The following is a 57671-nucleotide window of genomic DNA, read 5'->3' as shown; positions in this document are numbered from 1 at the left end:
AAGGAACAAGTAATTACTACTGATTCTTCAGGACAAACAAGTCAATTAGAATTAGATGCACCACCTATAGATAATTCAATGAAGCCATCAGATAAATTACCATATAGTCTTTGTGATGTAGAGGTAAAGGCAAAGGGGTATAGAGATATAGTTATAAATGGATGTCAAATTTACCCTGACACCTTAGCGGTTCAAACATGTAGGCTTAAGCCAATAAGCCCTACAAGGCAGGTAAATGAAAAAGAAATAATAAATATTGCACCTAACAAATTAGTTGGTAAATATCTACCAAAGATACCTGAAGATCCAAACAAACCACTTCCAGAGCCAACAGGAGGAGTGGTTTTACCAGAACCAGTAGTGCCAGAACTTATTGTTGTGCATGCTGGTGTTCCAGATGATCCTTCTGCACCTAATTATACTTTAAGATACAAAGATTATGTTAAGAATGTGGCATCTTGTGAAATTTTTTCTACTTGGCCAGAAAGTACAATAAGAGCCAATGTATATTGTATTATTTCATTTACGTTAAATAGAATATATACTGAATGGTACAGAGGAAAAGGAAAGAATTTTGATATAACTAGTTCTACTGCTTTTGATCATGCATTTTCGTATGGAAGAAATATATACTCTAATATTAGCAGAGTTGTTGATAATATATTTTCAACATATATGAAAAGGCCTGGAAAAAAACAGCCTTTACTCTCTCAATATTGTGATGGAGAAAAAGTTAAATGTCCTGGGTGGCTTACTCAGTGGGGAAGTAAATTCTTAGGTGATGCAGGTAAGGTTCCATATGAGATATTAACAAATTTCTATGGAACTGATTTAGAATTGACAACGGCTAAGAAGGTTTCAGGAATTCCTATGTCTTATCCAGGATATACTTTAAAATTAGGAAGCAGTGGAGAACCAGTAAGAACAGTACAAAAATATTTGAATAGGATATCAGATAATTATCCTGCAATACCTAAAGTTATAGTAGATGGAATTTATGGAGATGCAACTAAAAAATCAGTAACTACTTTTCAGAAGATATTCTATTTACCTCCAACTGGGGCTGTAAATTATACTACTTGGTATAAAATTTCAGATATATATGTTGCAGTAACAGGAATAGCTGAACTAAGAAGTACAGATATAAAGAACGGAATATTACAAAGAGGAGATAAAAGAATAATAAAATGCAAAAAAGAAGGTATTTTCATACCACCACCACCATATACCAGTGTGTATATACCTAAAATAAAATATCCACTAGACTAAAAGTGCGAAGCAATATTCAGTAACCAGTGACCAGTGGCCATAAGGAAAATTAAAGAAATTAAATAAAAATAAACATAAAAGAGAATAAGAATATAGAAAATATCTATGTTCTTACTCTTTTTTTATTTAAGTTTAGGTTTTGCTTTAGCAAAACTTCCTTTACTGGTATCTGGCTACTGGTTACTAGACTAAAATTGCGTCCCGAAATTATTCTATAGGTCCATATTTATCCTTATCATAATGCATAAGTACTAAGGTCAATTCTTCTACATGTTCTTTCTCATCAGCAATAACATCAATAAAAGTTTGTTTTATGTCTTTATGTGGTATTTCAATGAGATGTTGTTCATACAAAATTATAGCTTCTAATTCACCTTTTATATCAAGCCTTATAAAATTTAGTAAAGAATCCTCAGAATGTTTTTCTCGTATGTTGATATGTTTAGCATTCTTATTTAATTCTACATGTTCTTTTGCTTCAATATATCTAGAATATTGTACAGGGTCATATTTTCTAAGTAACTTCAAAAACATCCCATAGTGTCTTTTTTCATCTTCCATAATGTGATATAGCACTTCATTTATATCTTTGATGTCTGAGCGGGATATGTGATAAGCATAGTCGTTTATAGCAATTAATTCCGCTATCATTGCTTCACGTAACTTGTTTGTAAAACAATAGGGAAGTCCTTGGGGCTGCCTGTCTGTTGTATAACTCATTAATATACCTCCATTTAGAACACTTATAATAACAATTTATTCATTATATGAAATATTAATGATTAATTGTTTAATTTTCTATAAATTAATAAGAATTATTAGAAAATTAGTGCATTAATTAGAAATTGAAGTTATTCATGTCAACATTACTATAGGTATAAAAAACGTAAGAAAAAGAAGTTAAATAAACCAAACACAGTGTATTAATTTTATATAGTTTATTTGAAAATTGATATAAATTTTTTGGTGGGGTATAATAACGCAGTACAATATGTTGTGGTTGGAGGTAAAGTGAATGCTATATGTAGTGAAAAGAGACGGTAGAGAAGTACAATTTGATTCTATCAATATTACTAATGCTATTAAAGGGTCGGCTGAGGAAATAGCTTTTAACTTAAAAGAAAGTGAAGCTATTGAACTTACTCAAAGAGTTATAGAGCATATTGAAAACAAAGGATATGAAAAAGTAACAGTAGAAGAAATTCAAAATATTGTTGAAGATATTTTGTTACAAAATGGACATAAACCTATAGGTATAGCTTATTCAAATTATAGAAAAGAAAGAACAAAAATTAGAGAAATAAAATCAGATTTAATGAAGAGTATTAAGAGTATAGGAATTGAAACAGATAGAGATAATGCCAATGTTGGAAATAACTTCAGTTCTAAATTACTTAGAATAGCAAGTGAGTCAAATAAATGGCATAATTTAACTATGATGCCTAAACATTTAGCTAAAGCACATGAAAATGGAGACATATATTATCATGATTTAGATAGCTACAATTTAACTACAAACTGTTTAAATATTGAAACGGGAAAAATATTAAGCAAAGGATTTAATACAGGTTATGGAACAATCCTTCCAGCTAAAAGAATAGAATCTGCAGCAGAGTTATCCTGTATATTATTACAAAGCACGCAAAATGACATGTTCGGTGGACAATCACATGTGGATTTTGATAATGATATGGCACCTTTTGTTGATATGACAAGACAAGAGATATTAAGTGAATACAAAGAAGAATTTGGTAATACAGGTACTGATATTGAAAAGATAGCGGAAAAGAAACTAAATAGAATCGTTCATCAATCTATGCAGGGTATTGTATATAACTTAAATACTATGCATTCTAGAGCAGGAAGTCAGGTGCCTTTTAGTTCTATTAATTTAGGAATTCCAAGAAGTGAAGATGCGGCTATGGTTTGCAAAGTTTTCTTGGAAGAATATGAAAAAGGCTTGGGAAAAGGAGAACAGCCTATATTCCCTAATATAATATTTAGAGTTAAAGAAGGGGTAAATAGAGAGCCTAACGACCCATATTATTATTTGTATGAACTTGCATGCAAAGTTGCAAGTAAAAGAATGAATCCAATGTTTATGAATTTAGATGCGGATTTTAATAAAGAATATTATGATCAAGGTATCGTAGCTGCTACTATGGGATGTAGAACATATATAATGTCAAACATAAATGGAGAAGCAGGTCCAGGAGCACGTGGAAATATAGCTCCTACTACAATTAATTTACCTCGTGTTGGAATATTAGCTAAAGAAAATGTAGATAAATTCTTTTCACTTTTAGATAATAGACTTGAATTAGCAAGAGAATCTTTATTACATAGATATGATATATTAAAAAAATTAAAGGTTAAAGATTTACCTTTTGTAGCAGGGGAACATTTAATGCGTGGTTCTGAAAATTTAAATCCTGATGATTCTATAGAGCCTATTTTAAAACAAGGTACTTGGGGAATAGGATTTATAGGACTTGCAGAAACTCTAAATGCTTTAATAGGTAAGCATCATGGAGAAAGTAAGGAAGCTTATGAATTAGGAATTAAAATAGTTTCACATATAAGAGAGTTCTGCGACAAATACAAAGAAATAGATAGATTAAATTGGTCTTGTTATGCAACTCCGGCAGAAGGTCTTTCAGGTAAGTTTATACTTCAAGATCAAAATGTTTTTGGTCAAATAAAAGGTGTTACAGACAAAGATTATTATACTAATAGTTATCATGTTCCAGTAGGATATAAACTATCTATAAAAGATAAAATAGATATAGAAGCACCTTTTCATAAAATATGTAATGGTGGACATATAACTTATATTGAAATGGACGGTTATCCAGATCCTGAATCTGTTAAAGCAATAATTGATTATTCATATAAGAGTACTAATATAAGTTATATAGGTATTAATTTCCATATGAAATACTGCAGAAAATGTGGTGAAAGAATTGAAGCTTCAGAACATAGTTGTCCTAAATGTGGAAGTAAAGATATACAAGGAATTTCAAGAGTTACAGGATATCTTTCATTAGATGAAAGATTTGGATCAGGAAAAGTAGCTGAACGTAAGGATAGAACTTCACACAATGATGAAAAACATATTAATACTTATAAGTTGTAGGTGATATTATGAAACTGCAGGTTGCAGGTTTTCTAGATAATTCAACGGTAAACGGAAAAGGATTAAGGAGTGCTTTGTTTCTTTCAGGCTGCAAACACAATTGTGAGGGATGTCACAATAAAGCTATGCAGGCCTTTGATTACGGAGAGAGAGTAGAAGTAGATGATATATTAGAGAGAATTAAGCACAACGTTCCTCTAATAAATGGAGTAACTTTTTCAGGTGGAGAGCCTTTTGAGCAAGCAAAACAACTTGCTACATTAGCAAAAAAAGTAAGGGATGAAGGGTTAAATCTTTGGTGCTATACAGGATATACATTTGAGCAAATTTTACAAAGTGGCGATGAGCATAAGTTAGAACTTTTAAAATATATAGATGTTCTTGTGGATGGAAAATTTCAAAAAGATTTAACAGAAGGTTCTTGTAAGTATGCAGGTTCTAAGAATCAAAGAGTTATAGATGTAAAAGAAAGTGTGAATTCTAATAATATAATTGAGATTAATAAAGAATAATGTTGCGATGCAACATTATTCTTTTGCATTTTTTGGTTCTAAAATTTTAACATTATTTCTACCTTTGATTTCGCCTTCTAATTTGAGGGTACAATTATTTATTCTTTCGCCATTTTGCATACATGTAATAAAGGTTTCAACTCCATCAAGAGGAAACGATAAGCTGGGTGTTTTATAGTGCATTGGTATAATTATACGGCTATTTATTGTTTTAGCTATATTAGCTGCTTCCTTTCCGTCTATAGTATAATTTCCACCTACTGGAATAAGTAAAACATCCACATCACCTATTTTTTCTATATGTTCTTGTAAAAGCTCATGCCCTAAATCTCCTAGATGGCAAATTTTATAACCATCTATTTTAAAAGTAAAAATAATATTTTCTCCGCGTTTAGCTCCCTTTGAGTCATCATGATAAGAAGGAATTCCTTCAATTGGAATATCACATAAGTAGAATAATCCCACTTTATCTATAATTTCTGGTTTTCCGTTAAGTTCTTCTATATAATCATGATCAAAGTGATGATGACTTATAGATACCAAATCTACTTCTTCACTAAAAGTTTCATATCCTACTGATTTATCAAAGGGATCTGTTAAGAGTTTTCTTCCTTTGGAATCTTTAATTAAAAAAGATGCATGACCTAGCCAAGTGATCTCCATATAATACACTTCCTTTCTTAAAGAATATTATATAGTATAACCTATAATCTATACATAAATTAGAATTATTAACATTTTATTAACTTTTTTGTTATCACTATTAGTTTATAACATGTTATAATGCATGTGATATACTGATAAAGGATATATGAGTAGTTTATGGAAATAAAAATAAAATATATAAATAAGTTAAAATTTTTATAAATAATCGAACAATTAGTATATCTTTTCGTAGTTATAGATAAGCATGATATATGGTTTTAAAATAATATTTAATAATACTCAAAAAGTATACTAATATTGTTGCATTATGTATCTATGTAAAATAAAATATAAGTGATATGTTGAATTTGGAGGGGGAGAAAATTGAGGATTATAAGAAGAATTGGAATATTTATGATTTTGATGTTATTCATTGGGGTAAGTATGCCTCCAAATGTATTTGCTGGTACATATTTTGAAATGGACAAGAAAATTAATATAGATGTTGACAGAGTATGGACTATTAAGTTTAATCACGAATTAGATCGGAATTCTATTAATGGAAAAGATAATATAGTAATTTTAGATGATAAAAATTCTAAGGTAAATATAAAAATTGACTATAAAGATAGTAGGTCGGTATTAGTTTCCGCTGTAAATGGATATGAGTATGGGAAAACTTATACTTTAATAGTTAAAGAGGGAATTAAATCAAAAAAAGGCAGTAAAATGTCTAAAGCTAGTAGGATGATTTTTACAACAAAAGTTAAATCGGACAAGCCTATAGGACAAAATGGATATATAGTAGCATTAGATGCTGGACGTGCAGGAAATGATGTAGGAGCAGAAGTTGGCCCTTCAGGGGTTAAAGGAAAAGATATAAATTTAGATGTTGTATTAAAAGCGGGTAAGATTTTAGAAAATAATGGTGTTAAGGTTATTTATACAAGAAAAAGTGATATGGTTTCATGGAGTAGTAAAGACAGCATAAGTGCTAGAAGTAAGATAGTTAATGATGGTAAGGCTGATGTGCTTGTAAGTGTACACTGCAATTCGGCAGGGTCAACTGCAACAGGCTTAGAAACTTACTATTTAAAGGCTAATTCTGAATCTAAAAAGTTAGCTTCATATGTTCAGAATGAATTGGCAAATAAAACATCACTTCCTAATAGAGGAATAAAAGAAAGTACATATAAGACTTTAAGTACTGTAAATGCTACTGGAGTTTATGTAGATTTAGGATTTATAACTAATCCTACAGAAGAAAAAATAATGAATAGTGAAGAATTTAAAAAGAATAGTGCAAATGCTATTTCAAGTGCTGTATTAAAGTATTTAGATGTAAAGAGAAAAACATATATAAAAGATATTAAAGACATAACAGTTCTTTTATATAAAGGAGAAAATTATACCTTGCCAGTAAATCTTAGGGCTGTTATGAGTGATAATACTGAAAAGAATGTTAGTGTGAAATGGAACAAGTCATATGTTGATACATCTAAAATCGGAACATATTACTATAAAGGAACTGTTAGTGGATATGATGAAACTGTTAATTTGAAAGTAATAGTAAATTCATCAACAAATCCTGATATATCTAAAATTAATAAGGTTTGTATTGATGCTGCTAGTGCATCAAATCTTAAAGGATTAATAGGACCTACTGGAGTTAAAGACAAAGATATAAATTTAGCTATTGCTTTAAAACTTGGAAAGATACTTGAGAAGAATGGAATAAAGGTAACTTATACAAGAAAAACTGATTCAGTTTCTTGGAATGAAGATGATAATATTGACGAAAGGGTTAAAATAGCAAATGATTCAAAATCAGAATTACTTGTAAGTATACGTTCTAATTATTATTCTAACCCAGCCTCTGAGGGAATAGAAACTTACTATTTATCAAGTGATACTATGAGTAAGAGTTTAGCTGAAAATATTCAAAAAAATATAATTTTTAATACTAGTGCAAGAAGCAGGGGTACAAAAGAGGCACAAGGAAAGAACCTGAATCTTTTAGAACAATTTGATGGGGTAGGTATAGTAGCATATACTGGATTTATATCAAATGCTAAAGAGGAAAAATTACTTAATAGTTCACAATATCAAGATAAAATTGCAAAAGGTATAGCTGATAGCATTTTAAATGATTCTGATAACGATGATTATACAATTGTTTCAGTAAAAGATATTATGGTTAATTTAACTCAAGGGGAGAATTATTTGTTACCTACTAGAATAAATGCTGTTAATAGTCAAAATAAGATAGTACCAGTTAATGTTATTTGGACAGTTAATAGTATAGATACAAGCGAACCGGGAATTTATACGATTCAAGGAAGAGTTAAAAATTATAATAAACCAGTAAATATAAATATAGTGGTTTCTTCTAGAGGGGCAATGGATTATACAATTTGTATAGATCCAGGACACGGAGGATATGATTCAGGAGCTGTAGGACCTAATGGGACTCTAGAAAAAGATGTGGCATTAGAAGTATCTTTAAAGCTTGGAGACATTCTTGTTAGAAATGGAATAAATGTTGTGTATACAAGAACTAGTGACAATACTCCATGGCCAGCTAATAAAATGGCTGAACTTAAAAAACGCTGCCAAATATCAGATGAAGCAAATGCTGATTATTTTGTATCTATACATGCTAATAGTATAGATGGAAGTCCTGCAACTTCAGGAATAGAAACTTTATATGGAAATAATAGAACAGATGGAATACAATTAGCTAGAAATATACAAGAGGAGATAGTAGCCGCAACAGGAGGCAATGATAGAGGATTAAAAGAAAGAGGAGTATATGTAGTTAAACATCCAAAAGCACCACCTGTGCTTGTTGAATTGGAATTCTTAAGTAATCCTGAAAAAGAAAAATTATTAACTTCCCCAGAATATCAACAAAAGTGTGCAGAAGGTATAGCTAGAGGTATTATGAAAACACTTCGTTAAAAACAAAATAAACGTAAAAATGCATTAAAAAATAAGATAATAGGAAGAGATATAATATTACAAAATTATGTTGTAATATTATATCTCTTCCTTTATTATGTTAATATTATAGTATATATTTTTTGCAGTAATCAGAATAATAAAGAGAGGAGGGATTTGGTGAGTAAGAAAAGAGTGTTTTATTCAAATTTATTTGCAATGATACTATTATTCTTATATGCACTTGGTGGAAGCGTACTTGTAGTTATATTTAAGAAAATGAAACTATCACTTTCATTGTATCTTGTCCTACCACAAATACTTTTACTGCTAGTACCTACAATAATATATTTTGTCATAACAAAGCAATCAGTAACAGAGACTCTTAGGTTTAAAAAAATAGGAGCAAAAACAGTATTTATAGTTATTTCTATAGGGCTTATAGCAATGCCAATAGCAACTTTTTTATCCTTAATAACTCAATTTATTTTTCCAAATAGAATTAGTCAAGTGGTCAGTGCTCTTAGTAATATACCTTTCATAATTAGGGTTGCAATAGTAGCTTTAACTCCAGCTATCTGTGAAGAAATAACAATGCGTGGAATTGTACTTGCAGGTTATGATAATATAGATATAAAAAAGGCTGCGGTTATGACAGGATTATTTTTTGGAATAATACATATGGATGGAAATCAGTTTTTATATGCATTTGTTTTAGGAATAGTATTTGCGTATTTAGTTAGAATTACTGGTTCAATATTCTCATCTATGATATGTCATTTTACTATAAATGGTACACAATTATTGTTGGCAGAATTAAGTACATACTTTCTTAAATTTTCTAATGAAGAACTTAAAACTGCCCAAGATGCAGGGTTATCAGCCTTTACAACTAGTCAACAAATAAATTTAGTTTTATTTTACTTAACTTTAGCAATAATCTGTATTGGAATTATTGTAATGTTAATGCAAAAGTTAATTACGATTCATGGAAGGGATGGAATAAGGGTTACAGAAGGGCAAAAAGACAATACTAAGGTTATAAACTGGCCAGTATATGTCACAGTTGGGCTATATATCTACATTATAGCTAATCAATTAATTACAATATACAAATGAGTAAGTTAGGAGGAACAAAATTTGTCTAGAGCAGTAGAGTTTTATAAAGAAGGATACAATTGTGCAGAATCTATAATAAAAGCAGTTAATGAAGAAAAAAATCTTAATATACCAGTATCAGTAGCAAGTCCTTTTGGAGTAGGAATGACTGTAGGAAGTACGTGTGGAGCTATTACAGGTGCACTTATGGCTTTAGGAGCTATAAAAGGTAGAGAATCAGCTGCAGAATCTAATGGAGCTAGAAAGCTTTCAAGAGAAATTATGAATAGGATAAAAGAAGATTATGGTACATTCAATTGTAAGGAATTAAAGAAAAAAGGTGTATCTTGCCAGGAAATAATAGAGTATTCGTATGAAGTTTTAAAGAAATATATATAGCATCATATTGGGGCAAGCTATACAATTTAAATTATTAATTATAGCGTTGTGGGTGGTATTTACTATAATATAATAAAGGGGGATTATTATATGAAAAACGACATTAGGCGTATGAATGATAAAGAGATGCAGAGTTTTATAGAAAATAATAAAAAAAATATTGAAGATATGTTAATGGCGTATGTAGATTTGATTAATAAAAAAATAGAAGAAAATAATAATATAGATAATATAAAAAAGAGAGCATATAATATTAAAAACATCTACAATTATACTGTTTGGGTAAATGAGCAAATGAAAATGAATGATAACTTAATAAAAAGCAAGAAGATTGCTCCAAGAAGAGGAGAAATTTGGACATGCGAACTTGGTCAAAATATAGGATCAGAAGAAAATAAAATAAGGCCTGTTATAATAATCCAAAATGATACAGGAAATAAAAATGCTCCTACTACCATAGTTGCACCTATATCTAATAGACCTAAAAAGATTGCGGTACATATAGAACTTAGAGAAAGTGATTATAGGTTGGAAGAAGGAGAGAAAAACCAAGTTACAGGAACGATATTAGCTGAACAGATAAAAGTAGTTTCTAAGGTAAGATTAGGTAGACATATTGCAACAGTAGATAAAGAATTTATGAGAATTTTGGATTCTAAGCTTAAGATTTCATTGGAATTGTAATTTATTCATAGAAATTGAATATAATATTATTGTAATAATTAAAAAATCAGTAAAAACGTATTGATTAAATGACATATAAGTGTTAAAATTTAATCGTTAAAGATTAATACATACCTAATTAAGATTAGGAGACTATATTTCATAGTATTTTTTATTGAATTGTATACCATACCTAGCAGAGGCTAGGAGATTATATAACATATTAGACAATTATAAGCAAAAAAAAGATTGGTATAAGCCAGTCTTTTTTGCTATATGACATACAATTACAAGGTTTTATATTTTGTGCGTAATTTTGCACGTTTAAGCTTAAAATAAATATCATAAACATAAATTGACAATAAAATAATGTTGTAATATAATAAGTACAATTGAAGAAATTGATAAATGTCAGTGATAGATATTTTTATAGATAGAACTTAATAATAATTAAGTAGTAAAAGCTACGAACAGGAAAAGTACTTTGACTGTATGCTTAAAGAGAGTGGGGAATGGTGAAAACCCATAGCTAAGGTTTAAGGAAAATCACCTGGGAGCTGAGAACTGAAAAGACTTTTGTCTAAGTAAGTTTATCCGTTATTTCGCGTTAAGAAATAGAGTATGATAGTACTTGAAAGTTTCACATAGGTGGTTTATGCAGCTGCGTCCTTATGGGCGGAGCTTTTTTTATTTAAATATACAATTTATCAATTTTATGGTTTAAATAGATGAAATAAGTAAAAACTATAAATATAAAGAGATAATTAATGACTTTTTCAATTGTCAATAAAATATACGGAAGGAGATAAGAATATGTATAATAAAGTAGAAGCGTCTACAAATTTTGTGGATATGGAAAAAAGTATCGCTAAGCTTTGGAATGATAAGGATGTTATCGAAAAAAGCTTTAATTTAAATGATGATGGTGAATATTTTACTTTTTATGATGGTCCTCCAACAGCTAATGGTAAACCTCATGTAGGACATGTACTTACAAGAGTTATGAAGGACTTAATCCCAAGATATAAGGTTATGAAAGGGTACAAAGTTTTAAGAAAAGCAGGTTGGGATACTCATGGACTTCCTGTAGAGCTTGAAATAGAAAAGAAACTTGGAATTTCAGGTAAACCTCAAATTGAAGAATATGGGGTAGAAAAATTTGTAAAAGAATGTAAAGAAAGTGTATTTAAATATACTAGTCTTTGGAGAAAAATGTCAGAACAATTAGGCTTCTGGGTTGATATGGATAATCCATATATAACTTATGAGAATAATTACATAGAATCAGTTTGGTGGGCATTAAAGCAAATGTGGGAAAAAGAACTGTTATATAAAGGACATAGAATAACACCTTATTGCCCAAGATGTGGAACAGCACTATCTTCTCACGAAGTTGCACAAGGATATAAAGATGTAAAAGAAGCTACTGCATTTGTTAAGTTCAGAGTAAAAGGTGAAGATAACAAGTATATACTTGCTTGGACAACAACTCCTTGGACATTACCAAGTAACGTAGCCTTAACAATTAATAAAGCTTATGACTATGTAGAAGTATTAAATAATGAAGAACACTTAATACTTGCAAAGGATCTTGCTGATAAGGTATTAGAAGGAGAATATGAAATAGTAAGAGAGTTTAAAGGAGAAGAACTTCTTGGAACTGAATACGAACAACTATTTAAATTTGAAACTCCAGAACAAAAAGCTTTCTATGTAGTACATGGAGATTATGTAACCCTTACAGATGGTACAGGAATTGTACATACAGCACCTGCTTATGGTGAAGATGATGCTCAAACAGGAAAGAAATATAACTTGCCTCTTATTAACTTAGTTGACTTAGAAGGTAAATTTATAGATTCAGTTGAACCGTGGAAGGGAATGTTTGTAAAAAAAGCAGATCCTAAGATACTTGAATATATGAAAGAAAACGGAATACTTTATAAATCAGAGAAGTTTACTCACTCATATCCACACTGCTGGAGATGTAATACACCACTTCTTTACTATCCAAAGGACAGCTGGTTTGTAAGAATGACATCACTTAGAGATGATCTTGTTGCAAACAATAATAGCATAAATTGGTATCCAGATAATATAAGAACAGGAAGATTTGGTAATTTCGTTGAAAATGTTATTGACTGGGGTATCTCAAGAGACAGATATTGGGGAACACCATTACCAATATGGGAATGTGAATGTGGACACAGAGAATGTATAGGAAGTGTTCAAGAGCTTAAAGAAAAAGGAATAAATGTTCCAGATGGAATAGAACTTCATAAACCATATATAGATGCAGTTAAGTTAACTTGTCCACACTGCCAAAAAGAAATGACTAGAACTGGAGAAGTTATAGACTGTTGGTTTGATTCAGGTTCAATGCCGTTTGCTCAACATCACTATCCATTTGAAAATAAAGAAGTTTTTGATAAGACTTTCCCAGCACAATTTATATCAGAAGCAGTAGATCAAACAAGAGGATGGTTCTATACATTACTTGCAATATCTACATCGTTATTTGGTAAAAGTTCTTATGAAAACTGTATAGTTTTAGGTCACGTTCTTGATAAACATGGACTTAAAATGTCAAAATCAAAAGGAAATGTAGTAGATCCATTTGATGTACTTGAGAATGAAGGAGCAGATGCTACAAGATGGCATTTCTATACTGCTAGTGCACCATGGCTTCCAACAAGATTTTCTGAGGATGATGTAAAAGAAACTCAAAGAAAATTCTTAAGCACATTATGGAATGTATATTCATTCTACGTTTTATATGCAGAAATAGATCAATTTAATCCACTTGAATACAAGGATTTTGTATCAGAAAATGTAATGGATAAATGGGTAATGTCTAAGCTTAATACACTAATAAAAGATGTAGAAGAGCATTTAGATAATTACAGAATAACTCAAGCTGCTCTTGAATTACAAGAGTTTGTTGATGGACTTTCAAACTGGTATGTAAGACGTAATAGATCAAGATTCTGGACTACAGAACTTACAGATGACAAGATTGGAGCATATACAACACTTTATAGAGTTCTTACAACTGTTGTTAAAATTGCAGCTCCATTTGTACCATTTATGACAGAAGAGATATATCAAAACTTAGTTGTTAATTTAGATAAAGATGCTAAAGAAAGTCTTCACCTATGTGAATGGCCTGTATATGATGCTAGTGCTATAGATAGTGACCTAGAAGAAAAAATGGATTTAGCATCCAAAATAGTTAAACTTGGACGTAGTGCTAGAAATGGAGCAAATATAAAGAACAGACAGCCACTTTCAGAAATGCTTATTAGTACAAAATCACTTCCAGAATATTATGGACACATAATAAAAGAGGAACTTAACATTAAAAAGGTTGAATTTGGTGCAGACCTTTCAAAATATGTTAATTTTGAAATTAAACCAAACTTACCTGTACTAGGAAGAGCTTATGGAAGATTTATACCAGCAATAAGAAAAGCTATAAGTGAAAAGAATCAAATGGAACTTGCACAAACAATAAATAATGGTGGTTCTGTATTTATAGATGTTCAAGGTTGTGAAGATCAAATAGAACTTACTTCTGAAAACTTACTTGTAACAATGCAAGGTCTTGAAGGTTTCGCATTTGCAGGTGAAGGTGAAGTTGGAGTAATTTTAGATACTAATATCACACAAGATCTTAAAGAAGAAGGATATGTACGTGAAATCTTAAGTAAGGTTCAAAACTTAAGAAAAGATAGTGGTTTCGAAGTTGCTGATAAAATAAAACTTTACGTTTCAGGAAATGATATGCTTGAAGAAGTAATTAGAAAATTTGAAAATCACATAAAGAAAGAAACTTTATCTCTTGAAGTAGCTTACGATTTAGATAAAGAATACAATGACTTTAAAATCAATGGTGAACAACTTAAGATAGCTGTTGAAAAAGAAAACTAAAAACCAGTAAACAAAAAACACCCTTTTAAGATTATATATATCTTAAAAAGGTGTTTTTTATATATTATCGAGTTAATAAATTCCAATTTTCTTGAATTTGATATAATTCCATAAGAGAATTAGCTTTATCTTTTGCAAAAACGGCTCCTTTAAGTCTTGCGATGTTGTTGTTTATGTCAAATATATCAATAAGTTCTACACTAAATTGTATTCTACGAGAAATTTTTTCCCAAGCAGATTCTAATTTAGTAACATTATCTTCAGCATTAGTCCAATTATTTGTATTCACATCATCTAACAATACTGTAACATAACCTATCACATCTTCAGATGGATTATGAGGTTTTTTAAGAAAGTTTCCACTTAACATAACAAGTATAAATACTATTATAGCTGTTATGGGAAGAATGTATTGTAAAATTTTTTTCATAGGATCACTCCTTTAGTTAATAACTTGATAGTAATTTTATTGCATATAATCCTTATATAAATCTACATATAATTTATCAGGAGCATTAAAGGTAGCTACAAAAACTTCAGAATAGTTATTGATTCCTTGCTTTTTTAATTGAGAAATTAGCCAATTGTGGTTTTTATTAATATTTTTTAGATTTTGTTCTATTACCATTCCATCATAAATCAATTCTGTACCTATAATGTTGGTATCTGGTTTCAAACTTAAATCTTTTAGAGTTGTAGGTTGAAATTCAGGTTTTTTTAATACTGATAATTGACCATCTTTTTCTAAAATTGCGAAGGCCACTTGATTTAAATCAAAAATATCTTTATTTCTTAACTGTTCTAAAAGTTCACTTAAACCATATCTAGATTTTTTCATAGAGTCTTCTAATATTTTTCCGTTCATTACTACAACAGTTGGCGTACCATCAAGATACTCTCCAGCAGCTTTTGATTTTAAAGTAATTATCTGTAGAATAAAAGAAGCACATGTCCAGACAAGAAGACCTATCCAATGTGACCATGCTGTACTAGTTAAATCAGTAGTAAGAGAAGAAGCCATAGATCCTATGGTTATTCCAATTATATAGTCAAAAAAAGTAAGCTGACTGATTTGTTGCTTGCCAAGAATTCTAGCAAATATAAGTAAAGTAAAAAAACCTATTATTCCTCTAACCAAAACTATAAGTGCTTCGTTCATAGTATCACTCCACCATTATAAAATTTTTTATAAATATAGTATGCATTTGTTTAAAAGTTTCATTCTTGAATAATAATTGAATAATTACTGATAGAGTTATTCATTTTTATATGATTTGAATATTAATATATAGTTTAATAAATAGTTTGAGAGATCAAAAAATAAGAAATATGAGAAAAAAATAGAATATATTAAATGCATGTAACTATATGTAATTTTAAAAAAATAATGAAAAATGAACAAAATAAATGAAAAATATGCAAAATATATTGAAATTATTCACGAAATATAGTAAAATAACGTCGTATAAAATACTATATTAAAAGGAAATGTATACAAGACAATAGTATTACGTATAATTCAATATGACGTATACATAAAAGTTTAGCTTGTTGACATAAATACTTAAATTTACAAGATTTTATATAAGATATTTAGTTGTAGTCTTTTTACAAAAAAATATCTTTGGTATGTTAACTAGAACAAGGAAACGTTTACAGAAAAATAGGAACAATTGGGACAAGGAGTGATTTTGCTGTAACAAAGATATTCAAGTATTACTTGAAGCATTATAGGGATTTATGTGATTATTAAGGTTTATTTTTGCAATTTGTATGGATAGGGATAATAAAGAATGAAAGGTGATATTAATTATGCATATGGAAATTAAGTTTCTCATGGACTTAGCAATAATTTTATTGAGTACAAAAATATTAGGGCTTATATCTAAAAAATTTGGAATGCCTGAGGTAGTAGGAGCGTTATTAGCAGGAATTATTATAGGGCCAGTTGTACTTGGGATTGAACATGATACTGAATTTATTGAACAAGTAGCCAAGCTTGGAGTTATTTTATTGATGTTTACTGCTGGAACAGAAACAGATTTAAAAGAATTAAAAAAATGTGGAAAAGCTTCTTTGGTTATTGCTGTACTTGGTGTACTTGTACCTTTAATAGGTGGATTTGTAGTAGCGGGAATTTATACTAATGGAAGTCTTTTAGGTATGAATAAACAACAATTGTTACAAAATATATTTATAGGAGTAATACTAACAGCTACTTCTGTAAGTATTACAGTACAAACTCTTCAGGAAATGGGTAAATTTAAAACTCCATCTGGAACTGCTATTTTAGGTGCAGCAATTCTAGATGATATATTAGGAATTATAATTTTAGCTGTTATAACGGGAATGTCTGATTCGTCAGTAAAGATTAGTACAGTTCTTTTAAAAATAGTAGGTTTCTTCTTAGCAGCAGCAATATTAGGATATGTGTTTTATAAAATCTTAATGATTTTAACAGATAAGTACGGAGTAAATAAAACTACTGGTATTTTTTCTCTAGTATTTTGTTTAATGATGTCATATATAGCGGAAAATTATTTTGGAGTAGCTGATATAACAGGAGCCTATTTTGCAGGAGTGGTAGTAGCATGTACACCTGCTATGAAATATGTTGAGGAGAAAATACATCCATTATCATTTATGCTTCTATCACCAGTATTCTTTGCAAGCATTGGTATAAAAACAACAGTAGATGGAATGAATAGTGGTCTGGTTGTATTTACTATTGTATTGTTAGTTGTAGCTATCCTTACAAAACTTTTAGGTTGTGGTTTAGGCGCAAGGATGTGTGGGTATTCAAAATCAGAATCGATTCAAATTGGTACTGGAATGATTTCAAGAGGTGAAGTAGCACTTATTGTTGCTAATGTTGGTGTTCCAGTAGGACTTATGCCACCTAAGTTATTTGCTCCAATTATAATTGTTGTTATAGTTACAACGGTTGTAACGCCTGTACTTTTAAAATTTGTATATTCTACTAATGATAGTACAGTTAATGTAGAGGTAGCGTAATTAAAAATATTATTATAATAAACATTATGACAAGTTGTAAATATAAAAGCAACTTGTCAATTTTTTATCTAAAATTCAGAAGCAATATGTAAATATTTACATTGTCATAAATACGTGCTTGTATTTTAAATACTTTATATTGTATAATAGATTAAAAAATATAGAAAGTAGGAGTTGGTAACATGGCAACTTCAATAAAAGATGTCGCTAGAGAAGCAAACGTATCTATTGCCACAGTATCAAGAGTTTTAAACAATGTAGATGTGGTAAATGAGGATACTAAGAAAAAAGTTTTAGAAGCAATTGAAAAATTGGACTACAGACCTAATATAGTTGCTAGAAGTTTAAAGACTCAAAAGACAAAAACAATAGGTATAATAATACCTGATATATCAAATCAAATTTATCCAGAGGTAGTTAGAGGTGCTGAAGATGTTGCAAATATATATGATTATAATATAATCCTTTGCAATACGGATTTAGACCCTCAAAAAGAAATGGAATATCTAAGAGTGCTTGGTGAAAAGATGGTAGATGGAGTTATCTACATAAGTAATTCTTTAGAGAAAGATGTAGTGAAAACTATAAAGAACTCTAATATGCCACTAGTTTTAATTGAAACTAATGGAAAAGAGAGCGATTTTCCAAGTGTAATTATTGATAATAAGCAAGCGGCTATAGATGCAGTAAATTATTTAATCCAAAAAGGAAACAAACGAATTGCATATATAGGAACAGAAAAAGATGCTGTAAATGCTAGTGCTATTAGATATAAAGGATATAGAGCTGCACTTGAAGAAAATAAATTTGAGCATAATGAAGAGTTAACTTATTTCTGTAAGTATTCACTTAAGGCAGATGATGGATATAATGCAATGAATGAAATTTTACAAAAAACAAAAGAAATAGATGCTGTATTCTGTGCAAACGATGAAATTGCTATGGGTGCAATAAATGCTTTAAGAGATAATAATATTAGTGTTCCAAAGGACGTTGATGTTATGGGATTCAATGATACTTATGGAGCGGCTATTTTCTATCCTAAACTTACTACTATATCACAACCTTTATATGATATGGGTTCTGTAGCAACTAGGATGCTTATAAAGAAAATAAATAAAGAGCCTTTGGATAAAGAATTATTTATTCTTCCATATGAGCTTATTGAAAGAGATTCATGTAAGTAGAATTAAAATGTATGTCGAAAAGACATGCATTTTTTTTATGCAATTATTTGGAATAATATGGTATAATATAATACAATAAAAGGTAAAAAATGTAAAGCAAGCTGAGATGATTTATATGCGTTGGGGGTGTTAGTATGGACGCGAAGGACAAGCTCAAAAATGTAGTTTCTTATCTTCAAAGTGTAAAAAACTTAAAGTATGAAGAGGATACTAAAGATTCATGTGAGGATGAGAAAAAAAATTACAATAAAAAATGGGATATAGAACTAAATAATATGCAGCAAAAAATAAATGAAGGAGGTTTTATTCCCGAAACTATTAAGGCTTTAGTAGAAGATAAAGAAATACAGCAAAGTAGTGAGAGTTTAGAAGAATGGAGAGAAACCTATGAACATTTGCTATTTCCTCTTCCCTATAATGAAGAACAAAGTGAGATTGCTAAAAAATTAGCACAGAACTTTGGTATTGTGGTTCAAGGACCTCCAGGTACAGGAAAAAGTCATACAATAGCTAATTTGATTTGTCACCTTTTAGCACATGGTAAGAGAGTTTTGGTAACTAGCCAGACAGATAAAGCTCTTAAAGTATTGTCAGAAAAGATACCGCAAGAAATAAAACACTTATGCATAAGTATGCTTGGAAATGATACAGAAGATTTAAAAGAAGTTGATTATTCTATAAGAAAAATAACAGAAAATTTAGCTTTAGATATTGGAAATTTGGATAAAGATAGAGAAAGCTTACAAGAAGAATTAATCAAATGTAGAGATAATCAAAAGGAATTATATAATAAACTTGAGAAAGTAGAAAAAATAGAAAATGGAAACATACAATATTGTGGTAAATATTATAAATTATTAAATATAGCAAAATGGGTTAAAAAAAATGAAAATCAATATTCGTGGATAGAAGATGAAATAAAATCTGTGCAGAAATGTCCTATAACAGATGCTAAATTTTCAAGATTAATATATCTACTAAGTAATACTAATAAAGAAGATATAATTCAATTTTCGAGTATAGAAAATTTACTTTATAATATACCATCATGTTTAGAAATCACTTCAAAAATGGAACGGTTTTTGGAGTTGAAAAATAATTATGGTTATTATAAAAACATAATTAAAGACTGGTGTGTGTCTTATAATGTAGATTATGATTACAACAGAATAATAAATCTTCTAGAGAGTACAGAAAATTTCTTATGTGAAATAGAAAATACTTGGTTGGAGAATATTCTAGAATCTTCTTGTCAAAGTGAAACAATAAGAATAGTATTTCAACAAATGCTTTTGAGATGCAATTTTTATGTTAAAAAAATTTGTAGTATTATAAAAGAAATTAATGGGCATTATGTTGAAATCCCTGAAAACATGGATATTGTTACTTTGGCACAGTCATATAATATTGTGTACAAGCAGTATGAACAAAAGGGAAAAATAAATAAATTATTTAGGATTTTACATCCAGAGTGTCAAAGTATACTTGAAAAGTGTAGGGTAGATAATAAATCTATAGAAAACAAGGAACAAGCTAGGATAGCAAAAAAATATATTGAACAGCGTTATGTTGAACAAAGTTTAAGAAAACTTTGGAATAGTTCTATGAGAGAATATGAAGGTGAAGAAATAGAGGAGGTTAATTTAACTGTACTAGCTAGTTTAGAAGAAAAGATGAATAAAATAGATACTTTAATTAATTGGGATAAGGTAGTAAAAAATAAAATAGTAGTTTCCATGAGAAATATTGCTTTTCTCAGTGAAATAGATTGGTGTAATAAAGAGACGTATAAACATTTAAAAAATGGAATACTGAGTATTAAATATTTAAATGAATATGAGAGTATAAAAACATATATAACAAACTCAGAAAAGATTATTTCTAATATTAAAGGTTTTGAAGAAATTGCACAAGCTATTCATAGTAATGATATTAGAACAGTAAGGAAAGCCTATGAAAAGTTAGATAAATTTAAGGAAATAGCACCAAAGTTTAAAGAAATAAACATATTATTACAGAAAATAAATGAAGATTGTCCAAAACTTGTACAAAGGATTATCAATGATGAAGATAAGTTAAATATGTTAGTTAAATATAAGAATTTTAGTATTGCTTGGAGATGGAGACAATTAGATAATATTTTAAATAAAGCACATGAATTTAAATTTGATGAGATAGAAGAAAATATAGAAAAAGAGAAAGAAAGAGAAAGCAAACTTATTAAACAAATAGTTGTTAAAAAGGCATGGTATAATCAAGTAAATAAAATTGGTGAATCAGAAAAACGAAGCTTATATGCATGGTTAGATGCTGTTAAAAGAATAGGGCAAGGTACAGGAAAGCATTCAGGTATGTATAAAAAGTTAGCACAAAGAGAAATGTCAAAATGTAAGGATATAATTCCTATATGGATAATGCCTTTAAACAAAGTTATTGAAAACTTTACTCTTTCAAATGATCTGTTTGATGTAGTAATAATTGATGAAAGCAGCCAGTGTGACATTTTTGGTATATCAGCTTTATTTAGAGGAAAAAAAGCTGTTATAGTTGGCGATGATAACCAGATAAGCCCTGAGGCTGTAGGTTTTAATATGGATAAGATACAAGAACTTATAGATAAACATTTGCAAAATATACCTCATTCAGAATGGTTCGATATGAAAACAAGTCTTTATAATACTGCCCTTAGAATATTTCCGAATAGAATCATGCTTAAAGAACACTTTAGATGCGTACCAGAAATAATAGATTTTAGTAACAATTTATGCTATTCAAATGAAATTATACCTCTTAGACAATTCAACAGTAGTGAAAAATTAGGTTTTCCAATCAAAAACATAAAAGTAGAAGGAGAAAGAGACAAATTAAAGCCTATAAATGTTAAAGAAGCTGAAGCTTTGACTAATAAGATTACTGAATGCTGTAAGGAACCAAGGTATGACGGAATGACTATGGGAGTAATTTCTCTTTTAGGAGATTCTCAATCAGAGCTTATAGAAAATTTGCTAAGAAAGAAAATCGGAGAGAGAGAAATGAATGAAAGAGAGATTATTTGTGGAAATGCTTATTCGTTTCAAGGAGATGAAAGGGACATAATTTTTCTATCTATGGTTATCGCAAATAATGTTAAGTTTACTGCTTTAACTAAGGAAACTGATATAAAGAGATTTAATGTAGCGGCAAGTAGGGCTAGAAATCAAATGTGGATATTCCATTCTGTAGATTTGGAGAATTTAAATTCAAGGTGTGTCCGTTCAAAGCTTTTAAGTTATTGTATTAATATTAATAAAAATAACAATAAAAATATTGATTTAAAAAATATCTTTGAATCTGAATTTCAAAAAGATGTTTATAGAATGATAAAGAAAAGAGAATATGAAGTTAAACCTCAAGTTGTAGTTGGAAACTATAAGATTGATTTCGTAATAGAAGGACTTCATAATAAATTTGCTATAGAATGCAATGGAGACAAAGCAAATAAGATAGATAATTGGGAAGAAGAGTATAAAAAACAAATGTGTCTAGAAAGGGTTGGATGGAAATTTTTTAAGATAAATGGAAGTGAATTTTATAGGAATCCAGAAGAGACAATGAATAAACTTTGGAGAAAAATTAAGAATGCAGAGATAAATAGAGGAATAGCATAAAATATTTTGATAGGTGGAGGCATTAAGATGGTGTGTTATACTATAGGTCACTCTACAAGAAGTTTAGATGAGTTTATTGATATTGTTAAAGAATATAAGATTCACTGCATTGTGGATGTAAGAAATGTACCCTATGCTGCCCCAAAATATACAGAAGTTTTTAATAGAAAATTTTTAGAGGCAAGATTAAAAGATGATGGTATAAATTATATTTGTTGTAGTAAAGAATTAGGGGCAAGGAGAATGGAACAAGGGATAATAGATAAAGAGAAAAATATATTTTTTGATAAGGTTATTGAGTGTGATCTATTCAAAAAAGGAATACATAAAGTCATAGAGCTAATAAAAAAAGGTGAAAGAATAGCAATTATGTGTTCGGAAAGAAATCCTCTAAATTGTCATAGAAGTATTTTGATAGGATATATATTGAGTAAAAAGGGATTTTGTATAGAACATATAATTGACGAAAATAATACTAAAAGTCAATCTTGGATTGAAGAAGAACTTTTTATAACCTACGAGCCTATATTAAAAAGTAAGTTAGTAGAAATTAGTCTTCAGGATATATTACATTCTGTAAAGTATGATGATATATCTGAAAAAGAAGTTAAGAAAAAGATAATAGAACAAGGGTATAGGATGAAGTGGAGAGAAATTAATAAAAATTATAATTGAGAAAAATAAAAGAAAATAGAAACAAGCTTAAAGACATATAATAGTGCCTTTAAGCTTATTTTTGTTTTAAAAACTTTTTATAATATGTTGACAGATACAAAAAAATATATTAAAATTTCTACATACCCTACAGGGGTATAAAATAAAAAAGGAGTGAAAGTATTGAAAGGATTATTAAAATATTGGAAAAAATACGGATTTATTTTAATGTTGTTATTTATCCTTGCGGGATTATTTGATATAAGAATTGCATTAGGTGCTGTTATTTGTATGTTAGGGCCTATAGTGTTGGCTATTTTCAACAAAGGAAGATTTTGGTGTGGAAATATATGTCCTAGAGGTAGTTTTTATGATAATGTAATTTCTAGATATAGCAAGAAAAGACCTGTACCTAACTTTTTAAAGTCAAAAACTTTTAGAACTTTAGTTATAATTTTTATGTTTTATATGTTTGGCAGTGGAGTATATAAAAATTGGGGAGATATTGCTGGTATTGGTATGGTATTTTATAGAATGATAGTTGTTACCACTATAGTTGGGATAGTATTATCTTTCTTTTTTAATCATAGAACTTGGTGTAATTTTTGTCCTATGGGAAGTATAGCGGCAGGTGTATCATATTTTAAAAAGAATAAAAAAGGCTTAACTGTAGAAGCTTCTTGTGTTTCATGTAAGCTATGTCAAAAGAAGTGTCCTATGGGAATAGTTCCATATGATTATAAAGGAGATATTTTAAGCCATCCAGATTGTATTCAATGTGGTGAATGTGTAAATGTGTGTCCTAAAAAATGCATAATTGAATAAAATTGCGACGCAATTTTATTATAGTAACCAGTAGCCAGGTACCAGTAAAAGAAGTTTTGCTAAGGCAAAATCTAAACTTAAATAAAAGAAAGAGCAAGAACATAGAGATTCTCTATATTCTTGCTCTTTTTTAATGTTTATTTTTACTGAATTTAAATTCTTTAATCTTCTTTTCTTTTTTCTTTCTGGCTACTGGTTACTGGTTACTGAATGTTGCTTCGCAATATTCTTATATTGTGTTACAATGAAAAGTATGTTTACTTTATGGAGGAGAAATATGGAGAATAAATCAAAGGCTGTATTATATATGCTGTTGTCATGTCTTTCTTTTTCTTTTATGAATGTTATGATAAAAGTTTCAGGAGATATTCCTATGTTTCAAAGAATATTTTTCATGAATGGCGCAAGTCTTATATTTGCATATATTATAGCTAGAAAAAACAAAAGAAATTTATTTGGACATAAAGAAAGTCGTAAATATTTATTTACTAGAGCTTTGTTTGGATATTTAGCGTTGATAACAAACTTCTATTCTATATCAAAATTATTATTAGCTGATTCATCTATATTGAATAAATTATCACCATTTTTTGTTATTATATTTGCTTTTATATTTCTAAAAGAGAAATTAAGTAAAGCACAGATACCAATTTTATTATTAGTATTTTTGGGAGCCCTTTTAGTAATAAAACCTCAATTTAATTTAGATGCATTACCAGCCTTTTCAGGAGTTTTATCAGCAATCTTTTCAGGAGCAGCGTATACCTTATTAAGGTTTTTAGGAGATAAAGAAGATTTTTCAACTATACTTTTTTACTTTTCTCTAGTGTCAATGATAGGAACATTACCTATAATGATAATGAAGTTTAAAGTTCCAAGTTACATACAAGTTATTATGCTTATAGCTATGGGGTTATTCTGGGTAGGTGGACAAAGCTACATGACTCTTGCATATAAATTTGCTCCAGCAGGAGAGATATCAATATATAGCTATGCAACTATAATTTTTTCTACAATTTTAGGATTTATAGTTTTAAAAGAATATCCGGATATATTAAGTTTTATGGGAGGAGTCTTAATAATAGCAGCAGGAGGAATGAACTTCTATTATGGTAAAAGACAAATAAAAATTCAAGAAAATAAATAGAATATTATTTTAACTAAGGAGGTAAATAATGAATAATAAATCAAGGGCAGTAGTATATATGCTTTTCTCTGCATTATGTTTTGGATTTATGGCGGCAATGGTTAAATTAGCTGGAGACATTCCTGTATTTGAAAAAGTGTTTTTTAGAAATTTAATAAGTCTTTTTGTCGCTTTTGGGGCTATTAAGAGAAGTAGTGAAAGCATGTTTGGAAAAAGGGAGAATCAAAAGTATCTAATAGCAAGAGCGCTTCTAGGTCTTATAGGAGTATTTTTATATTTTTATTCTATAAATAATTTATATCTTGCTGATTCAGCTATGCTTAATAAATTATCGCCATTTTTTGTGACTTTTTTTGCTGTAATATTCTTAAATGAAAAATTAACACCTATGAAGATTATTTCTATGATTGTGGTATTTTTAGGAGCACTTTTAGTTATAAAGCCTCAATGGAATTTAAGTATTATTCCATCAATAGCTGGTTTTTTATCAGCTGCATTTGCAGGAGCAGCATATACTTTAGTAAGATTTTTAAAGGATAGAGAAAATCCTTCAATCATAGTTTTTTATTTTTCATTTGTATCGGTTATTGGAACTCTTCCTTTTATGCTTGTAAATTTTGTGATGCCAACTGGTGCACAATTTATGTACTTGATTTTAACAGGAATTTTTGCTGCTATAGCACAATTTGCACTAACATATTCATATAAATATGCACCAGCTTCAGAGGTAGCAATATATAATTATACCAATATAATCTTTTCAGCTGTAATAGGTTTCTTTGTTTGGAATGAAGTTCCCGATATGTTAAGTATTGTAGGTGGATGCATAATAGTTATAATGGCCATTATAGTATATTTACAAGGAAGAAAAGTTGCAGTTAGTTAACTTGTTTAAAATTAATAGGTGGTTTTAGTATAAAAGAATTTTAATTAACTTCTGAAATGAAATTACAATTTCATTTCAGAAGTTTTTTGTTTATATTAATATCTATTTTAAAAATAAGTAAAAAATATGAAAAAAATATGTACTTTTAAGGGGAAGTTGTAAAAAAATCGGTGATGTTGTATTATTTTATAAAGATATCTATAGGAGGGGAAGAGATGAAATTAAAGAGTAAATTTATTTCCATGTTTATTGCATTCGCACTTATACCAGTTATTGTAGCAGGAATTATAATTTATGAAACATCCCACAAAGATGGAATTGCTGATGCAAAAGTAAACCTACAAAATCAACAAAAATTTGCTAAAAAATCTATTGAAAATGTAATGGAACTTATACAAAAAGTAGGTAGACAAACAGCTAAAAAGAATATCCTAAATGAATATATGTATAGTATTAACCTAGGACAGGAAGATGTGTTTAAAGGTAGCAAAGTAAAAGAAAGCTTTGAAGATATGATGAAAGACTATGGATATCAAGAAAATATAGCTATATTAGACATAAAGGGAAAATGTGTTGTAGATGGTACAGGGGATCTTAAAAGTAAAGATTTAAGTAAAGTGATTTATTTTATGGAAGTAATGAAAAATAAGAAAACTTATATATCACCTGTAAAAAGTAGTATAGTAACAGGAAATCCTATTATTGTAATAGCAGAACCTATACTTGATGTAACTAATCAAATAAGTGGAGTTCTAATGCAAGTAGTAGATTTAACAAAAATATCAGAAATGTATATAGATAATATAAAGATAGGGGATACAGGATACATATTTATAGCAGTAGAAGATGGAACTACTATAATGCATCCAAATAAAGAAGAAATATTAAAGAAAAATCTCCTTAAAATAGATATTGGACAAAATATATTGGATACTAAGAACGGGATAGATAGCTATACTTACAATGGTGTTGAAAAATTAATATCTTATGAAACAGACTCTAAGACTGGATGGACATATATAGCTACAATACCAATAAAAGAGCTTACAAAAGTAAGTGATTCTATAGTAAAAATAATATTAATAGTTATAGCTATTGCTGTTGCTGCAACTATTGTAATTTCCTTAAATATGGCTAAAAGATTAACAAAACCAATTGAAGCTGTTTCAGATGTTATGGATAAAGTGTCAAAGGGAGATTTCACTGTAGGTGTACAAGCTAAAGGAAATGATGAAATTTCACAAATGTCTAATAGTTTAAATCATACATTAGGAGAAGTTAAAGGCTCTATAAAAGGAGTAAAAGATAGTTCTTCAAGAGTGAATGAAATAGGTGATACATTAGCAGCTACGTCGCAAGAATTGACAGCAGCTTCTAATGAAGTAGCTACAGCTATACAGGATATTGCACAAGGGTCAGCATCTCAAGCTAATGAACTAATGGAAGCTGTAAGTCTTTTAGCTAACTTTAATAATGAACTTAGTGATATTAAAAGTAAAGTTAGGAATGTAAACAATGAAACAAAAGACGCTGAAAATAAAGCTGAGTATGGAAAAGAACAAATAGATGCTCTTATGATGTATATAGAATCTATTCAGGTATCTTTTGCAGCAACTATAGAAAAAATAAACAGTCTTTCTGAATCTATTTCTAAGATAGGAAACATAACTGATGTAATAAATGATATATCTGAGCAAACTAATTTACTAGCATTAAATGCAAATATTGAAGCAGCTAGAGCAGGAGAAGCAGGACGTGGATTTGCAGTGGTTGCAGAAGAGGTTAGAAAATTAGCAGAACAAACAAAAGATTCCTCAGAAGAGATAATAGCATTAGTTAAAAGTGTGGGAAATGAAATGGGAGAAGTTCAATTAAATTCTGGTAACATGAAGATGCTTATAGATGAAGAAGTAACAGTTGCTAATAATACAATGGTTTCATTTAATGATATTCTTGGTGCTGTAAAATCAATACAGCCTCTTGTAGATGAAACTAATAAGGCTATAGAAGACGTTATAAAGGCTAAGGAAGTTATTGAAAATAAGGTGCAAAGTGTGTCCGCTGTGGCAGAAGAGGTATCTGCATCTAGTGAGGAAATAAATGCAGCATCAGAAGAGATGAATGCCTCTGCAGAAGAATTATCAGGCTTAGCAGTACAAATTGATGAAGAAATTGCGGGACTTGTAGAAAAAGTCGATAAGTTCAAAATTGAATAACTAAAAAAGAATTAAAATTCTTTTAAAACAGAGCCAAAAATAAAAATGCAGAATTTAGATTTTATCTGAATTCTGCATTTTTATTTTTCCCGTGAAGGATGATGGGAGGTTTATGTGGCACTATTTAATATATTTACTTCTATTTGTTATTATTACATAAGTTATGAATAAAAAAGAAAAAGTTGTTCAATAATAAATGATGTAAAGTTATGGGGGAAGTTAAAGGAGGTAGGGTATGAAAATAGGAATACCAAAAGGACTTTTGTATTACAAATATTATCCTTTTATAGAGACATTTTTAAAGGAACTTGGCGCCGAAATTATTATTTCTAATGATACAAATAAAACGATACTCAATGATGGAGTGAAATATTGTGTGGACGAGGCGTGTTTACCAATTAAGGTTTTTCATGGTCATGTAGCTAGTATAAAAGATAAATGTGATCTTATAATTGTTCCTAGAATTATGTGTATTAGAGATAAAGAATATATTTGTCCTAAATTTTGTGGACTTCCTGAAATGATAAAGTATAGTATACAAGATATGCCTAGGATTACAGAACTACCTTTATATATGAATTCAAAAAAAGGTTTGTATGAATGGGTAAAAAAATTAGGACTTATGATAACAGGCAATTTACATGCTATAGATATGGCATATATGAAGGCTCAAAATGCACAGAAGAATTTTAAATGTGGGATAAAGGATAGTGAATATAAAATAAATATTGCTTTATTAGGGCATCCTTATAATGTTTATGATAAATATACTAATATGAATGTGGTAGAAAAAATTCATAAATTTGGAATGGGGATTATAACAGAAGAATTTGTTTCAAATGAAGCTATTGATAAAGAAGTTGATAAACTTTTCAAGAGACCTTTCTGGAGTTTTGCTAGAAATTCATATGGAGCTGCTGCATATCTTGCATTAAATAAAAAGGTGGATGGTTTAGTATACATATCATCTTTTGCTTGTGGGATAGATTCAGTTGTTATAGAACTTATAAAGGATACAGTTAAAGATTTTCCATTTCTTGTTTTAAAAATAGATGAACAAACAGGAGAAGCTGGATTTAATACTAGAATAGAGGCATTTATAGATATGCTTGAAAGGAGGAAAAAGATTGAAAGTCACGTTTCCGCACATGGGTAATATTTGTATTGCTGCTAAAATATTTTTTGATGGACTTGGAATAGAATATATAATTCCACCAATAAATAATAAAACAGCTCTTGAATTGGGTACTGCTTGCTCACCAGAAGAGATATGTTTACCTTTCAAGATAATGATGGGTAATTATTTACAAAGCATAGAAGCTGGGGCAGATACCATTCTTTTAGTAGGAAGTTGTGGACCCTGTAGATTTGGGGAGTATTGTGAACTTCAAATGAATATTTTAAAAAAAATGGGATATGATGTGAAGTTTATAGTTATGGATTGTCCAAATGGTATTGGAAATAAAGAGCTTATGAGAAGGATAAATAGTTTAGTGTCAGGAAGCACAAAAAATAAGGGTGAAAAAACAATAGCTGCACTAAGAGCATTGAAAGCTACAAATTTAATTGACAAAATTGAAGAAAAAGCTCATTATCTAGCAGGATATGAAGTAAATAAAGGGGAATGTAAAAAAATACTTAATACATGTAAAAGAGATGTATTTGAAACCAACGATCCGGTAAGAGCAATAAGGCTTTTAAAGGAATATAAGAAAAAAATAGATAGTGTAAAAATAGATAAGAGTAAAAATCCACTAAAGGTAGCTGTAATAGGGGAAATTTATACAGTAATAGATCCATTCTCCAATCTAAATATTGAAGAAAAGCTTATGGATTATGGTGTTTGTAGTAAAAGAAAGTTAACACCTAGTTGGTGGGTCAAGGATGCTGCAATGAAAGTATTAAATGCTAATTCTGTTGATTTAAGGCTCGCATCAAAAGAATATTTGCCTTATTACATAGGAGGTCATGCGAGAGAATGTATAGGTGAGGCCGTAATGGCTCATAGAAGCAAGTTAGACGGAGCTATTCAAATATTTCCTATGGGATGCATGCCTGAAATTATATCAAAGGCAATACTTCCATCGATATCAAAAGATAAAGATTTTCCTATAATGAGCCTTGTGGTAGATGAAATGACAGGAGAAGGCGGTTATATTACAAGAATAGAAGCATTTCTAGATTTACTTGAAAGGAGAAAAGGGAAAAATGTATTATATGGGTGTTGATGTTGGTTCAGTAAGTACTGATGTTGTACTTATAGATAATTCTATGAAAGTTGTTGAAAAAATATATTTAAGGACAAAAGGAAAGCCTATAAATGCTGTGCAAGAAGGATTAAAAATGTTAATCGATAAATATGATAGTAAGCAAATACAATCTGTTGGTACTACTGGAAGTGGAAGGCATATTGCTGCTGCTCTACTAGGCGGAGATGCAGTTAAAAATGAGATTACAGCTCATGCCATAGCTTCACTTTATGTTGATAAAGATGTAAGGACTATAATAGAAATAGGTGGTCAGGATTCTAAAATAATAACTTTAAAGGATGGAGTTGTAACAGATTTTGCAATGAATACAGTTTGTGCAGCTGGAACAGGTTCTTTTCTTGACAGGCAAGCTGAAAGATTAGAAATTCCTATTGAAAAATTTGGAGATTATGCATTGAAAGCAAATGTACCAGTAAGAATTGCTGGCAGATGTGCAGTTTTTGCAGAATCAGATATGATACATAAGCAACAGTTGGGTTATGATCAATCTGATATAATTATGGGACTATGTGAGGCTCTTGTAAGAAACTATTTAAACAATGTAGCAAAGGGAAAAGACATAGAACAAAAGGTATTTTTCCAAGGTGGAGTTGCAGCAAATAAAGGAATAAAGAAGGCTTTTGAAAATGCGTTAGGTTTTAATGTTTATGTTCCTCAAAATTATGATGTTATGGGTGCTATAGGAGCAGCTATGATTGGAGCAGAAGCTGTAAAGAAAGTTGGAAAAACTAATTTTAAAGGTTTTGACATTGCTGAGAGAAAATTTGTATCTGCAAGTTTTGAATGTAAAGGATGTCCAAATAGATGTGAAGTAGTAAATATTAAAGATGGAAATTCTATAGTAGGATGTTTTGGAGATAGATGTGGAAAGTGGAGTGAACGAATGGTTGTCTAAATAATTTTTTTCCAAAGAATGCGGTTTGTGTTATAATCATATATGCAAACATGATATAAATATGATTATAACAGTGTTTTTGGAGGGTTTAGCATGGGTGAACGTGTAGAAATGCCGCGTTATATAAAGATAGCAGTAGATGTTGCGCTAAGAATATATAAAGGGTATTTACAAGAAGGAGAAAAATTAAGAGGAAGATCAATTTTAGCAAGTGAGTATAATGTTTCCCCTGAAACTATTAGAAAATCAATGAAGTTACTTGAGGATAAAGGGGTAGTAGAGGTAAATAAGGGCAGTGGAGTAATAATTAAATCTACAAAACAAGCTTATGCATTTGTTGAAAGCTTTAAGGAAAAAGAAAGTATAGGTGCATTAAGAACTAATATGAGAAAATTACTTCAGGACAGAACTAATATAGAAAAGCAGATCCAAGAAGTAAATGAAAAAATTATAGATTATTCATATAGATTCAGAAACACAGAGCTAATTGATCCTATCGAAGTAGAATTGACATCTTCATCTACTGTATTAGGAAAGACTATAGGAGAAAGTCAATTTTGGCATAATACTGGTGGTACAATAATAGGAGTAAAAAGAAATGAAGAAGTTTTAATATCTCCAGGACCTTATTTAGAGTTTAAAGAAGGAGATAAACTTTTAGTAGTAGGATATAATGGGATAGCGGATAGGATAAAAACCTTTTTAGGAATAAAATAATGAAATGACCTAAGTATAGATAAATTCTATATTTAGGTCATTTTAATTTTAAGTTTTTTTGCAGCAAAACATTCTGTTGTTTTTGAAATATTTGACAAATAAGTAATATATATGATATATTTTAAAAGATACAACTTGTTATTAATTAGAGATTGTTTCATGGGAGGGTAAAATGGTTGTAAGAACAGAAACACCTAGATATAACAAAATAGCAGTAGATATTGCAGGAAGAATTTACAAAGGCCAGTTATTAGAAGGAGAGAAGCTTAGAGGTAGGTCTGTATTAGCTTGTGAATACAATGTATCTCCTGAAACTATAAGAAAAGCTGTGAAGTTACTTGAAGATAAGAAGGTTGTTGAGGTAAGTAAGGGCAAGGGAGTAATTATACTTTCTAGTGAAAAAGCTCATGAATTTGTAAGTAATTTTAAAGAAAAAGAAAGTATAGGTACATTAAGAAATACTATAAAAAAATTACTTGAGGAAAGGAAGAGTATAGAGTATAAAATACAAGAAATAAATGAAAAACTTATAGATTATTCATATAAATATAGTAGTTATGATTTAATACAGCCAAGAGAAATAGAGATACGTAAAGATATTCATATCATAGGTAAAAGTATAGGTGAGAGTAGATTTTGGCAAAATACAGGTGCGACAATTTTGGGGGTAAGAAGAAATAATAAAGTAATTATATCTCCTGGACCTTATTTAGAATTTGAAGAGGATGATATTATTTTAGTAGTTGGTGAAGAAGAGGCAATACAAAGAATATATAAATATCTTAAGTACTAATTAATTGTAAGAAAATTACATTGGTGTTTGACAACAAACAACTTATATGTTAAACTAAAGTTGTTTTTAGATACAACTTTAGGTAAATAATAAGTTGTTTGTTTATAAATTGTATTAATTTTAAATAAAGTATTTTAATGGCGAATGTGTATATAAAAAGGGGGAAAAGTATGATAGAGCTTAAAAATATTAAAAAGTCTTTTAAAAATAGTCATGTTTTAAAAAACATTGATTTACACATAAATAAAGGTGAATTAGTTGTACTTATAGGACCTAGTGGATGTGGAAAGACGACTACATTAAAAATGTTAAACAAATTAATAAAACCGACATCAGGACAAATTTTAGTGAATGGTGAAGATATAGGCAAAAAAGACACTATAGAACTTAGAAGAAATATGGGATATGTTATACAACAAACAGGTTTATTTCCACATATGACAGTAGGAGATAATATTGGTCTAATACCTTACTTAAAAAAATGGGATGAAGAAGAAATAAGAAAGAGAACTTTTGAATTATTAGAGATGGTAGGTCTAGAGCCAGAAGAATATATAGATAGATATCCAAGTGAGTTAAGTGGTGGACAACAACAGAGAATTGGAGTTGCTAGAGCCTTTGCTACAGATCCAGAAATTATATTGATGGATGAACCATATAGTGCTCTTGATCCGATAACAAGAAATGCACTTCAAGATGAATTATTTAACTTGCAGCAGAAGTTAAAAAAGACAATAGTTTTCGTTACTCATGATATGGATGAAGCATTAAAATTAGGTGATAGAATATGCATAATGAAGGATGGCGTAATTCTTCAATATGATACTCCAGAGGAAATCTTAAAAAATCCTTCTCATGGATTTGTTGAGGAATTTATAGGGAAGAATAGAATTTGGAATCAACCAGAATTTATAAAAGCTGAAGATATAGTAATTGAAAATCCTGTGAAAACTATAGGAACTAGAACTATACTTCAGGCTATAGAGATAATGAATGAAAGACATGTTGATAGTATTTTAGTTGTAGATAAAAATAACGAACTTCAGGGGATAGCTACTTTAAAAGATATAAGAAAAAATAGAGAGAAAAAACTAACATTGAACGATATAATGGAAAAAGATGTTATCGCTGCTCATAAAGATGATTCAATTGTAGATGTGCTAAAGATAATGAATGAAAAAAATGTTGGATATATTCCAGTAGTAGATGACAACAATAAATTATTAGGACTTATAACTAGAAGCAGTCTTATTAATGTTCTAAGTGGACAATTTCTAGATGAAGAGGAGGTAGGCCTATAATGAAAGAATTTTTTTCGTATTTTTTAAATAAAAGTGATCAGGTGGGCGAACTACTATTACAACATTTAGGGCTTACTATAGCTGCTGTTATAGTTGCTATATTGGTTGGAGTACCTCTTGGAATATTAATAACAAGAAAAAAGAAATTAGCAACTCCGATATTAGGTATAGCTAATGTAATACAAGCAATTCCTAGTCTGGCTCTTTTAGGATTTTTAATTCCTGTTATAGGAATAGGGAGTACCCCTGCTATAGTTATGGTATTTTTATATTCCTTACTTCCAATAGTAAAGAATACTTATACGGGATTAAAAAATATAAATCCTGATATGATTGAAGCAGCTAAGGGAATGGGACTTACAGGGAGACAAACTCTTCAAATGGTGCAATTACCTTTAGCTCTTCCTGTTATTATGGCAGGTATAAGAATAGCTGCAGTTACAGCGGTTGGACTTATGACAATAGCAGCATTTATAGGAGCAGGTGGTCTTGGTTATTTAGTATTTACAGGAGTTCAAAGAGTAGATAATTACATGATTTTATCAGGCGCTATACCTGCATGTATACTTGCTCTTATAATGGATTATATAATTGGAAAGATCGAGGAGGCAGTTGTTCCAGAAGGAATAAAAGCAAATGGGAACAAAGTCAGAAAGACAAGAAAGAGAAGAAAAAGAAGAAGTGATAAACAAAGAAAAGCAGCATTGGTTACTGCTACAGTTTTAGTAATTACTATTGCAGTAGGTACAGTAGGATATAAAATTAATGGAAAAGAAAATACTTTGGTAATAGGGTCTAAAAATTATAGTGAACAGTTAATTTTAGGTAATATGTTTGCAACTTTGGTAGAGAAGAATACAGATATCAAGGTTGAAAGGAAGTTGAATCTGGGAGGTTCAAGTGTAATTTGGGAAGCTATGAAGTCTGGCGATGTTGATATGTATGTAGAATATACAGGTACAGGACTTGTAAGTATTATGCAAAGAGATCCTATAAATGATTCAGAAAAAACTTATAACATAGTTAAAGATTATTTTCATAAAGAATATGGTATAGAATGGTTAGATCCTTTAGGTTTCAACAATACTTATGTGTTAGCAGTAAGACAGGATACAGCTGAAAACTATAATCTTAAAACAACATCTGATCTTGCAAAGATAAGTGATAAATTAATTTTAGGATGTACTATGGAATTTTCGGATAGGGATGATGGATACAAAGGATTGAAAAAATTATATAATACTAATTTTAAAAGTTTAAAACCGGTAGATGGAGGATTAAGATATACAGCTGTAAATAATAAAGAATCTGATGTTATTGATGCTTTTTCTACAGATGGTTTATTAAAAGCTTTTAATTTAAAAACATTAGAAGATGACAAACATTTCTTCCCACCATATTATGCAGTACCAATTGTTAGACAAGATGCTCTTGAAAAATATCCTGAATTAAAAGAGCTTTTAAACAAATTAGAAGGACAAATAAATGACGATGTAATGAGAGAACTCAACTATAAGGTAGATAAATTAGGTGAAGAACCTAGAGATGTTGCTGAAAATTTCTTAAAAGAAAAAGGGTTAATTAAATAAAAGATTAATTAAATAAAGGTTATAGGATTAGTTTTCTAATCCTATAACCTTTTATATTACAAAATTATATTTACTAACAGCAGAACCAGTCAAAGAGTGAGCCGCAACCAGAGCCGCAACCAGAGCCACAACCATAACCGTCGCCGTAACCGCCACCGTAACCAGATCCGTAACCACTCTTACAGCAGCAACAACAATCTTTATGATGTTTATGATGCTTTTTCTTACAACAATCACAACAAGGATCACAACAAGAATTACAACAAGGGTCACAACAAGAATTACAGCAAGGGTCACAACAACCTTTATTACAACCACAGCCGCAACCTCCACCGTAGCCGCCGTAGCCTCCACCGTAGCCGTAACCACCACCATAACCGCCACCGCGTCCAAAACCGCGGCCGCAACCGCATTTAGCTAAAATTATTAGTAGGAATATTAAACCACTTCCCATTAAGAAATCACCTCCTATATATAGGATGATGTAGCTTGTCTAATTTGGGGTAATGTGGAGTTACTATATTATATTAACTAACGGACAAAAATGTTAATGAAATTTTGAATTTTATAAATATTCTATATTGACATGATGAAAAAAAGTGATATAATTTAACACAATAACTAAAATTCAGATAAAAATTGGAGGAAAAATCAAATGCAAAATCTTATTGGAAAGGGAATAGTAGAACAATTTTATTTTTACTTTAGCTTGGGCTTTTACTTTAGCGCTGGCTTTTGGTTCTGCAAAAAAATAAAAATTCCTATTTCTAATGAGTGGCTTAGTATATATAATTATTGTATCTAAATTGTAATAAATAGTTTATTAACTGTACAATTTATATAATAATAAGTTTTTTAAAGAAGACTCATTAATGAGTCTTCTTTTTTTATAAAATTTTATAAAAATATAAAAGGGAGGCTATTTTATGATTATTGTAATGAAACCTAGTACATCAAAGGAAAGAATTGAAGAAATAAAGGTAAAATTAAGTGGGAGAGGAATTAAAGTTAATCTTTGGCAGGGAGATAAATATTGTGTTCTTGGCTTATTAGGGGATACAAGTGCAATTAATCCAAGTCAAATTGGGGCAGATGAAGATGTTGATAAAGTATTACATGTACAAGAACCTTACAAAAAGGCAAATAGACTTTTCCATCCAGAGGGTACTAAAATTCAAGTAAGAGATAGAATTATTGGGGATACTAAGCTTGCTGTAATGGCAGGGCCTTGTTCAGTAGAAAGTGAAGAACAGCTTATAGGAATTGCTGAAAAAATTAAAGAATCAGGGGCAGGTTTTTTAAGAGGAGGTGCCTTCAAGCCAAGAACTTCACCATACAGCTTCCAAGGCATGAGAGAAAGAGGATTAGAAATATTAAAGGCAGCAAGAGAAAAAACTGGATTACCTATAGTTACTGAGATTATGTCTCCAAAATTGGTAGAAAGATTTGTTGAAGATGTTGACATAATACAAGTAGGTGCAAGGAATATGCAGAACTTTGATCTTTTAAAGGAGCTTGGAAAAACAAAAAAACCAATTCTTTTAAAAAGAGGTCTATCAGCTACTATTGAAGAATTCTTAATGTCCGCAGAATATATAATGTCAGAGGGGAATGACAATGTAATTCTTTGTGAAAGAGGAATAAGAACTTTTGAAACATATACAAGAAATACACTGGATTTAAGTGCTGTACCTGTAATAAAAAAATTAAGTCACTTGCCTATAATAATAGACCCAAGTCATGCTGGAGGAATGTGGTGGCTTGTAGAACCTTTAGCTAAAGCAGCAGTAGCAGTTGGAGCAGATGGACTTATGATAGAAGTACACAATGATCCAGTAAATGCAAAAAGTGATGGAGCACAATCATTAAAACCAGAAAAATTCGACTCATTGATGAATTCATTAAGAGTAGTTGCACAAGCTGTGGATAAAGAAATCTAATGGAGGGGATATATGTGGATAAGTTAGATTTAAATATTACTATTATTGGCTTAGGACTCATAGGTGGGTCTTATGCCATGGCTCTTAAAGAATTAAATCCTAAGAAAATTTATGCTGTAGATATAGATGAAAAAGCTATTGATGATGCTGAAAAAATAGGGATTATAGATAAAGGATATTTAGAGGCAGATATTCCTTTAAAAGAATCAGATTTAGTAATAATATGCTTATACCCTAAATTAGTTGAAAAATTTGTGAAAGACAATATTAATAATTTTAAAAATGGAGCGGTAATTACCGATGTAACAGGAATTAAAAGTGAATTTATAAAAGAAGTAAATAGTATATTGAGAGATGATATAGATTTTGTTTTTGGACATCCAATGGCAGGACGTGAGCAGAAAGGATTAAAGTTTGCATCAAAGGATGTATTTAAAGGAGCTAATTATATAATAACTCCTACAGAAAGAAATAAAGAAAAAAATTTGAGATTTGTAGAAGAGCTTGTAAAAAAAATAGGATTTAAAAACGTAATGAGTATTAGTCCAGAAAAACATGATAAAATTATAGGGTTTACAAGTCAACTTCCACATGTTATAGCAGTATCTTTGGTTAATAGTGATAATTTAGGAGTAGAGACAGGATTATTTACAGGGGATAGCTATAGAGAGCTTACAAGAATTGCACAGATTAATTCTGATTTGTGGACTGAGCTTTTTACAGGAAATAAAGAAAACTTAGTCAGGGAAATAGAAATATTTGAAGAAAATATAAAAAAGATTAAAAATGCTATAATAAATGAAGAAAAAGAATTACTTTCAGAAATTATGGAAAAAGCAAGCAAGAAGCGAAAGGAGATGTCCTAGTTGAAGGAACTTGGGATAAATCTTATTGAAAATAGTTATCCTATCTATATTAAAAAGGGTTTGATTGATTCTATAGGAGAAGAGATAAAAAAGATATCCACAAATAAAAAGATTGCAATAATAACAGATGAAAATGTAGATAAGTTTTATGGAGAGAAAGTAAAAAATAAGTTAGAAGAGAATAATTTTGAAGTGTTCAAAATTGTATTAAAACCAGGTGAAAAGAGCAAATCATTTGATGTATTATTAAAAGTTTATGATAAATTATTAGATTTTGGAATTACAAGAGGAGACTTAATAATTGCTCTTGGTGGAGGAGTTATAGGTGATTTAACAGGATTCGCAGCAGCTACCTTGCTGCGAGGTATTCCTTTTATTCAAATACCAACTTCACTTTTAGCTCAGATAGACAGTAGTATAGGAGGAAAAGTTGCAGTAGACTTACCTAGAGGCAAAAATTTAGTAGGAAATTTTTATCATCCGAAGGCTGTATTTATAGACCCTAATGTATTAAAAACATTAGATAAAAGATTTTTATATGATGGGATGGCAGAAGTAATAAAGTATGGGTGTATAAAAGATAAGAATTTATTTGATGATTTATTAAAGTATGATGGAGAAGAAGACTTATTTTATCATATGGAAGATATAATCTATGCCTGCTGCAGCATAAAAAAAGAAGTAGTAGAAAAGGATGAGAAGGATACAGGAGATAGAATGCTTTTAAATTTTGGGCATACTATAGGGCATGCTATTGAGAAGTATTTTAATTTTGAAAAATATACTCATGGAGAGGCTGTAGCTTTAGGGATGTATGCTATAACTAAAAAAAGTGAAGATATGGGTATAACTAAAAAAGGAACTTGTGAAAATATAAAGCACATACTGAAAAAGTATAAATTACAATACAAAATTAATTTTGAAGATAAAGATAAAATATTAGAAGCTATAAACTTAGATAAGAAAAATAAAGGAGAATTTATTAATGTAATACTTCTTAATTATATAGGAGAAGGGGTTATAAAAAAGATAAATAAGGAAGAAATCATTAAATTTATTTAAAGGAGATGATGAGTTGGAGAGTGTAATAATTTATCCAGGGGTATTAAAAGGAAATGTAAAAGTTCCTCCTTCAAAGAGTTTGGCACATAGAGCGGTAATATGTGCAGGATTTGCAGAAGGAGAAAGTAATATAGATAATATTATATTTTCTGATGATATTACAGCTACATCTAAAGCTATGGAAGGGTTAGGAGTAGAGATAAAGGTAAAAGAAGAAAATATAAAAGAAGAAAATATAAAAGAAGAAAATATAAAAGAAGAGAAGAATACACAAGCTGAGAAAAGGGTAAGGTTAAATATAAAAGGAAATGAACAATTATCTCTATTAAATAATACTGTGGATTGCATAGAATCTGGTTCTACTTTGAGATTCTTAATTCCAATAGCTTTGCTTGCAGAAGGTGAAGTTACTTTTAAGGGAAGAGGAAAATTAGTTTCTCGTCCTTTAGATGTATATTATGAAATATTTGAAAAACAAAATATATATTATGAAACAAATAATGGAGAGCTTCCATTAAAAATAAAAGGTGGGTTAAAACCAGGTGAGTTTAGAGTAAAAGGGGATATAAGTTCGCAATTTATAACAGGGCTTATGTTTGCACTTCCACTTTTAGATGGAGATTCTAAAATAATAATAACTACAGAATTAGAGTCTAAAGGATATGTAGATTTAACAATTGATACATTAAATAAGTTTGGAGTAAAAATAGAAAATAAAGATTATAAAGAATTTTATATAAAGGGAAATCAAAAGTATAGTAATAGAGATTACAGAGTTGAAGGAGATTTTTCACAAGTAGCTTTTTGGCTTGTAGCCGGTGCGTTAGGAGATAGCTTAAAATGTGAAGATTTAAATATTAATTCGCTGCAAGGAGATAAGGTTATTGTAGATATATTAAAGAAAATGGGGGCAGATATATCTATAAATAAGAATTACATAGAGGCTAAGTCATCTAGTACAAAAGGTATAGTTATTGATGCTTCAGAATGTCCAGATCTTGTTCCTGTACTTACTGTTATGGCAGCTTTAAGCGAAGGAACTACAAAGATAGTTAATGCAAAGAGACTTCGTATAAAAGAGTGTGATAGATTAAATGCAATAGCATCTGAACTTAATAAAATAGGTGGAGATGTTGAAGAATTAGAGGATGGCTTAATAATTAGAGGTAAAAAAAGCTTAAAAGGTGGAAAAGTAGATAGCTGGAACGACCATAGAATAGCCATGGCAATGGCGGTTGCCTCTATAAAATGTGAGGAACCACTTATAATAACGAATAGTGATGCAGTAAAAAAATCTTATCCAGATTTTTGGACAGATTTTAAGAATCTAGGAGGAAAAATAGATGAGTGGAATCTGGGGAAATAATATAAGATTTTCTATTTTTGGTGAATCTCATGGAGAAGCTATAGGAATAACTATAGATGGGCTTGAGTCTGGAATAGAGTTAGATATAGAAGAAATAAATAGAGAGATGAGAAGACGTGCACCAGGAAGAAATAAAATGTCTACTGCAAGAAATGAAAAAGATGAATTTGAAATTTTAAGTGGATATTTTAATAATAGAACAACAGGAACTCCTCTATGTGCAATAATTAGAAATAGCGATAAGCGTTCGAAAGATTATACAAAGATAAAAAATATTATGAGACCATCTCATGCTGATTATACAGGTAATATTAGATACAGCGGTTTTAATGATTATAGAGGAGGAGGACACTTTTCAGGAAGACTTACTGCACCTATAGTCTTTGCTGGAGCTGTAGCAAAGCAGATTTTAAGAAAAAAAGGTATTGCAATAGGAAGTCATATAAAGAGTATAGGTGAAATAGAAGAAGAATATTTTGATGGAGTAAATATAGAAAAAGAGCTGCTTAAAGAACTTTCTTATAAGGAATTTGCTGTAATAAATGAAGAAATAGGATTAAAGATGAAGAATGAGATATTAAAAGCAAAAGAGGAGAAGGATTCTTTAGGTGGTATAGTTGAATGTGCAGTATTAAATCTTCCTACGGGAATAGGTTCACCATTTTTCAACTCTGTAGAAAGTGTTCTATCTCATCTTCTTTTTTCAATTCCTGCTGTAAAGGGAGTTGAATTTGGAGCTGGATTCGATATTTCAAAAATGAGAGGCTCAAAGGCAAATGATGAAATTTGTATAGAAGAGGGGAAAGTAAAGACCTATACCAATAATAATGGAGGTATACTAGGCGGAATTACAAACTCAATGCCTATAATATTTAGAGCAGCATTTAAGCCTACTCCGTCTATAGCAAAAGTTCAAAGAACAATAAATATAGAAACAAAAGAGAATACTACTATTGAAATAGAAGGACGACATGATCCATGTATTGTTCAAAGGGCTGTACCGGTGGTAGAAGCAGTAACTGCTATGGGAATACTAGATTTGATTTCACAGTAAAAATTTTAAGAAATAAAATAGTGACAAATTATAGGGGGAAAGGGGGATGTATTTTGAAGGAATTAGAAAGGCTAAGAAAAGAAATTGATACTATAGATGAAGAATTAACAAAATTATTTGAGAAGAGAATGAAAACTGTATTAAAGGTAGCACAATACAAAAAAAACAATAGTATACCTATATTAAATAAAAATAGAGAAGATGAAGTTGTAGAAAAGAATATACACCATTTAGAAAATAAGAGCTTTAAAGGAGCCTTAGGAGAATTTTTAAAAAGTACCATGAGTATTAGCAGAAAGCTTCAATCAAAAGAACTTTTTCAATATAATTCTTATTTAAAAGATAATCAACTGAAATTTTCAGCGCGTTCACCTAAAAAAGAGAAAATTAAGATAGGGTTTCAAGGTGTAAAGGGATCATTTAGTGAACAGGCACTTTTAGAGTATTTTAGAGAAGATATACCTACGTATAATGTAGAGAATTTTGAAGATGTTTTTGAAGCATTAAAGAAGGATGAAATAGATTATGGAGTTCTTCCTATTGAAAATTCATCTACTGGAGGAATAGCAGAAATATATGACCTTTTAAGAGAATATGGATTTTTTATAGTTGGAGAAAGAATTATAAAAGTAGACCATAATTTATTGGGAATAAAGGGAAGTAAAATAGAAGACATAAAGGAAGCGTATTCTCATTCCCAAGCTTTTAGCCAAAGCAGCGAATTTCTAAAAAATTATCCTGAATGGAAATGTATACCCTATAAAAATACAGCAACTAGTGCTGAGCTAATAAAAAATGAAAATTGTAAACATAAGGTTGCCATAGGAAGTAAAAAAGCAGCTGAAGTGTATGGGTTGAACATAATTAAACCTAATATAAATCATAATAAAAATAATTACACTAGGTTCATAATTATAGGTAAAAATTTAGAATTAGAGGATGACTACAATAAAATTAGTATTTTATTCACACTTCCTCACAAAGCAGGTTCTTTGTATAATATTTTAAGTATCTTTGCAGAAAATAATTTAAGTATGTTAAAAATAGAGTCAAGACCTATTGTAGGTAGGTCTTGGGAGTATTTTTTTTATATTGATTTTGAAGGTAATTTAAATGATGAAGTTGTAAAGGATGCAATTGAATTAATTAAAAATAATAGCTGTGATTTTAAATTACTTGGTAATTATAAAGCGCATAATAATGGTTAGTTATTGAAAAAGGGGAGGAATAAGTTGAAAAGTTTATATGGTCTTTTAGGAGAAAAACTAACTCACAGCTTTTCACCACAAATACATTCTGAAATTTTTAAGAAAATATCAATAGATGGACATTATCAACTTTTCGAGGTTGAAAAAAAAAATTTAGTGGATGCGGTAGCTGGATTAAAAGCACTTAAAGTAAGAGGTGTAAATGTAACTATACCTTATAAGGTTGAAGTTATGAAGTTTTTAGATAGTATTTCAGAAGAAGCTGAAAAGATAGGTGCAGTGAATACTATATGCTTAAAAAATGGAAAAAGTATAGGGTACAACACTGACTATTATGGTTTTGGTATGATGCTTAATAGGTTTAATGTAAACCTAAATAATAAGGTGGCAGTAATTCTAGGAACTGGTGGTGCAGCAAGAGCAGTACTTCAATATCTTATTGATAATGGTGTGGATGAAGTTATTTTAGTTAGCAGAAATAAAGAAGAGGGCAAGACAAAATTTAAGGACTTTAAAGTAATATCTTATGAAGAACTTAATAGTGTAAATCGTTTGGATATAGTTATTAATTCTACTCCTTGTGGTATGTATCCTAATATTGAAAATTCTCCATTAAGTAAAGATATTATTTCAAAATTTAATATAGCTATTGATTTAATATATAATCCAAAGGAAACTTTATTTTTAAAGTATGCAAAAGAAACGGGATTAAAAGTGATAAATGGTTTATATATGCTTGTTGATCAAGCAGTAAAGGCGGAGGAATTGTGGAACAGTATAAAAGTGGATAGTAAAATTGTGGATAAAATTCATAGTATTGTAGATAGTAAACTATAGAACTTAATTAATAATGGGGTAAGAATATGAGAGATTTAGATAAAAATATAGTGTTAATAGGAATGCCAGGCTGTGGAAAAAGTACTATAGGAAAAGAATTAGCTAAAGAATTGAATATGAACTTTTGTGATATAGATGAGTATATAGTTGAAAAAACAGGGCAAAGTATTCCTGAGATTTTTAAAAGTGGAGAGGCGTATTTTAGACAAATTGAGAGTGAGGTTGTGGAGGAAGTAAGTAGAAAATGTCCTCAAATTATAGCTACTGGTGGTGGAGTGGTTAAAAATTCTGAAAATATACAATTGCTACAATCTAACGGAATCGTTATTTTTATCAACAGATCGATTGAAAAGATATTCACAGATGTGGATATCTTTAGCCGTCCACTGTTGATAAGTGGAAAAGAAAAATTGTATAAGCTTTATGAGGAAAGATATCATTTATATAAAAAGTATTGTAATTATGAAATAATAAATGATGGAAGTATTAAAGACGCCAAGGAGAAGATTATATCATATTTAAAAGAAATTTAGAATATAAAAAATATAATTTACAAGAAAGGGGTGAAATTCTTGAGAATATTGATAATAAATGGACCTAATCTTAATATGCTAGGAATTAGGGAAAAACATATATATGGAAGTAAAACTTATGAAGGTATGTGTGAATACTTAAAGGAAAAAGGTAAAGAACTAAATCAGGAAATAGATATAGTACAAAGTAATATAGAGGGAGAAATAATAAACTATATACAAGAAGCTTATAATAAATACGATGGAATTATAATAAATCCGGGGGCATATACTCACTATAGCATAGCAATTTATGATGCTTTAATGGCTGTAAAAATTCCAACCGTAGAAGTACATATAAGTAATATTCATGCGAGAGAAGAATATAGACATAAATCAGTTACAGCACCAGCATGTATTGGACAAATTTGCGGATTTGGAAGTTATGGTTATGTTATGGCTATTCAGGGGTTGATTAATATGAGAAAAGAGAATAAGATTTAAGAGAAGAAGCTAGTAGATAATTTTATACTAGCTTCTTTTTAAAGTGAAATTTAAGACAATAAAAATAATCTAAACAATATATAGGGGGGAGAGCGAAATGGTGTGGAGTATAATAATAATAATATTTTTAATCATTATTATTATAGGAATATATTTTTCTAATCTTATCATATATCCTAAAAAAATTAGTTATGAAGAAATGTATGATAGGGAAATACAAAGAGGTAAGATAATAGAGAAAGATTTTAATAAGCTGGAAAAGGAAGAAGTTTATATTGATTCACTTCATGGTTATAAACTTCAAGGATTATTTTTTTCAGTTAAAGATTCTAAAAAATTTATTATTATCTGTCATGGTTTTACATGTTCTTTATACAGTTCTATAAAATATATGAACTTATTTTTAAAAAGAGATTTTAATGTTTTAATATATAATCATAGATATCATGGATTAAGTGGAGGAAAGAATACTTCTTTTGGGTATTATGAAAAAGACGATTTAAAGGCATGGACAGATTGGATATTTCAAAGGTTTGGAGAGAAATGCAAAGTTGGGCTACATGGAGAGTCTATGGGAGGAGGAATTGTACTTGAAAATGTGGCTATAGACCCAAGGATTAAATTTTGTATTGCAGATTGTGCCTATTCAGATATGAATGTATTGATGAAGCATCAATTAAAACTCAAATATAAATTAGAAAAGATACCTCTTTTACTTAACTTAGTAAGTTTTATAATCAAGATAAGAGCAGGGTGGAGATTTACTGAAGTTTCTCCAATAAAAGCTTTAGAGAATGTAGAAACACCTATTTTATTTATACATGGAGAGAATGATGATTTTGTTCCAACAAGTATGAGTAAAGAAATGTATTCTGTGAAAAAGGGTATAAAGGATATATACATAGCACCTAATGCAGCTCATGCACAAGCTTACTGGAAGAATAAAGAACAATATGATGAAAAGGTAGGAGAGTTTTTAGAAAAAATTAATATGTAAAAAATATACCGGATAAATTTAAATTATTCGGTATATTTTTTATTTAATATTTATATAGTTTTTCTAAGCTATTCAAAGCATTTTTTCTATAATTTTCTACTTCATCTGTTAACGTATAGTTATTTTTCTTTATAATAACTATATATTCTTCTATAATTTTGGATAAATCACTTTCAGCATATTTAGAAGATACATTTTTATAACTTTCTAGAACCTTATTTGATAGTTTGTTGTTAATATAATCAAAATCAGGTGAATTATTTGTACCATATAGATATGTTGCTGCATAAAAAAGATAGTTTTCTTTTATTTTTTTAGATTTAATTGAAGTAGGGTATTTTTTTAAAAAATCTTCACTTCTTATTGCTCTTCTAAAAACTTCATCCCAAGAAATAATAAGAGCCGCATCTGATGTTGGAGGTTGGTTAGAATCTACAGCTGCTATCTCTATATATTCTTTAATGTCATCCGTAACATAGCCATTATATTTTTTTAGATACTCATAATTTTGTATAGGATAGTATTGCCCTTCTGTAGTTATAATTTTATAACCGCATTCAAGAATTTCGGATAAGTATTTTTTTAACTCAATATCTTTTACATTATCTAAATTTTTTATATTATCTAAAACAGTAATGCTTTTTTTATCCATGAAATCTTTAGCTATTTTTGTTTGAATATCACCTGTAAAAGCGCTTTGAATTCTTTTTTCATAATTTTTCTGCTGCACTTGTTCTATTCCTAAAACTAATTTTGAAGCCTTATCCTTAGAAAGACCTTTAATATTAGAATCAACAAAGTTAATAATTATCTTTTCTGATATATCTTTATTATTAATGAGCTTATTAAATTCATTCATTATATCTTCCTGTTCTTTAGAAGATTTTATATCTTTTAAAAGTTCCGAAGATTTAATTGAACCTATATCTGAAGCAGAGTGTTCATTTTTAATATCACTTCCACATATATTTTGACTTTTACCGCAAGATGTAAGAAGCATCATTATACATACTCCTATAAAAAGTTTGCGTTTCATCTTTTATACCTCCAATATATAGCTAGTGTATATCATAATTATACAAATAAGTTATAGAACATAGTTTACAGAAGTGTTACATCTAAAATAAAAAGAATAGCTTTTTCTAAATAAGAAAATAGCTATTCTTTAATTGTATTTGGAGTTAGTATAAATTAATTAATTAGATGCTTCTACAGCCTTTATCATATTTTCTATAACTTCTATTCGTGCTGTAACTTCAGGATAATCCATATAATTTTCACCATATTGGTATTTCATGCTTTCTTTAAATTCATTTAATTCTTCTTTAAGCAAAGCTATTTTTATTTCTTTATTGCTCATGTTGTTTCTCCTTTAGTTTAATATTATTATTTTTTATAAAATGTATTAATAATTAATATATCCATTTCACAATAATCTATTAAATTAAGTATAAAGCTACTTATGGATTTAATTGCATCATATTAAAATATTGTATCACAATTTAAATTTATTATAAATATTTGGTATATTTTTTAAACAAGTATACAATTATAGTTAATAGAATAATTACCAAATTGTAATCATTTTGTTTTTTTATTGTAACTATTTAAAAGATAAAGATAGTATACTAATAAATGTCAACGGTAATAAAACATTAAATGAAAGGAATGTTATAAATGAAAAAAGTAATGTGCTTAGGACTAATTGGTCTTTTAGGGTTAGGAAATACATCTTATGCATTTGCACAAGAAAATCCTAAGGCAATTGAAATTAAAGTTAATAAGATGGGGGAGAATTCAAAAGCTGCTGTTAATATTAAAGCTAAAGAAATTAAATATAAAAATGAAGCAATAGATGTAAATATAAAGATTCCTGTATTAGATGGAATGAAGGATAAATCTATACAAAAGAAAATAAACGCTATGTTAGAAGAGGGAATAATAGAATTTAAAGAAGAATTAGAAGAATTAGCAAAAGAAGAGTTGGAATATTCAAAAGAAGATAAAGACTGGCAAATGAGACCATACGTTGCTAATGTATATTATAAAGTCCATAATAATCAAAATAACTTATTAAGTATTTCAGTTATTTATTATCAATATACTGGCGGAGCTCATGGTAATACAGTACAAAAAACTTTTAATATAGATATTGATACAGGAAATGAAGCTACACTAAAAGATTTCTTCTATGAAGGAGAAAATTATAAGGAAATAATCAGTAAAGAGATAAAAAAACAAATAGAAGTAAATATGAAATCAAATAAAAATATGTATTTTAAGGGATCTTTAGATGTAGTAAATACAATTTCAAATAATCAATCTTTTTATATAGAAGATGGAAACATCGTAGTATATTATGGATTATATGAAATTGCACCATACGCAGCAGGTATTCAACCATTTAAGATTCCTTTTTCTTCTTTTAAAAAAGGTATGAAAAAAGAAATAAATGTTAAATATGCCCCTATAAAGGTTAAGGCAAAAAAAATAAGAAGTAAAGATAAAGCTTTTTTATCAGATTTAAGAATTCCTGTAATAGAAGGAATTAGAGATACAAAACTACAAAAAAAGTTAAATGATACTTTTGAAAAAGATATAACGAATTTTAAAAATGAAATACAAAAAGAAGCTAAAGAATGGGAAAAGGAAGCAAAAAAACAAGGATGGAAAATACATCCATATGATGCAGCTACAAATTATACAGTAAATTATAATGAAAATGATTTACTAAGTATTTCTGTTGATTACTATCAATATACAGGTGGTGCTCATGGAAACTTTGAAAAAAGAACTACAAATATAGATCTTAAAACAGGAAAAGAAATAGCTTTGAAAGATTTATTTAAACATGGGGTTAACTATAAAGAAACTATAAACAAAGAGATAAAAAAACAAATAGAAGCTCAAATACAAGAAATGAAGAAAGATATGGAAACAGAAGGAATAAAATATGAAGATAAGGATGCACCATACAAAGACTTTAAAGGTATTTCAGATAACCAAACATTTTATATTGAAAATGGAAAAATTGTAGTATATTTTGGATTATATGAAATTGGATCATATGTAGAAGGAATTCCTGAATTTAGAATTCCAGTATCTCAAATTAAGGATAGTGTAAAAACAGAATTTTTAGGACTTTAATACACGAATAACTCTTTTCTAGAGAAGGAAAGAGTTATTTTTATTTATAACATTCAAATACTTGAAAAGAATATATATGTAGTACATAATGAATTAATATACAAATATATTATATAAGAGGTTATGGTATGAAAATGTTTATATTTTTAATGGAAATTATAGAAGAGGTAAATGGCTATTTTAAAATAAGAATAACAACAGACAATAAAGAAGAAAATTATACAGATATATCTTTTAATCCTGATGAAAAAAAATTAGAGTTTTTGAATCAGGATAGGGTAGGTGAATATTTGAAACAAAATGAATATCAGCTTAGAAAGATACTTCATAATAAAAGGAAAGATACATTTTTTGTAGGTTTCAAAGTAAAAATAGTGCTTAGAGATGAGAAAGATGTAGCAGCATTTAATGATAGAAGTAAAATAGTTGTTTTAGATAAGCGAAATGGACAAAATGATAGTTTTGTAGTAGATGATGGAGAAGAGAGAATATACAAAATTTATACTGATGGAAGTTTTATGGAGAAGTACAATAGAGGAGCTTATACAGTCCTTATACAAGATTTAAAAGGAAATTATGATATTTATTCAGAAAAAACAGAGATAAAGAGTAGTAGTTTAATTGAACTTATGGCTGCCATAAAAGGCTTAAAGGTTTTAAATAATGTAAAAAAAATAAGAATAATAACAGATAGTCAATACGTTAGAAAAGGATTAACTGAATGGATTGTTAACTGGAAGCTAAATGATTGGAATACAGCAAATGGTGAAAAGGCAAAAAATATAGAATACTGGAAAGAATTTGATAAGATTACGGAAAATAAATATATTGAGTTCCAGTGGGTAAAAGGGCATAGTGGTCATTTTGAAAATAGTTTATGTGATATATATGCAAGAGAACAGGCAAAAAAAGAAACAAGTCATAAATTTTGACTTGTTTCTTAAAATGGATATTCCTCAAGAGTTTTAAAGGTATATCCTTGAGATTGAAAATATTCAATAACCTGTGGAAGTGCATCTGCAGTCGTTTGTTTTGTTCCGATATCATGCATTAATACAACTACATGTTTTTTATTTTTTTCAGAGCAATTCTTCATTTCTTCTTTTAAATTTGATAAAAGTTTGTCTACAGGAACGTGATTTGCTCTAGCATCTCCAGTTTCTACATGCCAATCTATATGCTTATATCCTTTGTCTGTAGCCATTTGTCTATATGAAGCACGTTTTTTATAGAAGCCTCCACCAGGAAAACGTATGATTTTGTTGCTATCAGTTCCTAATATTGTTTCTAAGGTATCCTCACATTTTTTTACGTCTTTTATAAAATTATTAGGATTTGAATATAAATATCCATAATTGTGTGAATAAGTATGGTTACATATAGCATGTGCTTTAGCCTTTTCTTCTTTAACTAAATCGGGATAGGTTTTAGCACTTCTACCAACTAAGAAAAAGGAAGCTTTTACATTATAATTATCAAGAATTTTTAGTATTTGAGGAGTAACTTTTTTACTTGGACCATCATCAAATGTTAAAAAAACTTCTTTATCTCCTGTAGGTTTAATCTTAGGTGCTTGTACATTATCTGCTGAAGCTTTTTTATTATTATCTAAATTACTATTTGGTGTAATGGAAGTACTAGCAGGTTTTGATGTAATCTTCTCAGCAGTATTAGTGTTTACAAGTGTATTATTTTCAGCTTTTTCATCAGTTATATTATTTGAGGAAGTTTCTTTAGCAAGATTAACATTACTATCTTCAGAACTATTAGAAGCTTGTACAATTGTACTGTTGAAATGTTTATTTCCAATAAAAAAACCAGTTGAAAATAATATTACTGAGAATATTAATAGTGAAATAAACTTTCTTTTATGTTTTTTTCTTGAGTGTTTCAACATTATCCCAGCTTTCTTTTAAATTTTAAATTACTTTCTATTACATTATATTACATTTAGTATAAACTTACCAATAAATATAATGGTAACAAAATGGTGAAATTTTATTGATAAATTAGTAATTTAAAAATAATTATAAAATATAAAGGGTTTAGTGATTAATAAACACTAAACCCTTTATATTTTGAGATTACTTTAAGTTATCAATTTTTTCTTGGATTTGTTCTGGTGTCATAGCATTAGCAGATACTATTGGTACAGAAGTAAAATCTTCTTGTAAACCTATGTTATTTTCATTTACTAAACCAGTATTTATTGCTGAAACGGAAGAAAGACCTTCTTGTGTTCCAAGAATACCTGCATTGATACCAGAAGCCGTAGTACGTTCATCGGTTATTTGTAATATATTTCTGTCTAAGTCACTTGATACTACAGCATCAAATTTGTTGAAGTATTCTGGATTACTTTTCATGCCTTCATAAAATTCTTCGATATTATAACCTTGTTGTATCAAGTAATCTGTCACATTGTCTAATCCTTTTTCAACAGCAATATAATGCATTTTTATCACCTCTGAATTTATTATTTGTATAAATGAGAAGTATATTCCAAATTTCAAAAAAAAATTATTTTTGTGAATAATAAATGAAAATATGGCAAAAATAAGAATGAAAAATATATGAATGTAATGAAGTGAGGTGTTATATATAATTGAATTTAAAAATACATTAGATTTAATATTTTAATAATAATGTATTGATTGACAAAAGAGAATATATATGATAATATTATTTCATTACATTAGTAAAATGGTTTTTTTAGGAGGATTTTTAAATGAAAATAGGAACAGTAAAATGGTTTAATGCAGAAAAAGGATTTGGATTTATATCTGTAGAAGGAGAAGATGACGTTTTCGTACATTTCTCAGCTATCCAAACAGAAGGATTCAAAACTTTAGAAGAAGGTCAAAAAGTTGAATTCGAAGTAACTGAAGGTGCTAGAGGACCTCAAGCTGCTAACGTTAATAGACTATAATTGACACTAATAGATTATCTGTGATACAGATAATTTTAAAGAAAGTGATATTCAAAAGAATATCACTTTTGTATTTATAGATTATAAAGTGTATGTACTTAATTATATTGAGTATATGCACTTTTTTTATTCTATAGGGAATTATAAAATTTTAAACTAACTATCACTTAATCAGAAAATTAAATTTAGAAAGTTGATATAAAGAATAATTAATAGTTAAATGCAAAGTATATAAGTATGGGAAAAAGATTTATTATATATGGACTTAGTGGATTATGTATGGAGGTATTTTGGAATGGATTTTGGGCTTTGATTAATGGAGACATAAATATGGTAGGATATACATCTATTTGGATGCTGCCAATATATGGACTAGCGGTTTTCCTTGAGTTTGTTCATAACAGAATTAGACACCTATCAATTATAGCAAGAGGAGGTGTGTATACTCTATTAATATTTTTTACAGAATTTATTAGCGGAGGATTACTTAAGTATATATTAGGAATAACTCCATGGGATTATAGTGGAAGTCCATTTTCTATTTATGGATTAATAAGATTAGATTATACTCCAGTATGGTTTGTTGTGGGAATTTTATTTGAAAAACTCCATGATAAGTTAAGTGAAATTAATTTATTAACCAATAATTAGGTAAAATCTTTAGTTGTATTATTGACGATAAGGTTTTTTTTATTATTCTTATGATGTAAAATAAGTATTGGAGGCGATACTTATGAAAAAGGAATTTTACATTAAAAATAGAGAAAAATTAATGAGCAAGATTGAAAATGATTCTATAGTAATATTATTTGCAGGTACAGCACCATACAAATCTGCTGACGAAACATATCCGTTTACACCTAACAGAAATTTTTATTATTTAACAGGTATAAACAGAGAAAATATTATACTAATGATGACTAAAAGAAATGGTAATGTGCAAGAAACTCTATTTATAGAAGAATCAGATCCGGTAATGGCTAGATGGATTGGAGAAAAGATGACAACAGAGGAAGCACAGGAGGCTTCAGGTGTAATATCTATAGATTATACTAAGAATTTTTATAATTCTCTTAGTTCTATGTTTTCGAGATTTAATTATGATAAAGTATATCTGGATCTTGAAAGACAAGAATGGAATCTCCCTATGACAGAGGCACAAAGCTTTGCAAAAAATGCTAGAGACAAATATCCATATTTAAATATAAAAAATATTTACCATTACATAAGTGAGCTTAGAACTATTAAACAAGAAGAAGAAATAGAAGAGATAAGAAAAGCCATTGGTATCACAAAACGTGGAATTGAAAAAATGATGAAAAATGCAAAGCCTGGAATGATGGAATACGAGGTAGAAGCATATTTTGATTATGTTCTTACATCAGAAGGAGTAAAAGATAAAGCTTTTAAAACTATAGCTGCTGCAGGAAAGAATGGTACAATACTACATTACTCTGAAAATGATGGAAAATGTATGGAGAATGATTTGATTTTATTTGACTTAGGGGCTCAATGTAATTACTATAATGGAGATATAACCAGAACATTCCCTGTATCAGGTAAATTTACAGGAAGACAAAAACAAGTTTATAATGCAGTATTAAAAGCTAATGAAGAAGTTATGAAAGCGGTAAAACCAGGAGTACCTTTTGCAGAACTTAATGAAATAGCAAAAAGAGTTTTAGCTGAAGGATGTAAAGAACTTGGACTTATAAAAGAAGATAAAGAGCTTTCAAAATACTATTTCCATGGAGTAAGCCACTATTTAGGATTAGATACTCATGATGTTGGGGATAGAGGAGACATTCTTAAACCTGGTATGGTTTTTACAAATGAACCAGGATTATATATTCCAGAAGAGGAGATTGGAATTAGAATAGAAGATGATCTTTTAGTAACTGAAGATGGATGTGAAAATCTTTCAAAGAATATAATTAAAACTGTTGAAGAAATTGAAGAGTTTATGAATAAAAATAAATAATTTAAAAGAATGAGGGCTTAAAACTTAAGGGTTTTAAGTCTTTATTCTTTTAAATGAAATAAATAAATGAATTTTTTGAAAAATAATCATTCGTAAGTTCTATAATCTATAATAAATATATGTTTGATAACTATTATTTTTTATACTATGTATCATAGCACTTATTGACAAAAATGCAGGATTTGATTATAATTATTGCATAGTTTAATGTGATAAAGTAAAAAACTATTGAAAGTAGTTTTTTATTTTTTACATAAGCAAAGTTTTGAATAGGTTAATTAATAATTAAAAGATGGAGGAAGAGAATAGTTGGTTAAAGTTAATTTTATAATTATTTTAATGTTTATAATTTATTTACTTGCTATGATGGCAATTGGATTAGTATTTTATTTTAGAACTAAGAATTTATCCGATTATGTTCTTGGAGGAAGGCAGTTAAGTGGATGGGTAACTTCACTGAGTGCTCAAGCCTCAGACATGAGTGGATGGCTGCTTATGGGACTTCCAGGTGCTGCTTATTTGACAGGAATGGATTCAATATGGATTGCCATAGGACTTGCAGTGGGTACATATCTAAATTGGAAAGTAATAGCTAAACGTTTGAGAGTTTATACTCAAACTTCAGGAGATTCCCTTACACTACCAGATTACTTTGAAAATAGGTTTAAAGATAATTCAAAGATTTTAAGAATAATTTCTGCAGTTTTCATTTTGATATTCTTTTTATTTTATACATCATCTGGTTTTGTAGCTGGAGGAAAATTATTCAGTACAGTTTTTGGAATATCGTATATAAAAGCATTAACAATAGGAGCAATTGTTATTGTTGCATATACATTTCTTGGAGGTTTTATGGCTGTATGTTGGACCGATTTTTTTCAAGGAATAATGATGTTTGCTGCTGTTGTAATGGTTCCTATAATAGGAATAAAGAGTTTAGGTGGAATTAATGAAACTGTAAATGCTGTTAAAAGTATAAATCCTAATCTTTTAAATCCTTTTGTGGATACAAAGGGAATTTCTCTGTCATTAATAGGTACTATATCTTCTTTAGCTTGGGGAATAGGTTATTTTGGACAACCTCATATATTAGTTCGTTTCATGGCTATAAAATCAGCAAAGGAAGTAAAAAAGGCAAGAATGATTGCAATGATATGGGTTGCTTTCTCATTAGCTGCAGCAGTGATAATTGGAATGGTAGGACTTGTATATCTTAAAACACCATTAATAGGGAACGATAGTGAAAAAGTATTTTTAATAATGGTAAGTAAAATGTTTAATCCTGTTATTGGGGGAATTTTAATGGCTGCAGTATTAGCAGCGGTAATGAGTACAGCAGATTCTCAACTTCTTGTTACAGCATCATCCCTTACAGAGGATTTTTATAAGGTTTTATTTAGAAAAAATGCTAGTGAAAAAGAATTAGTATGGGTAAGTCGTATAGCTGTTGCTATTGTAGCAATAATAGCATATTATTTAGCATTGGATGAGAATAGTTCAATATTAAATATTGTATCTTATGCATGGGCTGGCTTTGGAGCTACTTTTGGCCCTACAATTATCTTATCATTATTCTGGAAACGAATGAACAAAAGTGGTGCTTTAGCAGGAATGATTACTGGAGGAATAACAGTTATAGTATGGAAATCATTATCAGGGGGAATTTTTGATCTTTATGAAATTGTTCCAGGTTTTATATGTTCTGTAATTGTGATTGTTATTGTTAGTTTGCTAACTAAAGAACCAAGTGAGGAAATTAAACAAGAATTTGATATGGTATATTTAAAAATTCAGGAAAATTAATATAAAATATTAAATAAAAATAGGGTCTAGATAGTTATCTAGGCTCTATTTTTATTAGGTTTGATATGTTGCATATATGATTTTCTTATTAGGACAATATAAAATTAGATAAATAAAACAATAAAAATAGTTGCAATAACAACTAATGTAGCATATAATGTGAAAAGATAATAGTTGTTATTGCAACTATACTAAAGAAGAGAAATATTAAATGTGATAGGAGGAAGAAGACATAGGATGAAATGTGATAATAAATCTATAGGAAGATGGGTATCAATGTTATACAGATATCAACAGTGTTATATAGGAAAACAACTAAAAGAGTATAACATAGGCGGCGGTCAATATTCTTTTTTACTTGCATTATTTAAAAAAGATGGGATAAGTCAAGAAGAAATTAGTAAAATCTTATATATGGACAAAGGAACTACAGCAAGGGCTATAGCAAAATTAGAAAAAGAAGGTTATGTAGTTAGGAAACAAGATGAAGAGGACAAAAGAGCCTATAAAATTTATCTTACTGAAAAAGCTTTAGAATTTAAACCTAAACTTTTTAAAATACTAAGGAGATGGACAGATATAATATCAACAGATTTTGATGTTGAAGAAAAAGAAGTAGTGATGAATTTATTAGAAAAAATGGCTGAAAATGCAGCATTACATATAAAAGAAACTAATTAATTTTAAGGAGTGATTATGTGAAGGAGAGAAGTACAAGACTTGGAACCGAAGAAATAAAAAAACTTTTAATAAGTTTATCGCTACCTGCAACCATAGGTATGATAGTAAATGCATTATACAATATAATAGATACTATTTTTGTAGGTAGAGGAGTAGGTACACTGGCAATAGGTGCACTTACTATAGCTTTTCCAATTCAAATGCTAATAATGGCTTTTGCACTAGCTATAGGAGTAGGGGCTGCTGCTGCTGTATCTATAAATTTGGGAAAGGGAGATACAGAGAGAGCAGATAAAGTAGCAGGAAACTCATTTTTAAGTGCTATAGTAGTAGGAGCTATGATTTCTATATTAGGGTTGATTTTTATTTCGCCCATATTAACTTTTTTTGGAGCAACACCAGAAATTTTACCTTATGCAAAAGATTATATTTCTGTAATTTTTATAGGAACTATGTTTTATGCTTTTTCAGTTTCCTCTAATAATTTGATTAGAGCTGAAGGAAATGCTAAAGTAGCAATGCTTTCTATGGTTATAGGTACAGGATTAAATATTCCTTTAGACTATATCTTTATTTTTATATTTAATATGGGAATAAAGGGTGCAGCTATAGCCACTATAATTTCTCAATTTTCATCATTCATTTTTGTTATGACATATTTATATAGTGGAAAGAGTCTTTTAAAGATAAAACTTCATCATTTGAAGCCGGATATAAGTATATTAAAAGAAATTTTTGCTGTAGGGTCAGCAGCTTTTGCTAGACAAATAGCAGGAAGTATTGTTGCTATAATATTAAATAAATCTTTAAGTATATATGGAACAAATTTAGATATTGCTATTTTAGGTACAGTAAATAAAATAACTATGTTCTTATATATGCCACTATTTGGGGTAGTACAAGGTATGCAGCCTATAGTTGGATTTAATTACGGTGCAAAAAAAATGGATAGAGTTAAAGAGACTGTAAAGCTATCACTTATGGCTACTACTGTTATTGCTATTGGAGGATTTTTATTTTCACAAATATTTTCAACCCCAATTATGAGTG

Annotated in this window: 50 protein-coding genes and 1 other annotated feature (2 of these 51 only partly in view); of the genes, 41 read left to right on the top strand and 9 right to left on the bottom strand. The window is 29.1% G+C overall.

The genetic code is table 11. From position 1 onward, the window contains the following. Positions 1–1269, top strand: the 3' portion of a protein-coding gene (locus OXH55_RS05230) for a peptidoglycan-binding domain-containing protein (protein WP_268048530.1). 111 nt of this gene lie to the left of the window's left edge; 1269 of the gene's 1380 nt are visible here — the last part of the coding sequence; its start codon lies off the left edge, out of view; the stop codon is at positions 1267–1269. Between the two features lie 207 nt (positions 1270–1476). On the opposite strand, the gene OXH55_RS05225 is transcribed toward OXH55_RS05230, so the two are convergent. After that, complete coding sequence (locus OXH55_RS05225) at positions 1477–1989, bottom strand: ferritin family protein (protein ID WP_268048528.1); 513 nt, start codon at positions 1987–1989, stop codon at positions 1477–1479. Between the two features lie 295 nt (positions 1990–2284). Here OXH55_RS05225 and OXH55_RS05220 point away from each other — a divergent pair, with 295 nt between their 5' ends. Next, positions 2285–4405: an anaerobic ribonucleoside triphosphate reductase gene (locus OXH55_RS05220; RefSeq protein ID WP_268048526.1), complete on the top strand. Its 2121-nt coding sequence runs from the start codon at positions 2285–2287 to the stop codon at positions 4403–4405. A gap of 8 nt (positions 4406–4413) precedes the next feature. After that, on the top strand, positions 4414–4917 hold the full coding sequence (nrdG, locus tag OXH55_RS05215; RefSeq protein WP_268048525.1) for an anaerobic ribonucleoside-triphosphate reductase activating protein: 504 nt from the start codon (positions 4414–4416) through the stop codon (positions 4915–4917). Between the two features lie 15 nt (positions 4918–4932). Here nrdG and OXH55_RS05210 read toward each other — a convergent pair whose 3' ends face one another. Continuing rightward, the gene (locus OXH55_RS05210) at positions 4933–5580 is read right to left on the bottom strand and encodes an MBL fold metallo-hydrolase (protein ID WP_268048523.1); all 648 of its coding nucleotides are present in this window, start codon (positions 5578–5580) and stop codon (positions 4933–4935) included. A gap of 366 nt (positions 5581–5946) precedes the next feature. Here OXH55_RS05210 and OXH55_RS05205 point away from each other — a divergent pair, with 366 nt between their 5' ends. From OXH55_RS05205 to ileS, 5 genes are all read left to right on the top strand, one after another. Continuing rightward, a complete protein-coding gene (locus OXH55_RS05205) occupies positions 5947–8523 on the top strand; it encodes an N-acetylmuramoyl-L-alanine amidase (protein WP_268048521.1) in 2577 nt (858 codons plus the stop codon). A 159-nt stretch (positions 8524–8682) separates the two neighbouring features. Next, positions 8683–9621, top strand: a complete 939-nt coding sequence (locus OXH55_RS05200; RefSeq protein ID WP_268048519.1) for a CPBP family intramembrane glutamic endopeptidase — start codon at positions 8683–8685, stop codon at positions 9619–9621. A gap of 21 nt (positions 9622–9642) precedes the next feature. Then, a complete protein-coding gene (locus OXH55_RS05195; RefSeq protein WP_268048517.1) occupies positions 9643–9999 on the top strand; it encodes a C-GCAxxG-C-C family (seleno)protein in 357 nt (118 codons plus the stop codon). A 90-nt stretch (positions 10000–10089) separates the two neighbouring features. Beyond that, positions 10090–10683 (top strand): type II toxin-antitoxin system PemK/MazF family toxin, encoded by a 594-nt coding sequence (locus tag OXH55_RS05190; protein WP_268048515.1) that lies wholly within the window; start codon positions 10090–10092, stop codon positions 10681–10683. A 436-nt stretch (positions 10684–11119) separates the two neighbouring features. Then, positions 11120–11336: a binding site (T-box leader), on the top strand. Between the two features lie 139 nt (positions 11337–11475). Further along, a complete protein-coding gene (ileS, locus tag OXH55_RS05185) occupies positions 11476–14592 on the top strand; it encodes an isoleucine--tRNA ligase (protein ID WP_268048513.1) in 3117 nt (1038 codons plus the stop codon). Positions 14593–14656: 64 nt separating this feature from the next. Here the strand turns inward: ileS and OXH55_RS05180 are convergent, their stop codons facing one another. After that, positions 14657–15022 carry a DUF4363 family protein gene (locus OXH55_RS05180; RefSeq protein ID WP_268048512.1) on the bottom strand — a complete coding sequence of 122 codons (366 nt, stop codon included), beginning with the start codon at positions 15020–15022 and terminating at the stop codon, positions 14657–14659. A 36-nt stretch (positions 15023–15058) separates the two neighbouring features. After that, positions 15059–15751 carry a DUF421 domain-containing protein gene (locus OXH55_RS05175; RefSeq protein ID WP_268048510.1) on the bottom strand — a complete coding sequence of 231 codons (693 nt, stop codon included), beginning with the start codon at positions 15749–15751 and terminating at the stop codon, positions 15059–15061. Positions 15752–16410: 659 nt separating this feature from the next. Between OXH55_RS05175 and OXH55_RS05170 the strand changes: the two genes are divergently transcribed. From OXH55_RS05170 to OXH55_RS05100, 15 genes are all read left to right on the top strand, one after another. Next, positions 16411–17607, top strand: a complete 1197-nt coding sequence (locus OXH55_RS05170) for a cation:proton antiporter (RefSeq protein ID WP_268048508.1) — start codon at positions 16411–16413, stop codon at positions 17605–17607. Between the two features lie 182 nt (positions 17608–17789). Further along, positions 17790–18794: a LacI family DNA-binding transcriptional regulator gene (locus tag OXH55_RS05165; protein WP_268048506.1), complete on the top strand. Its 1005-nt coding sequence runs from the start codon at positions 17790–17792 to the stop codon at positions 18792–18794. 134 nt (positions 18795–18928) lie between these two features. Continuing rightward, on the top strand, positions 18929–22441 hold the full coding sequence (locus OXH55_RS05160) for an AAA domain-containing protein (RefSeq protein WP_268048504.1): 3513 nt from the start codon (positions 18929–18931) through the stop codon (positions 22439–22441). A 27-nt stretch (positions 22442–22468) separates the two neighbouring features. Beyond that, the gene (locus tag OXH55_RS05155; RefSeq protein WP_268048502.1) at positions 22469–23116 is read left to right on the top strand and encodes a DUF488 domain-containing protein; all 648 of its coding nucleotides are present in this window, start codon (positions 22469–22471) and stop codon (positions 23114–23116) included. A 207-nt stretch (positions 23117–23323) separates the two neighbouring features. Next, entirely contained in the window at positions 23324–23920 is a 597-nt protein-coding gene (locus OXH55_RS05150; RefSeq protein WP_268049025.1) for a 4Fe-4S binding protein, read from the top strand. 277 nt (positions 23921–24197) lie between these two features. Beyond that, the gene (locus OXH55_RS05145) at positions 24198–25067 is read left to right on the top strand and encodes a DMT family transporter (RefSeq protein WP_268048500.1); all 870 of its coding nucleotides are present in this window, start codon (positions 24198–24200) and stop codon (positions 25065–25067) included. A 28-nt stretch (positions 25068–25095) separates the two neighbouring features. Beyond that, positions 25096–25953 (top strand): DMT family transporter, encoded by an 858-nt coding sequence (locus tag OXH55_RS05140; RefSeq protein ID WP_268048498.1) that lies wholly within the window; start codon positions 25096–25098, stop codon positions 25951–25953. Between the two features lie 215 nt (positions 25954–26168). After that, entirely contained in the window at positions 26169–28169 is a 2001-nt protein-coding gene (locus OXH55_RS05135) for a methyl-accepting chemotaxis protein (RefSeq protein WP_268048496.1), read from the top strand. 235 nt (positions 28170–28404) lie between these two features. After that, the gene (locus tag OXH55_RS05130) at positions 28405–29325 is read left to right on the top strand and encodes an acyl-CoA dehydratase activase-related protein (RefSeq protein ID WP_268048494.1); all 921 of its coding nucleotides are present in this window, start codon (positions 28405–28407) and stop codon (positions 29323–29325) included. Further along, positions 29297–30397, top strand: coding sequence for a 2-hydroxyglutaryl-CoA dehydratase (locus tag OXH55_RS05125; RefSeq protein ID WP_268048492.1), 1101 nt, complete (start codon positions 29297–29299; stop codon positions 30395–30397). The genes OXH55_RS05130 and OXH55_RS05125 overlap by 29 nt, the downstream gene beginning before the upstream one ends. After that, complete coding sequence (locus tag OXH55_RS05120; RefSeq protein WP_268048490.1) at positions 30378–31334, top strand: acyl-CoA dehydratase activase; 957 nt, start codon at positions 30378–30380, stop codon at positions 31332–31334. Before OXH55_RS05125 ends, OXH55_RS05120 begins: the two co-directional genes overlap by 20 nt. A gap of 93 nt (positions 31335–31427) precedes the next feature. Further along, positions 31428–32051 (top strand): GntR family transcriptional regulator, encoded by a 624-nt coding sequence (locus OXH55_RS05115; protein WP_268048488.1) that lies wholly within the window; start codon positions 31428–31430, stop codon positions 32049–32051. A 172-nt stretch (positions 32052–32223) separates the two neighbouring features. After that, on the top strand, positions 32224–32844 hold the full coding sequence (locus OXH55_RS05110) for a GntR family transcriptional regulator (RefSeq protein WP_268048486.1): 621 nt from the start codon (positions 32224–32226) through the stop codon (positions 32842–32844). A 170-nt stretch (positions 32845–33014) separates the two neighbouring features. Then, on the top strand, positions 33015–34145 hold the full coding sequence (locus OXH55_RS05105; protein ID WP_268048484.1) for a betaine/proline/choline family ABC transporter ATP-binding protein: 1131 nt from the start codon (positions 33015–33017) through the stop codon (positions 34143–34145). Beyond that, the gene (locus tag OXH55_RS05100) at positions 34145–35734 is read left to right on the top strand and encodes an ABC transporter permease/substrate-binding protein (RefSeq protein WP_268048482.1); all 1590 of its coding nucleotides are present in this window, start codon (positions 34145–34147) and stop codon (positions 35732–35734) included. The genes OXH55_RS05105 and OXH55_RS05100 overlap by 1 nt, the downstream gene beginning before the upstream one ends. A 51-nt stretch (positions 35735–35785) precedes the next feature. Here OXH55_RS05100 and OXH55_RS05095 read toward each other — a convergent pair whose 3' ends face one another. Then, positions 35786–36109 (bottom strand): hypothetical protein, encoded by a 324-nt coding sequence (locus OXH55_RS05095; protein ID WP_268048480.1) that lies wholly within the window; start codon positions 36107–36109, stop codon positions 35786–35788. 551 nt (positions 36110–36660) lie between these two features. On the opposite strand from OXH55_RS05095, the gene aroF reads away from it, so the two are divergent. The 10 genes from aroF to OXH55_RS05045 all read left to right on the top strand — a co-directional run bounded on the left by aroF (position 36661) and on the right by OXH55_RS05045 (position 46080). Further along, positions 36661–37674: a 3-deoxy-7-phosphoheptulonate synthase gene (gene aroF, locus OXH55_RS05090; RefSeq protein ID WP_268048478.1), complete on the top strand. Its 1014-nt coding sequence runs from the start codon at positions 36661–36663 to the stop codon at positions 37672–37674. A gap of 14 nt (positions 37675–37688) precedes the next feature. Further along, the gene (locus OXH55_RS05085; RefSeq protein WP_268048476.1) at positions 37689–38540 is read left to right on the top strand and encodes a prephenate dehydrogenase; all 852 of its coding nucleotides are present in this window, start codon (positions 37689–37691) and stop codon (positions 38538–38540) included. Next, a complete protein-coding gene (gene aroB, locus OXH55_RS05080; RefSeq protein WP_268048474.1) occupies positions 38541–39602 on the top strand; it encodes a 3-dehydroquinate synthase in 1062 nt (353 codons plus the stop codon). Between the two features lie 13 nt (positions 39603–39615). Beyond that, a complete protein-coding gene (gene aroA / locus OXH55_RS05075; protein WP_268048472.1) occupies positions 39616–40968 on the top strand; it encodes a 3-phosphoshikimate 1-carboxyvinyltransferase in 1353 nt (450 codons plus the stop codon). Then, on the top strand, positions 40946–42022 hold the full coding sequence (aroC, locus tag OXH55_RS05070) for a chorismate synthase (RefSeq protein WP_268048470.1): 1077 nt from the start codon (positions 40946–40948) through the stop codon (positions 42020–42022). Before aroA ends, aroC begins: the two co-directional genes overlap by 23 nt. Before the next feature lie 53 nt (positions 42023–42075). Next, positions 42076–43230, top strand: a complete 1155-nt coding sequence (gene pheA / locus OXH55_RS05065) for a prephenate dehydratase (protein ID WP_268048469.1) — start codon at positions 42076–42078, stop codon at positions 43228–43230. Between the two features lie 24 nt (positions 43231–43254). Then, the gene (gene aroE / locus OXH55_RS05060; RefSeq protein ID WP_268048468.1) at positions 43255–44067 is read left to right on the top strand and encodes a shikimate dehydrogenase; all 813 of its coding nucleotides are present in this window, start codon (positions 43255–43257) and stop codon (positions 44065–44067) included. A 26-nt stretch (positions 44068–44093) separates the two neighbouring features. Then, positions 44094–44600: a shikimate kinase gene (locus OXH55_RS05055; RefSeq protein ID WP_268048467.1), complete on the top strand. Its 507-nt coding sequence runs from the start codon at positions 44094–44096 to the stop codon at positions 44598–44600. 39 nt (positions 44601–44639) lie between these two features. Continuing rightward, the gene (gene aroQ, locus OXH55_RS05050; protein WP_268048466.1) at positions 44640–45083 is read left to right on the top strand and encodes a type II 3-dehydroquinate dehydratase; all 444 of its coding nucleotides are present in this window, start codon (positions 44640–44642) and stop codon (positions 45081–45083) included. A 97-nt stretch (positions 45084–45180) separates the two neighbouring features. Then, entirely contained in the window at positions 45181–46080 is a 900-nt protein-coding gene (locus OXH55_RS05045; protein WP_268048464.1) for an alpha/beta hydrolase, read from the top strand. A 43-nt stretch (positions 46081–46123) separates the two neighbouring features. On the opposite strand, the gene OXH55_RS05040 is transcribed toward OXH55_RS05045, so the two are convergent. Beyond that, positions 46124–47116, bottom strand: a complete 993-nt coding sequence (locus OXH55_RS05040; protein WP_268048462.1) for a hypothetical protein — start codon at positions 47114–47116, stop codon at positions 46124–46126. Between the two features lie 159 nt (positions 47117–47275). Then, positions 47276–47440, bottom strand: a complete 165-nt coding sequence (locus OXH55_RS05035; protein WP_268048460.1) for a hypothetical protein — start codon at positions 47438–47440, stop codon at positions 47276–47278. 317 nt (positions 47441–47757) lie between these two features. On the opposite strand from OXH55_RS05035, the gene OXH55_RS05030 reads away from it, so the two are divergent. Both OXH55_RS05030 and OXH55_RS05025 read left to right on the top strand, forming a co-directional pair. Next, entirely contained in the window at positions 47758–49227 is a 1470-nt protein-coding gene (locus OXH55_RS05030) for a PdaC/SigV domain-containing protein (RefSeq protein WP_268048458.1), read from the top strand. Positions 49228–49355: 128 nt separating this feature from the next. After that, positions 49356–50159 (top strand): ribonuclease H family protein, encoded by an 804-nt coding sequence (locus OXH55_RS05025; protein WP_268048457.1) that lies wholly within the window; start codon positions 49356–49358, stop codon positions 50157–50159. Positions 50160–50167: 8 nt separating this feature from the next. Here the strand turns inward: OXH55_RS05025 and OXH55_RS05020 are convergent, their stop codons facing one another. Both OXH55_RS05020 and OXH55_RS05015 read right to left on the bottom strand, forming a co-directional pair. Then, a complete protein-coding gene (locus OXH55_RS05020; protein ID WP_268048455.1) occupies positions 50168–51124 on the bottom strand; it encodes a polysaccharide deacetylase family protein in 957 nt (318 codons plus the stop codon). A gap of 187 nt (positions 51125–51311) precedes the next feature. Beyond that, the gene (locus tag OXH55_RS05015) at positions 51312–51683 is read right to left on the bottom strand and encodes a YkuS family protein (RefSeq protein ID WP_268048453.1); all 372 of its coding nucleotides are present in this window, start codon (positions 51681–51683) and stop codon (positions 51312–51314) included. Between the two features lie 272 nt (positions 51684–51955). On the opposite strand from OXH55_RS05015, the gene OXH55_RS05010 reads away from it, so the two are divergent. The 6 genes from OXH55_RS05010 to OXH55_RS04985 form a co-directional block, all read left to right on the top strand. Continuing rightward, a complete protein-coding gene (locus OXH55_RS05010) occupies positions 51956–52156 on the top strand; it encodes a cold-shock protein (RefSeq protein ID WP_268048451.1) in 201 nt (66 codons plus the stop codon). A 237-nt stretch (positions 52157–52393) separates the two neighbouring features. Next, on the top strand, positions 52394–52807 hold the full coding sequence (locus OXH55_RS05005) for a putative ABC transporter permease (protein WP_268048450.1): 414 nt from the start codon (positions 52394–52396) through the stop codon (positions 52805–52807). Positions 52808–52889: 82 nt separating this feature from the next. Further along, positions 52890–54137, top strand: a complete 1248-nt coding sequence (locus OXH55_RS05000; RefSeq protein ID WP_268048449.1) for an aminopeptidase P family protein — start codon at positions 52890–52892, stop codon at positions 54135–54137. A gap of 339 nt (positions 54138–54476) precedes the next feature. Next, on the top strand, positions 54477–55940 hold the full coding sequence (putP, locus tag OXH55_RS04995; RefSeq protein WP_268049024.1) for a sodium/proline symporter PutP: 1464 nt from the start codon (positions 54477–54479) through the stop codon (positions 55938–55940). A 237-nt stretch (positions 55941–56177) separates the two neighbouring features. Next, positions 56178–56621 (top strand): MarR family winged helix-turn-helix transcriptional regulator, encoded by a 444-nt coding sequence (locus OXH55_RS04990; RefSeq protein ID WP_268048447.1) that lies wholly within the window; start codon positions 56178–56180, stop codon positions 56619–56621. A 17-nt stretch (positions 56622–56638) separates the two neighbouring features. Continuing rightward, positions 56639–57671, top strand: the 5' portion of a protein-coding gene (locus tag OXH55_RS04985; protein WP_268048445.1) for an MATE family efflux transporter. Its footprint extends 329 nt past the window's final position; 1033 of the gene's 1362 nt are visible here — the first part of the coding sequence; it begins with the start codon at positions 56639–56641; its stop codon lies off the right edge, out of view.

Source organism: Clostridium ganghwense, assembly GCF_026735165.1.
GTDB lineage: Bacteria > Bacillota > Clostridia > Clostridiales > Clostridiaceae > Clostridium_H > Clostridium_H ganghwense.
Note: the sequence above shows the minus strand (reverse complement) of the source record. Positions and strands in the feature narration are given on the sequence as shown.

Coding starts and splice junctions, on each gene's coding strand:
- OXH55_RS05225 (WP_268048528.1), bottom strand. CDS start 1,989: ATGAGTTATACAACAGACAGGCAGCCCCAAGGACTTCCCTATTGTTTT.
- OXH55_RS05220 (WP_268048526.1), top strand. CDS start 2,285: ATGCTATATGTAGTGAAAAGAGACGGTAGAGAAGTACAATTTGATTCT.
- nrdG (WP_268048525.1), top strand. CDS start 4,414: ATGAAACTGCAGGTTGCAGGTTTTCTAGATAATTCAACGGTAAACGGA.
- OXH55_RS05210 (WP_268048523.1), bottom strand. CDS start 5,580: ATGGAGATCACTTGGCTAGGTCATGCATCTTTTTTAATTAAAGATTCC.
- OXH55_RS05190 (WP_268048515.1), top strand. CDS start 10,090: ATGAAAAACGACATTAGGCGTATGAATGATAAAGAGATGCAGAGTTTT.
- ileS (WP_268048513.1), top strand. CDS start 11,476: ATGTATAATAAAGTAGAAGCGTCTACAAATTTTGTGGATATGGAAAAA.
- OXH55_RS05180 (WP_268048512.1), bottom strand. CDS start 15,022: ATGAAAAAAATTTTACAATACATTCTTCCCATAACAGCTATAATAGTA.
- OXH55_RS05175 (WP_268048510.1), bottom strand. CDS start 15,751: ATGAACGAAGCACTTATAGTTTTGGTTAGAGGAATAATAGGTTTTTTT.
- OXH55_RS05170 (WP_268048508.1), top strand. CDS start 16,411: ATGGAAATTAAGTTTCTCATGGACTTAGCAATAATTTTATTGAGTACA.
- OXH55_RS05165 (WP_268048506.1), top strand. CDS start 17,790: ATGGCAACTTCAATAAAAGATGTCGCTAGAGAAGCAAACGTATCTATT.
- OXH55_RS05160 (WP_268048504.1), top strand. CDS start 18,929: ATGGACGCGAAGGACAAGCTCAAAAATGTAGTTTCTTATCTTCAAAGT.
- OXH55_RS05155 (WP_268048502.1), top strand. CDS start 22,469: ATGGTGTGTTATACTATAGGTCACTCTACAAGAAGTTTAGATGAGTTT.
- OXH55_RS05150 (WP_268049025.1), top strand. CDS start 23,324: ATGTTGTTATTTATCCTTGCGGGATTATTTGATATAAGAATTGCATTA.
- OXH55_RS05145 (WP_268048500.1), top strand. CDS start 24,198: ATGGAGAATAAATCAAAGGCTGTATTATATATGCTGTTGTCATGTCTT.
- OXH55_RS05140 (WP_268048498.1), top strand. CDS start 25,096: ATGAATAATAAATCAAGGGCAGTAGTATATATGCTTTTCTCTGCATTA.
- OXH55_RS05135 (WP_268048496.1), top strand. CDS start 26,169: ATGAAATTAAAGAGTAAATTTATTTCCATGTTTATTGCATTCGCACTT.
- OXH55_RS05130 (WP_268048494.1), top strand. CDS start 28,405: ATGAAAATAGGAATACCAAAAGGACTTTTGTATTACAAATATTATCCT.
- OXH55_RS05120 (WP_268048490.1), top strand. CDS start 30,378: ATGTATTATATGGGTGTTGATGTTGGTTCAGTAAGTACTGATGTTGTA.
- OXH55_RS05115 (WP_268048488.1), top strand. CDS start 31,428: ATGGGTGAACGTGTAGAAATGCCGCGTTATATAAAGATAGCAGTAGAT.
- OXH55_RS05110 (WP_268048486.1), top strand. CDS start 32,224: ATGGTTGTAAGAACAGAAACACCTAGATATAACAAAATAGCAGTAGAT.
- OXH55_RS05105 (WP_268048484.1), top strand. CDS start 33,015: ATGATAGAGCTTAAAAATATTAAAAAGTCTTTTAAAAATAGTCATGTT.
- OXH55_RS05100 (WP_268048482.1), top strand. CDS start 34,145: ATGAAAGAATTTTTTTCGTATTTTTTAAATAAAAGTGATCAGGTGGGC.
- OXH55_RS05095 (WP_268048480.1), bottom strand. CDS start 36,109: ATGGTGGTGGTTACGGCTACGGTGGAGGCTACGGCGGCTACGGTGGAG.
- aroF (WP_268048478.1), top strand. CDS start 36,661: ATGATTATTGTAATGAAACCTAGTACATCAAAGGAAAGAATTGAAGAA.
- aroC (WP_268048470.1), top strand. CDS start 40,946: ATGAGTGGAATCTGGGGAAATAATATAAGATTTTCTATTTTTGGTGAA.
- OXH55_RS05055 (WP_268048467.1), top strand. CDS start 44,094: ATGAGAGATTTAGATAAAAATATAGTGTTAATAGGAATGCCAGGCTGT.
- OXH55_RS05045 (WP_268048464.1), top strand. CDS start 45,181: ATGGTGTGGAGTATAATAATAATAATATTTTTAATCATTATTATTATA.
- OXH55_RS05040 (WP_268048462.1), bottom strand. CDS start 47,116: ATGAAACGCAAACTTTTTATAGGAGTATGTATAATGATGCTTCTTACA.
- OXH55_RS05035 (WP_268048460.1), bottom strand. CDS start 47,440: ATGAGCAATAAAGAAATAAAAATAGCTTTGCTTAAAGAAGAATTAAAT.
- OXH55_RS05030 (WP_268048458.1), top strand. CDS start 47,758: ATGAAAAAAGTAATGTGCTTAGGACTAATTGGTCTTTTAGGGTTAGGA.
- OXH55_RS05025 (WP_268048457.1), top strand. CDS start 49,356: ATGAAAATGTTTATATTTTTAATGGAAATTATAGAAGAGGTAAATGGC.
- OXH55_RS05020 (WP_268048455.1), bottom strand. CDS start 51,124: ATGTTGAAACACTCAAGAAAAAAACATAAAAGAAAGTTTATTTCACTA.
- OXH55_RS05015 (WP_268048453.1), bottom strand. CDS start 51,683: ATGCATTATATTGCTGTTGAAAAAGGATTAGACAATGTGACAGATTAC.
- OXH55_RS05010 (WP_268048451.1), top strand. CDS start 51,956: ATGAAAATAGGAACAGTAAAATGGTTTAATGCAGAAAAAGGATTTGGA.
- OXH55_RS05005 (WP_268048450.1), top strand. CDS start 52,394: ATGGGAAAAAGATTTATTATATATGGACTTAGTGGATTATGTATGGAG.
- OXH55_RS05000 (WP_268048449.1), top strand. CDS start 52,890: ATGAAAAAGGAATTTTACATTAAAAATAGAGAAAAATTAATGAGCAAG.
- putP (WP_268049024.1), top strand. CDS start 54,477: ATGTTTATAATTTATTTACTTGCTATGATGGCAATTGGATTAGTATTT.
- OXH55_RS04990 (WP_268048447.1), top strand. CDS start 56,178: ATGAAATGTGATAATAAATCTATAGGAAGATGGGTATCAATGTTATAC.